Origin of the sequence: Luteolibacter sp. SL250 (assembly GCF_026625605.1) — a bacterium.
In the GTDB taxonomy this organism is placed as follows: domain Bacteria; phylum Verrucomicrobiota; class Verrucomicrobiia; order Verrucomicrobiales; family Akkermansiaceae; genus Luteolibacter.
In genome coordinates this window covers 338,066-394,871 of the sequence record NZ_CP113054.1, presented here as the reverse complement: position 1 = coordinate 394,871, position 56,806 = coordinate 338,066, and the positions used below count along the sequence as shown (strand labels likewise).

At 63.9% G+C, this 56,806-nt stretch carries 51 protein-coding genes (2 of these 51 cut by a window edge); 31 read left to right on the top strand and 20 right to left on the bottom strand.

Features of this window, described 5'->3' with window-relative positions; all coding sequences use genetic code 11:
- Nucleotides 1-12, bottom strand: the 5' portion of a protein-coding gene (locus tag OVA24_RS01810; RefSeq protein WP_267672905.1) for a vWA domain-containing protein. Its footprint begins 1,152 nt before the window's first position; the window shows 12 of its 1,164 coding nt (coding positions 1-12); the start codon lies at nucleotides 10-12; the stop codon falls past the left edge of the window.
- Nucleotides 13-121: 109 nt separating this feature from the next.
- On the opposite strand from OVA24_RS01810, the gene OVA24_RS01805 reads away from it, so the two are divergent.
- On the top strand, nucleotides 122-475 hold the full coding sequence (locus tag OVA24_RS01805; protein WP_267672903.1) for a hypothetical protein: 354 nt from the start codon (nucleotides 122-124) through the stop codon (nucleotides 473-475).
- Here the strand turns inward: OVA24_RS01805 and OVA24_RS01800 are convergent.
- Nucleotides 470-1,315, bottom strand: coding sequence for a hypothetical protein (locus OVA24_RS01800; protein ID WP_267672902.1), 846 nt, complete (start codon nucleotides 1,313-1,315; stop codon nucleotides 470-472). The genes OVA24_RS01805 and OVA24_RS01800 overlap by 6 nt on opposite strands.
- 110 nt (nucleotides 1,316-1,425) lie before the next feature.
- Here OVA24_RS01800 and ispG point away from each other — a divergent pair, with 110 nt between their 5' ends.
- The 3 genes from ispG to OVA24_RS01785 are packed head-to-tail and all read left to right on the top strand — an operon-like array spanning nucleotide 1,426 to nucleotide 3,974.
- Nucleotides 1,426-3,213: a (E)-4-hydroxy-3-methylbut-2-enyl-diphosphate synthase gene (gene ispG / locus OVA24_RS01795; protein ID WP_267672900.1), complete on the top strand. Its 1,788-nt coding sequence runs from the start codon at nucleotides 1,426-1,428 to the stop codon at nucleotides 3,211-3,213.
- 9 nt (nucleotides 3,214-3,222) lie between these two features.
- A complete protein-coding gene (gene clpS / locus OVA24_RS01790; protein WP_267672898.1) occupies nucleotides 3,223-3,504 on the top strand; it encodes an ATP-dependent Clp protease adapter ClpS in 282 nt (93 codons plus the stop codon).
- Nucleotides 3,501-3,974, top strand: coding sequence for a DUF2017 family protein (locus OVA24_RS01785; RefSeq protein ID WP_267672896.1), 474 nt, complete (start codon nucleotides 3,501-3,503; stop codon nucleotides 3,972-3,974). The genes clpS and OVA24_RS01785 overlap by 4 nt, the downstream gene beginning before the upstream one ends.
- Here OVA24_RS01785 and OVA24_RS01780 read toward each other — a convergent pair.
- The 6 genes from OVA24_RS01780 to OVA24_RS01755 all read right to left on the bottom strand — a co-directional run bounded on the left by OVA24_RS01780 (nucleotide 3,959) and on the right by OVA24_RS01755 (nucleotide 11,658).
- Complete coding sequence (locus OVA24_RS01780; protein WP_267672894.1) at nucleotides 3,959-5,803, bottom strand: DNA polymerase beta superfamily protein; 1,845 nt, start codon at nucleotides 5,801-5,803, stop codon at nucleotides 3,959-3,961. The two genes, OVA24_RS01785 and OVA24_RS01780, sit on opposite strands and share 16 nt — an antisense overlap.
- Complete coding sequence (gene rtcA / locus OVA24_RS01775; RefSeq protein WP_267672892.1) at nucleotides 5,796-6,812, bottom strand: RNA 3'-terminal phosphate cyclase; 1,017 nt, start codon at nucleotides 6,810-6,812, stop codon at nucleotides 5,796-5,798. The genes OVA24_RS01780 and rtcA overlap by 8 nt, the downstream gene beginning before the upstream one ends.
- A gap of 260 nt (nucleotides 6,813-7,072) precedes the next feature.
- Nucleotides 7,073-8,557 (bottom strand): RtcB family protein, encoded by a 1,485-nt coding sequence (locus OVA24_RS01770; RefSeq protein ID WP_267672891.1) that lies wholly within the window; start codon nucleotides 8,555-8,557, stop codon nucleotides 7,073-7,075.
- Nucleotides 8,554-9,324, bottom strand: a complete 771-nt coding sequence (locus tag OVA24_RS01765; RefSeq protein WP_267672890.1) for a DUF6714 family protein — start codon at nucleotides 9,322-9,324, stop codon at nucleotides 8,554-8,556. The genes OVA24_RS01770 and OVA24_RS01765 overlap by 4 nt, the downstream gene beginning before the upstream one ends.
- Nucleotides 9,325-9,913: 589 nt before the next feature.
- Nucleotides 9,914-10,087 carry a hypothetical protein gene (locus OVA24_RS01760; RefSeq protein WP_267672888.1) on the bottom strand — a complete coding sequence of 58 codons (174 nt, stop codon included), beginning with the start codon at nucleotides 10,085-10,087 and terminating at the stop codon, nucleotides 9,914-9,916.
- Nucleotides 10,084-11,658, bottom strand: coding sequence for a vWA domain-containing protein (locus OVA24_RS01755; protein WP_267672885.1), 1,575 nt, complete (start codon nucleotides 11,656-11,658; stop codon nucleotides 10,084-10,086). Before OVA24_RS01755 ends, OVA24_RS01760 begins: the two co-directional genes overlap by 4 nt.
- 188 nt (nucleotides 11,659-11,846) lie before the next feature.
- Here OVA24_RS01755 and rtcR point away from each other — a divergent pair, with 188 nt between their 5' ends.
- The 8 genes from rtcR to OVA24_RS01715 all read left to right on the top strand — a co-directional run bounded on the left by rtcR (nucleotide 11,847) and on the right by OVA24_RS01715 (nucleotide 19,753).
- Nucleotides 11,847-13,436, top strand: coding sequence for an RNA repair transcriptional activator RtcR (rtcR, locus tag OVA24_RS01750; RefSeq protein WP_267672883.1), 1,590 nt, complete (start codon nucleotides 11,847-11,849; stop codon nucleotides 13,434-13,436).
- An 80-nt stretch (nucleotides 13,437-13,516) separates the two neighbouring features.
- A complete protein-coding gene (locus OVA24_RS01745; RefSeq protein WP_267672881.1) occupies nucleotides 13,517-13,882 on the top strand; it encodes a peptidoglycan-binding domain-containing protein in 366 nt (121 codons plus the stop codon).
- Between the two features lie 107 nt (nucleotides 13,883-13,989).
- Nucleotides 13,990-16,692: a DEAD/DEAH box helicase gene (locus OVA24_RS01740; protein WP_267672879.1), complete on the top strand. Its 2,703-nt coding sequence runs from the start codon at nucleotides 13,990-13,992 to the stop codon at nucleotides 16,690-16,692.
- A 374-nt stretch (nucleotides 16,693-17,066) separates the two neighbouring features.
- Nucleotides 17,067-17,507 carry a hypothetical protein gene (locus OVA24_RS01735; protein WP_267672877.1) on the top strand — a complete coding sequence of 147 codons (441 nt, stop codon included), beginning with the start codon at nucleotides 17,067-17,069 and terminating at the stop codon, nucleotides 17,505-17,507.
- 68 nt (nucleotides 17,508-17,575) lie between these two features.
- Entirely contained in the window at nucleotides 17,576-17,785 is a 210-nt protein-coding gene (locus OVA24_RS01730) for a hypothetical protein (RefSeq protein ID WP_267672875.1), read from the top strand.
- A 117-nt stretch (nucleotides 17,786-17,902) separates the two neighbouring features.
- Nucleotides 17,903-18,451 carry a plasmid pRiA4b ORF-3 family protein gene (locus OVA24_RS01725; RefSeq protein ID WP_267672873.1) on the top strand — a complete coding sequence of 183 codons (549 nt, stop codon included), beginning with the start codon at nucleotides 17,903-17,905 and terminating at the stop codon, nucleotides 18,449-18,451.
- Between the two features lie 40 nt (nucleotides 18,452-18,491).
- Nucleotides 18,492-19,079 carry a hypothetical protein gene (locus OVA24_RS01720; protein ID WP_267672872.1) on the top strand — a complete coding sequence of 196 codons (588 nt, stop codon included), beginning with the start codon at nucleotides 18,492-18,494 and terminating at the stop codon, nucleotides 19,077-19,079.
- Entirely contained in the window at nucleotides 19,076-19,753 is a 678-nt protein-coding gene (locus OVA24_RS01715) for an MBL fold metallo-hydrolase (protein ID WP_267672870.1), read from the top strand. Before OVA24_RS01720 ends, OVA24_RS01715 begins: the two co-directional genes overlap by 4 nt.
- 54 nt (nucleotides 19,754-19,807) lie before the next feature.
- Here the strand turns inward: OVA24_RS01715 and OVA24_RS01710 are convergent, their stop codons facing one another.
- Entirely contained in the window at nucleotides 19,808-20,644 is an 837-nt protein-coding gene (locus OVA24_RS01710) for a CvfB family protein (protein WP_267672868.1), read from the bottom strand.
- An 80-nt stretch (nucleotides 20,645-20,724) separates the two neighbouring features.
- Between OVA24_RS01710 and OVA24_RS01705 the strand changes: the two genes are divergently transcribed.
- A complete protein-coding gene (locus OVA24_RS01705; RefSeq protein ID WP_267672865.1) occupies nucleotides 20,725-21,585 on the top strand; it encodes an SMP-30/gluconolactonase/LRE family protein in 861 nt (286 codons plus the stop codon).
- Nucleotides 21,586-21,662: 77 nt separating this feature from the next.
- Entirely contained in the window at nucleotides 21,663-22,937 is a 1,275-nt protein-coding gene (locus OVA24_RS01700) for a hypothetical protein (RefSeq protein ID WP_267672863.1), read from the top strand.
- 33 nt (nucleotides 22,938-22,970) lie between these two features.
- Here OVA24_RS01700 and OVA24_RS01695 read toward each other — a convergent pair whose 3' ends face one another.
- Nucleotides 22,971-24,407, bottom strand: a complete 1,437-nt coding sequence (locus tag OVA24_RS01695) for a hypothetical protein (protein ID WP_267672861.1) — start codon at nucleotides 24,405-24,407, stop codon at nucleotides 22,971-22,973.
- Entirely contained in the window at nucleotides 24,397-25,509 is a 1,113-nt protein-coding gene (locus OVA24_RS01690; protein WP_267672858.1) for a patatin-like phospholipase family protein, read from the bottom strand. The genes OVA24_RS01695 and OVA24_RS01690 overlap by 11 nt, the downstream gene beginning before the upstream one ends.
- A gap of 346 nt (nucleotides 25,510-25,855) precedes the next feature.
- Here OVA24_RS01690 and OVA24_RS01685 point away from each other — a divergent pair, with 346 nt between their 5' ends.
- From OVA24_RS01685 to OVA24_RS01670, 4 genes are all read left to right on the top strand, one after another.
- The gene (locus tag OVA24_RS01685) at nucleotides 25,856-26,269 is read left to right on the top strand and encodes a GreA/GreB family elongation factor (RefSeq protein WP_267672855.1); all 414 of its coding nucleotides are present in this window, start codon (nucleotides 25,856-25,858) and stop codon (nucleotides 26,267-26,269) included.
- A 34-nt stretch (nucleotides 26,270-26,303) separates the two neighbouring features.
- A complete protein-coding gene (locus OVA24_RS01680) occupies nucleotides 26,304-26,780 on the top strand; it encodes a hypothetical protein (RefSeq protein ID WP_267672853.1) in 477 nt (158 codons plus the stop codon).
- Between the two features lie 82 nt (nucleotides 26,781-26,862).
- Nucleotides 26,863-27,324 carry a tRNA (cytidine(34)-2'-O)-methyltransferase gene (locus OVA24_RS01675; RefSeq protein ID WP_267672850.1) on the top strand — a complete coding sequence of 154 codons (462 nt, stop codon included), beginning with the start codon at nucleotides 26,863-26,865 and terminating at the stop codon, nucleotides 27,322-27,324.
- Nucleotides 27,325-27,594: 270 nt separating this feature from the next.
- Nucleotides 27,595-29,352, top strand: coding sequence for a glycosyl hydrolase family 28-related protein (locus OVA24_RS01670; protein WP_267672848.1), 1,758 nt, complete (start codon nucleotides 27,595-27,597; stop codon nucleotides 29,350-29,352).
- A 224-nt stretch (nucleotides 29,353-29,576) separates the two neighbouring features.
- Here OVA24_RS01670 and rph read toward each other — a convergent pair whose 3' ends face one another.
- Nucleotides 29,577-30,359, bottom strand: coding sequence for a ribonuclease PH (gene rph / locus OVA24_RS01665; protein ID WP_267672846.1), 783 nt, complete (start codon nucleotides 30,357-30,359; stop codon nucleotides 29,577-29,579).
- A gap of 158 nt (nucleotides 30,360-30,517) precedes the next feature.
- Here rph and argF point away from each other — a divergent pair, with 158 nt between their 5' ends.
- Both argF and OVA24_RS01655 read left to right on the top strand, forming a co-directional pair.
- Nucleotides 30,518-31,420: an ornithine carbamoyltransferase gene (gene argF / locus OVA24_RS01660; RefSeq protein ID WP_267672845.1), complete on the top strand. Its 903-nt coding sequence runs from the start codon at nucleotides 30,518-30,520 to the stop codon at nucleotides 31,418-31,420.
- A gap of 46 nt (nucleotides 31,421-31,466) precedes the next feature.
- Nucleotides 31,467-32,285: a hypothetical protein gene (locus tag OVA24_RS01655; protein ID WP_267672843.1), complete on the top strand. Its 819-nt coding sequence runs from the start codon at nucleotides 31,467-31,469 to the stop codon at nucleotides 32,283-32,285.
- Between the two features lie 182 nt (nucleotides 32,286-32,467).
- Here OVA24_RS01655 and OVA24_RS01650 read toward each other — a convergent pair whose 3' ends face one another.
- Entirely contained in the window at nucleotides 32,468-33,658 is a 1,191-nt protein-coding gene (locus OVA24_RS01650; protein WP_267672841.1) for a metallophosphoesterase family protein, read from the bottom strand.
- A 120-nt stretch (nucleotides 33,659-33,778) separates the two neighbouring features.
- Here OVA24_RS01650 and OVA24_RS01645 point away from each other — a divergent pair, with 120 nt between their 5' ends.
- The 4 genes from OVA24_RS01645 (at nucleotide 33,779) to OVA24_RS01630 (ending at nucleotide 40,123) form a co-directional block, all read left to right on the top strand.
- A complete protein-coding gene (locus OVA24_RS01645; RefSeq protein ID WP_267672840.1) occupies nucleotides 33,779-34,795 on the top strand; it encodes a hypothetical protein in 1,017 nt (338 codons plus the stop codon).
- A 94-nt stretch (nucleotides 34,796-34,889) separates the two neighbouring features.
- Entirely contained in the window at nucleotides 34,890-37,691 is a 2,802-nt protein-coding gene (gene polA, locus OVA24_RS01640; protein WP_267672838.1) for a DNA polymerase I, read from the top strand.
- Between the two features lie 34 nt (nucleotides 37,692-37,725).
- Nucleotides 37,726-38,295: a DUF4256 domain-containing protein gene (locus OVA24_RS01635; RefSeq protein WP_267672837.1), complete on the top strand. Its 570-nt coding sequence runs from the start codon at nucleotides 37,726-37,728 to the stop codon at nucleotides 38,293-38,295.
- A gap of 70 nt (nucleotides 38,296-38,365) precedes the next feature.
- A complete protein-coding gene (locus OVA24_RS01630; RefSeq protein ID WP_267672835.1) occupies nucleotides 38,366-40,123 on the top strand; it encodes an SGNH/GDSL hydrolase family protein in 1,758 nt (585 codons plus the stop codon).
- Nucleotides 40,124-40,201: 78 nt separating this feature from the next.
- Here OVA24_RS01630 and OVA24_RS01625 read toward each other — a convergent pair whose 3' ends face one another.
- The 4 genes from OVA24_RS01625 to OVA24_RS01610 form a co-directional block, all read right to left on the bottom strand.
- Nucleotides 40,202-41,911: a GMC oxidoreductase gene (locus OVA24_RS01625; RefSeq protein WP_267672833.1), complete on the bottom strand. Its 1,710-nt coding sequence runs from the start codon at nucleotides 41,909-41,911 to the stop codon at nucleotides 40,202-40,204.
- Between the two features lie 22 nt (nucleotides 41,912-41,933).
- Complete coding sequence (locus tag OVA24_RS01620) at nucleotides 41,934-42,482, bottom strand: gluconate 2-dehydrogenase subunit 3 family protein (RefSeq protein WP_267672832.1); 549 nt, start codon at nucleotides 42,480-42,482, stop codon at nucleotides 41,934-41,936.
- Between the two features lie 150 nt (nucleotides 42,483-42,632).
- Entirely contained in the window at nucleotides 42,633-44,279 is a 1,647-nt protein-coding gene (locus tag OVA24_RS01615) for an FAD-dependent oxidoreductase (protein WP_267672830.1), read from the bottom strand.
- A gap of 13 nt (nucleotides 44,280-44,292) precedes the next feature.
- Nucleotides 44,293-45,645, bottom strand: a complete 1,353-nt coding sequence (locus tag OVA24_RS01610; protein ID WP_267672827.1) for a Gfo/Idh/MocA family protein — start codon at nucleotides 45,643-45,645, stop codon at nucleotides 44,293-44,295.
- Nucleotides 45,646-45,812: 167 nt separating this feature from the next.
- Here OVA24_RS01610 and OVA24_RS01605 point away from each other — a divergent pair, with 167 nt between their 5' ends.
- From OVA24_RS01605 to OVA24_RS01575, 7 genes are all read left to right on the top strand, one after another.
- Nucleotides 45,813-46,469: a hypothetical protein gene (locus tag OVA24_RS01605; RefSeq protein WP_267672826.1), complete on the top strand. Its 657-nt coding sequence runs from the start codon at nucleotides 45,813-45,815 to the stop codon at nucleotides 46,467-46,469.
- 137 nt (nucleotides 46,470-46,606) lie between these two features.
- Nucleotides 46,607-47,149 carry a glutathione peroxidase gene (locus tag OVA24_RS01600; protein ID WP_345783391.1) on the top strand — a complete coding sequence of 181 codons (543 nt, stop codon included), beginning with the start codon at nucleotides 46,607-46,609 and terminating at the stop codon, nucleotides 47,147-47,149.
- Between the two features lie 46 nt (nucleotides 47,150-47,195).
- On the top strand, nucleotides 47,196-48,269 hold the full coding sequence (locus OVA24_RS01595) for a hypothetical protein (protein WP_267672823.1): 1,074 nt from the start codon (nucleotides 47,196-47,198) through the stop codon (nucleotides 48,267-48,269).
- 46 nt (nucleotides 48,270-48,315) lie between these two features.
- On the top strand, nucleotides 48,316-49,584 hold the full coding sequence (locus OVA24_RS01590; protein WP_267672822.1) for a cellulase family glycosylhydrolase: 1,269 nt from the start codon (nucleotides 48,316-48,318) through the stop codon (nucleotides 49,582-49,584).
- A gap of 61 nt (nucleotides 49,585-49,645) precedes the next feature.
- Nucleotides 49,646-50,731 carry an acyltransferase family protein gene (locus OVA24_RS01585; RefSeq protein WP_267672820.1) on the top strand — a complete coding sequence of 362 codons (1,086 nt, stop codon included), beginning with the start codon at nucleotides 49,646-49,648 and terminating at the stop codon, nucleotides 50,729-50,731.
- Between the two features lie 108 nt (nucleotides 50,732-50,839).
- The gene (gene glgP, locus OVA24_RS01580; protein ID WP_267672818.1) at nucleotides 50,840-52,501 is read left to right on the top strand and encodes an alpha-glucan family phosphorylase; all 1,662 of its coding nucleotides are present in this window, start codon (nucleotides 50,840-50,842) and stop codon (nucleotides 52,499-52,501) included.
- Between the two features lie 21 nt (nucleotides 52,502-52,522).
- A complete protein-coding gene (locus tag OVA24_RS01575) occupies nucleotides 52,523-53,905 on the top strand; it encodes an FAD-binding oxidoreductase (RefSeq protein WP_267672816.1) in 1,383 nt (460 codons plus the stop codon).
- A gap of 195 nt (nucleotides 53,906-54,100) precedes the next feature.
- Here OVA24_RS01575 and OVA24_RS01570 read toward each other — a convergent pair whose 3' ends face one another.
- The 3 genes in view from OVA24_RS01570 to OVA24_RS01560 are tightly spaced (each overlapping or abutting the next) and all read right to left on the bottom strand, a layout consistent with a single transcriptional unit that may run on beyond the window.
- Nucleotides 54,101-55,114, bottom strand: coding sequence for an ABC transporter ATP-binding protein (locus tag OVA24_RS01570; RefSeq protein ID WP_267672814.1), 1,014 nt, complete (start codon nucleotides 55,112-55,114; stop codon nucleotides 54,101-54,103).
- Nucleotides 55,111-56,097, bottom strand: a complete 987-nt coding sequence (locus OVA24_RS01565) for an ABC transporter ATP-binding protein (RefSeq protein ID WP_267672812.1) — start codon at nucleotides 56,095-56,097, stop codon at nucleotides 55,111-55,113. The genes OVA24_RS01570 and OVA24_RS01565 overlap by 4 nt, the downstream gene beginning before the upstream one ends.
- Nucleotides 56,094-56,806, bottom strand: the final stretch of a protein-coding gene (locus OVA24_RS01560; RefSeq protein ID WP_267672809.1) for an ABC transporter substrate-binding protein. 1,390 nt of this gene lie beyond the right edge of the window; 713 of the gene's 2,103 nt are visible here — the last part of the coding sequence; the start codon falls outside the window, past its right edge; its stop codon occupies nucleotides 56,094-56,096. The genes OVA24_RS01565 and OVA24_RS01560 overlap by 4 nt, the downstream gene beginning before the upstream one ends.

Genomic DNA, 56,806 nt, shown 5'->3' with positions numbered 1-56,806 from the left:
GGTCGTTTTCATGACGACCGCATGATGGGGCCGCCCGCCGGTGCCGTCCGTAAAGGGAGTGTAAATTCAGACGGCCATTCCAGTTGTGCAGCGAACGGGAAAAGTGTCAGGATCAGGGATCATGTGGGATCTTATCCAGCACTTCCAGATTGATAAAGCACGCAACGAGGCCCGGGAAGCCATCCGTCAGGCGGACGGACAGCGGACACGGGTTGCCTCAACCGACGAAAAGGTCGAGCGGCTCACCTTGGCATGCCAGGCAATGTGGGAACTCTTGCGCGATCGCCACGGACTGACCGAAGACCAGCTCTACGCGAAGGTTCTGGAAATCGATGCCCGTGACGGGAAACTGGACGGGAAGGTGGGGGAGGAAATCATCCAATGTCCGCATTGCGGCCAACGGACCAGCACGGGCAAGCTCCGCTGCGTGTACTGTGGCAAAGGCGTGAAAGCCAGCCACAGCTTCAAATCATGATCCCGCCGGGGCCGCCGGTTTCCTGACCGGCTTCAGCACGTTCCAGGCGGTCACCCACTCGTGGCCGGTGCGGGTGAAGCCCTGCTCCAGCAGGCGCTGCTGCATGTCCGGGTAGTGGGCGGCACCGTAGAAGATGCCGACCTTTTTCCGGCCCGCGCCGAGTTCCCGCGCCAGCACCTCCAGGCAGCGGATGTTGCGGTCGCCGATGATCACGTTGTCCCCCGCGAGCTTGGAGATCTGGTCCTCCGCATCCCCCAGCGTGTGGATGAGGGAGAGCTTCAGCAGATCCGCCCGGCCGAAGACGGCTCCGAGGATGAATTTGACCGGGTTCGGCTGGGTGCCGGAGTGGTCGAGGTTGAGCATGAACTTGAGGAGGGATTCGTCCCGTTCCTCCAGCTTCTCGCTGAACTCGCTGGCGCTCAAGTCCGCGTGGAGGAAGTTCTCCGCGTGGTAGTCGATGTGATCCACCTGCCCCACCAGCTTCAGCGCGCGGGCGATCTTGTCATAGATGACGGCGAGGGGATCGGGCGCTTCCTGGTCAGCCACCTTTGGGGCGGCTTCGTCACCCGGTTTGATGCCCTCCCCGCCGATCATTTCGAAAAGCAGCACCTCGTAGCCCGCGAACCGCTTGTTGAGGTCCTCGTAGTAGGCCTTGTCGCCGATGTGGACGGCACCGATGAGATCCACCACCGCGCCGTCTTTCTCGTAGCGGGTGACCCCGGTCTGAAGCCGGGCCGCCTTCGCATCCTCCTCCACGCGGATGAACCCCCCTTCCTCCGCCCGGGAGTGGACCGGCAGGAGGAAAAGCAGCGCGGCGGCGAGAACGGCGGGACGTTTCATGGCAGTGGGCCGGATTCTGGCACCGGAACCCCCGTGCGGCGAGGGATTTGTAAAGGTTGGCGCGGGCGACCGTTGCCGATGCGGGGATTTTCGCTTACAGGTCTTTGTCAATGAATCACGCGTCGCTGCGATACTGTCCGGACCTGCTCCAATACGCCCGCCGGGAGACCCGGGAGGTGATGGTGGGGAATGTTGGGATCGGCGCGCACCACCCCATCCGCATCCAGTCGATGATCACCTCCGACACCCGGGACACACCGGCGTCGGTGAAGCAGGTGTTGGACCTGGCGGAGGCGGGCTGTGAGATCGTCCGCATCACCGCGCAGACACGGATCTACGCGGCGAACCTGGAGAACATCGCCCGTGAGGTCCGTGCCGCCGGTTGCAACGTGCCGCTGGTGGCGGACATCCACTTCAAGCCGGACGCCGCCATGGAGGCCGCGAAGTGGGTGGAGAAAGTCCGCGTGAACCCCGGCAACTACGCGGATAAGAAAAAGTTCGAGGTCCGCGAATACACCGACGCGGAATATGAAGAGGAGCTGGAGCGCATCCGCGAGGAGTTCACCCCCCTGGTCCATCTCTGCAAGGATCTGGGCCGTGCCATGCGCATCGGCACCAACCATGGCTCGCTTTCCGACCGGATTATGAACCGGTATGGCGACACGCCGCTGGGCATGGTGGAGAGCGCGTTCGAATTCGCCCGCATCGCCCGCGATCACGACTACCACAACTTCGTCTTCTCGATGAAGGCCTCCAACCCGAAGGTCATGATCGAGGCCTACCGCCTGCTCGTCGCCCGCCTGAAGGCGGAAGGGGCGGACTGGAACTATCCCATCCACCTCGGCGTCACCGAAGCGGGCGACGGCGAGGATGGCCGCATCAAGAGCGCCATCGGCATCGGCTCCCTGCTCGCGGACGGCATCGGCGATACCATCCGGGTCTCGCTGACGGAGGATGCGGTGCATGAGATCCCCGTCGCCAGGGCGATGGCGCGGCCGTTCAATGAAAAGAAAGATGCCCCAGCCACTGTGGCAGAATTCACCCCATCCTATGACCCCTTCTCCTACGAGCGTCGCCGCAGCTCCGTGATGACGCTCATGGGGCATGAGTTCGGCGGGGACAAGACGGTGCGCGTCTTCACCACCCAGGAGCGCTGGAACGCGCTGGCGCACAAGATCGCCTCGATGGGTGACTTCAAGCCGGAGATCATTTTAGAGAAGTCCGGAGTGATCGAGATCGACCCGCGCGACGAAGCGGCGGTTTCCCATCTCAACGACCTGACGGAGCCCCATCTGGTCACGGTGAAGGACGGCATCGGCCTGGAGGTCATCCATGCGTTCCGCCAGCTCGCGTTCGAGGTGGATCCGCGCCACCCCATCCTGCTGAAGGACACGCTGGAACCACCGTCCGGGGACACGGATTTCCTGGAGGCCCTGCTACCCGCCGCGCGGAACATCGGATCGCTGCTCTGCGACGGCATCGGCGATGCCATCCTCGTCCGTGGCGAGACCGCCCCCGGGCAGTCCCTCCGCCTCGCCTACAACATCCTGCAGGCGTCCGGGAACCGCATCTTCAAGACGGACTACGTTGCCTGCCCGAGCTGCGGGCGCACCCTGTTCAACCTCCAGTCCACCACCCAGAAGATCCGCGCCGCAACCGGCCACCTGAAGGGCGTGCGCATCGCGGTGATGGGCTGCATCGTCAACGGCCCCGGCGAGATGGCGGATGCCGACTTCGGCTACGTCGGCGGCGCTCCGAACAAGATCAACCTCTACGTCGGAAAGACGCCGGTGAAGTTCAACATCCCGGAGGATGAGGCCGTCCAGCGCCTCATCGACCTGATCAAGGAGCACGACAAATGGGTGGACGCCCCGGAACCCGCGGCGGCCGAAGCTTGAGACAATCCCATGGCGGATACCGACACACTGACGCTGACCCGGGAGGAGGTCGCCACGGCCTCCCCCTGGAACGTGCTCGTCCATGATGACCCGGTGAACCTCATGGGCTACGTGACCTTCGTGCTGATGAAAATCTTCGGCTATGACGAAAAGAAGGCCGGCATCCTGATGATGCAGGTCCACAAGGCGGGCCGCTCCGTCGTCTGGTCCGGGGAAAAGGAAAAGGCGGAGTTCTACGTCCAGCAGCTCCAGGCCCACCAATTGAAATCCTCGCTGGAGAAGGCGGAATGAAAGTCGGTCCGACACTGGAAGGCGGTCTGCGGATCGATGCGGAGGACCTCAGTGACTGGGAGATCCTCCACGCCATCCTGCACGATGCGAAGCGTGGTGAGACCGATCTTGCCCAAAGCCTCGGCGCGCTCATTTCGGAGGAAGCGGGCGCGGAGGACTGGCGGGACTTCGTGGTGCCGGACCTGCGTGACGAGTTCGGCGACCAGATTTCAAAAGTGGCCAAGGCCATCGAAGGCGCGATGGAGCGGTCCGGCGGAGAGGCGGGGTCCATCTGGATCAGCAAACCGGACGGTTTCATCTGGTATGGCGCGCTCAACCAGGCGCGGCTGGCGCTGGAGGAGCTGCACCATTTCGGGCCGAGCGAGGATGTGTCCATGGAGGACCTCCACCCCGCGCGGCGCTCCGCTTTCTTCCGCTCGCAGTTCTATTTGGCGATCCAGAGCCTGCTGCTGGATCATGTGATGCGGTGAAATTTCCTGCGGATCTCCACCAGCGCACGGTTCACCTGATCACGGTCCGGAGCATCGGGCAGGCCGGAGTTTGCGAACGCCTCCGTCGCTTCCTGGAGCTTCCGTTCCGCCAGTGAGACGAGTTCGTCGTAGTCGAACTCCCCCGCCCGCACCCGCAGCAGGAACTCCCGGTCCGGACGACGGACGGCCAGCTCTCCCGTAGTGGCAATCTCCCTGGCCATATCCAGCAGGCGCAGCGTGTGCATCAGGTTCTTCGAGTCATAGCCGCGGCCATGCTGGGAGTTGGTCTGGTAGCGTTCCTCGTTCCGGTTCGCGACCCATTCCCAATACTCGCGGTGGGCCTTGCAGTGGGCTTGGAAAGCATCGTGGTTGCAGTGCATCCAGCCGACCGGCTCCGCGCCGATGGGCACGCTGCTGAAGACCAGGGCATCCGGATCCTTCAGGGAAACGAGGCCACGGTAGTTCGTCACGCCGTCATGGTAGATGGCATACATCCCCGCGGCGTGCTGCACGGCGGTCAGGCCGCATTGCTCCGGCGTGATGCCACGCTCCGCCAGCCATGACAGCACCGGCACGCTGCCCTGTCCCTGCGGCACGTGGCAGAAATCCAGCAAGGCCAGCCTCTGCTCCGGCTGGGGATTGACGATCTTCTTGTTCAGTCCACGCGCCTTGCGGATCTGGCCCATCGCGTACTCGCCGAAGGTTTTCGCGCACAGCTTGGAAAGGAAAAGCCCCGGCGGCAGCAGGTCGAACAACGGATGCCGGTGGCGGATGCAGTCTTCCGGCATGCCGAGCAGCTCCAGCGCGTTCGGGTTGTTCTTCAGCAGCAGCTCCACGAAGCGGCCCACCTCGTAGTAAACGATGTCCCCGCGTTCGTCGGCAACCTGGTCGAGGTGATCCAGCCCGAGGATGAAATCCGTGGGTGCGACGAACACGCCGCGCAGGTCCTCGTCGGAGCGGGGGAGGTCCGTGCCGTAGGCCTTGCTGCCTGCCACGCAGTCGAACAGGAGCAAGTCGGACTGGCGCACGCGGTCGATGGAAAAGGCCTCCGCCGGCATTGCGAGGCGCGGCGCATCCGACTCCAGTTCCTCCCGCAGCATGCGGTCGAGGATATCGAAATGATCGGCGAGCCGCGCGAGACCGGCGGCCTTTTCATCCAGATCGAGGATGATCGATTCCAGAAAAGCGTCGATCACCGGCAGCTTGTCCATCCGGTCGCCTTCCGCGCTGCGCGCCTTGTACTCCAGCAGGCCGGGGATTTCCGCCATGACATCGGCGGGTGCCAGGGACAGCAGCCGGTCGAACTCGACGGGCGGCGGGCCTTTTCCGGCTGTGACCCAGGCGGCGGAAAGCAGCGCGCGCATGGCATAGAGGTAGTCCTTCGCCCGGACCTTCTCCGCATCCAGCTTGCCCTTCATCATCTGGCGGGCCAGGCCCCGGTAGTGGTCGGACGAGGCACGTGGAGCGAACACTTCCCGCGCCGCCGCCTGCCACCGTTCCCGGAAGCCGGGGGTTTCACGGTAGATGATCGGGGAGTGCAGCCACTCCACCAGCGCGCCGTTGGACTTCGCCAGCAGCTTCAGCGCCTTCCGCACATCCCATCCACCCGCGTCCAGCAGGCCCTCCAGCGGACGCTCGATGGTGTCCGCATGTTCCTTCACGGAAAGATAGGTCTCCGCCGGGCGCAGGTAGATGAAGCGGATGTCGAAGTCGCTGTCCGGCGAGGCGAATCCCCAGGCACGGCTGCCCGACTCGCAGGCGTAGAGGATCCTCACACCATACAGTGCTTCCAGCCGCTCCAACAGGTTGCCGATCTCCACGTCACTCATGAACGCGGATCAGGTTACGCCCCCGCTCGATGGAATCGATCTGGAACTTCACCGGCAGAAATTTCCCGATGACGGAGATGTTCGTCGCCACGTGGGAGTCGAGCGATCCGGTCGTGAAGCTGCCACCACCGGCGAGGGCCATAGGCAGCAGCAACTGGTCCGCCAGCCAGCGGCCGACCGGGAGGCCGGACTGGATGTGGTTGCGCATCGACTTCGCGGCACGGTGGCCCACCGCTTCGGCGGTCACCCCCATCTCGCCCAGCGCGCTGGTGAGTTCGTTCACGTGGTCGAAGGTGGCGGAAACAAGGCACGTCACGCCACGTCCCGGCCCGGGTTCGCGGCGCTCGATGGAGGCATCCTCGCACGGCAGCGTGGCGAGCGCGGAATCAAGGATCCGGCCCGCGATGTCGAGGCTGAGGTGGCGCACCGGGACACGGATGTTCGTGGAGCGGAGTTCGCCGCGGTCATGGAACTCCACCGGGGAAAGCTTCCGTGACGGTTGGATGACCGCCTCCATGATGCCGCCGCCCGCCGGTGCGAAACCGGTCTCCAGCAGGGAAATTGTGGCGTCCGCCCCCATCCGGCGGATGGCCGGCAGGAAGACGTGATCCAGGAACTCGAACGGCGGGGCCAGAGGATTGTGCGTGCCGCCCTCCAGCCGCAGCGTGCTCGCGCCGTCCGCATGGAGCAGCGCGGGCAGCAGCGTCTGGAACAACAGGCCCGTGCTGCCGGCGGTGCCGATGGCGAAACGATGGTCCCCTCCCCTCACCTTTCCGGCACGGAAAACCAGCTCCGTGGAGCCGATCTCCGCGCCGTCCGCGGTGCCGTCGGAGATTTCCACCGCCGCGCGCACGCAGGTCAGGTGCTGGCGCATGAGTCCCGGCTTTGGCCGCTTGCCGCGGATGTTGGTCATCCGGAACGGCTGTCCCGTGATCATGGCGAGCGACAGCGCCGTGCGGAGCATCTGCCCGCCGCCTTCCTGGCCGTCGATTTGGATGAGTTTGCTCATGGATTGGTTCTTGTGATGCGGGATGGTCGTGATGGGCCGGCAATTCCGATGCGCGGACATTCAACAACGGATCGAACGGATTTTACAGATGTACTCATTGCCCGAAGTCATTTGGAACGGAGCGCGGACTTCAGTCCGCTTGGCTTCGCATGGACGGATTCTCCGGGGCGGACTGAAGTCCGCGCTCCAATCAGACAACGACAACGGCTCTCTCCTTGATTCGCATTACCCATCTCCGTCGTCAGGAGATGGGTGGTTGTTCAGTCATCCGCGCCGCTCTCGTCCTTGATGACAAAGCGGGCCTGCAGCTTGGCGACGGATTGTGCCAACCCGGCGGTTTCCACGCTGCGGAGGACCTCCGGGAAGTTCTTGTAGGCATCCGGCGCCTCGTCGATCGGATACTTGCGGCAGTTGGTGAGGATGTCGGAAACGTCGAAGTCCGCATCCACGGACTTCTGGTCCAGCGTCCGCGCCGCGTGCTTCCGGCCCATGGCCCGGCCCGCGCCGTGGTTCACGGACCATGCGGTCCGCTCCGCGCCGCCCTGGGCGACCATCACGACGGATCCGTCGCGCGGGTTGCCCGGCAGCAGGATCGGGTGGCCGGTCTCCGCGAACGGGGTTCCGGCGAGCGAGAAGTGGCCGCCCGGGATCGCGCGGGTCGCCCCCTTGCGGTGGACCCATGCTTTCTTGCCATCGACGATTTCCTCCCGCGCGATGTTGTGGGAGATGAAATAGACCAGCTTTCCGGTGGCACCGGGCAGGACTTCCTGGAAGGCCTCCAGCACCAGCGCGTTGATCAGCATGTGGTTCACCGTCGCGAAGTTCGCGCCGATGGACATGTCATCGATGTAGGCGTTGGCCTCCGGGGTTCCCAGCGGCGCGTAGACGAGCTGCTTGTCACCGGCCGGAAACGGGGTCGCCCAGTCGCGGAACTTCTTCTCCAAGTCCTTGAACTGGCCCTGCGCGAGCAGGTTGCCCAGTCCGCGGGATCCGCAGTGGCTGAGGAAGGAAACGTGGCCGTCCTTCAGGCCGAAGACGTCCGCGGCCGCACGCATCGACGGACGGTCCACCACGCGGGTGATCTCGCACTCGCCGAAGTGGTTGCCACCTCCGTAGGAACCGAGCTGGCCGATCTTGTCGCCGAAATTCCGGATGCGGCCCTGCGCCAGAATATAATCCAGGCGGTTGTTGAGCGCGTCATACGTCCCATCGTGGCCGCGGTGGGACGAATCCTCGCAGCGGTCCGCCCATTCCGGAGGGATGCCGAGAGCCTCGCAGACGCGGGTGGTCGCGCCCTCGGTCACCGCCAGCACGCCTGTCTCCCGGTCCACGTGGCGGGACTTCTTCGCCGTCCGCTGGCCGCGTCCGGCACCGGTCGGGGTGCGCTCGACGATGGCGTTGATCAACGCGCGCCGGGTCTGTTTGTCGATGATGACATCTTCCGGGATGTCGAGCTGGAGCAGCGACATGGAGCACTTGATGTCCACGCCCACCGGACCCGGATAGATGTGCGTCGGGGAAACCATCACACAGCCGACCGGCGCGCCGTAGCCGGCGTGCGCGTCGGGGTTCAGGATCACATCCGTCACGCCCGGAGCCATGCGGGAGTTCACCGCCTGCTGGAGGCAGGTGTCATCGAAGTTGTCGCGGATCGCGTCGGTACCGACCACGGTGATCGGCTTGCCCGCGCTGTCAGGAAGAGGGATGAAACCAAAGGCTTCGTCGGTTTTATGGATGGTGTTCATGGGAATCTGGATGTTGGGGGTGTTGAGGTGCTAAGCCACTTGTCCCAGCCATTGGTGAGGCCTTCTCCGGCCTCGGGACCGTAGATTGAATCGACTGAAGCAATGAATTGGAGAAAGGTGGCTGTGGCCTGCTTCTGTTCTGGGTTGAGGAGGGTGAAAGAGTCGGCGTGATAGCCGTCGGAGCATGGTCCGTCGGACAGAGAATAGAGCACCATTTCGTCGTCGAAATCGCTCGTTTCGAGCCAAGAACGGATGACATGCCGCATGAAAGCGGGGAGATGATAGCGGATGGATTCGGGATCGAGGAAGATAAGAGTGGTGCCAAGCTGGCCGATCTTCGGACCGGCAATGTCCTGCCAACGTCTCTCGGTATCCAGTCGGCGGGCCGCGTCGAAGTCATGTTGGGTGCCATAGTCGCTGATGACCTCCCGTTGATGGATGGTCATTCCGTTGCCGAGGGCAACACTTCCAAAGGCGTGCTCGATCAGTTCAATGGTGGCATGGGCATCGTCCCGGAATGAGCGCCATGTGGAATCTGGTTCCTCATCCGAGTTGGGTGCGCGCACGACGTTGATGAATTCCGGGTCACAGGCACCTTCCTTGCGATAGTTCTCCTGAGCATCCAGAAGGCTCACCCCGTTCGAACGATCATCGGGATGTTCGCCGGGCACATCTTCCCAAAAGCAGATCGGACAGATTTGCATGGACCCGCCCATGATTGGCTCGGAATGGACGCGGTGGCCGCAGCATGGACAGGTATGTTTCATGGTTCGGGAGTTGGGTGGGGAACCTGCGGCAAGTTCGGGTCGAAGACGGGGCATCGCTCTACCAACTGAGCTACTCCGTTTTCACGGAGGCCGGATTCGAACCGGCGACATATGTAGTCTTCAAGGCATCCGCAGGGATGGGACGGTGGTTGGTTGGAAAAGGATCGCGACAAGGGTGCGATGACATCGTTGGTTCAATGCGTCTGGTTCCGCCACGGACCTTGGTCCGGCGGGATTGGATACCCGCAACCCCTGCTACGGGGCGTTGGTCATGTAGTCATCGCGGCATTCGCGAAGTGAGAGAGACGAAGTGTTGATGGAGGTGTTGGACGGGAATCCGCGACAAAGTGTGGGAAGACATTCCAGTGCTCTGCCAGGCTGAGCTATCCGGAGAGTTTCTCCGGAGCCGGATTCGAACCGGCGACCGCTGGAGCCCTTGTAGTCTTCTGTGCATTCGCGGAGAGGAGGGAGGGATGGAGCGCCGGCTTCAGCCGGCTTTGGTATCGGGAAGATGCCGGCTGAAGCCGGCGCTCCGTGAGAGGAACCGCGACAAGGAGACGGATGAGCCGATAACTGCTCTGCCACTGAGCTACCCCGCTTTCGCGGGAGCCGGGATCGAACCGGCGACCAATGTATTCATCCAGGCATTCGCGGAGGGAGGGTGGACCGGCATGGCGTCGAGTTGTTGGTGGGACATCGGCGTTAGCCAACATGGTTGTTTGATGTAGTCCCGCCAGGCATACGCCATGCCGGAGAGTGTCATGCGGTTTTCATGCGATGGTTGAGGGGTTGTTGGTTGATCCGCTGGATCCAGTGGTCCGCTCCGTTTTCACCGGAGGCGAATCCGGCGATGATGTCGAAGACGGTGTCACTGAAGCCGCCGATGTTGAGGATGTCCGCCCGGCTTGCGGCCTGGGTGGTCGTGTAGGGGGCGATGTCGATGCAGACGAGCTTCGCCTTGGGATTGCGGAGCCGGAGCTTTTCCCACTCCGCCATCATGGCGGTGCCACGGTTCGCCCTCGCATCCGCCCACGACTCGTTGTCGGAGACGAAGATCACCAGATCCACCTTGGCCTTGTCGCGGTTGAGCTGCGCCAGGGGCGCGGAGCAGTTGGTTCCGCCACCGCCGATCTTGGCGAGCTTCACCGCGTTGGTCATGACGGAGTCGCGGGGGTTGAGCCGCAGGTTCACCACATCGCACTCGAAAGGCAGCACATCGGCGTCCTTGTTCATGCGGAGGAAAGCGGCGGCGACCAGCGCGGCCACGTCGATGCAGCGCACCTTCGAGGTCGCGCTCTTCCGGTGACCGGTCACGGCGGACTGCATGGAGCCGGACACGTCGGGGCAGACGACCACTTTCCCAGCGATGGCGGGCACGTTGGCGAGCGAGGCTTCCATCGCGTCCTGGAGGGACTCGCGGATGGCCCCGGGCACTTCGTTGCCCGCGTTGAGGTAGGCGACGAGGAGCTGGTAGGGGAACACCCGCGCCTTCCGGACCAGGTCCGCGTCGGCGAGCCGTGCGGCGATGCGTTTCACCCGATCCGTGTCGTTGAAGACGCCGTGCCGCGCGAAGGTGTTGAGGTTCATCCGCGTGGTCTGCCAGGAGGCGCTGTCCGCGATGGTGGCCCATTCCGCTTCCCCCAGGTTCTGGGCGGTGAGCATCTGGAAGGGAACGTCGGGGACGGCGCCCTGGCGGTCTTTCTTCCATGCCTCGAACTCCCGCAGCGCCTGGGGCAGCGCGTCGCTGGTCCAGGGCTTGCCGACCAGCCAAGCGTAGAACGCCTCACGGGTCGCGGTGAGGGGCTGGGGATGGACCATCTTCACGATGTCCGCGAGCGAAGGCACATTGCCGACGGAGGCCTGGATGAGCTGGCGGTCCGTCGCGTAGTCCAGCCATTGGCGGACCAGCCGCTTCGGGGCGGAGCCGAGGGATTTCCTGCCGGTGACACCGGAGCGGATGATCTGGACGAAGTTCCGGAGCATCTTTCCGTTGTCGATCACCTGGGGGAAGATCTCCGTCAGGCGGTCCAGGTCACGGGTTGCCAGCACCGCGCACAACAGGGCGGGCATGTCCTTCATGAAGCCTTTCCGCCGGGCGTAGAGGGCGGTCCGGGCGAGGAAATCCACATCCACCTGCCGGGCCAGCTCCAGCGTCTTGTCGAGCTGGGACTCCGCGGAGGCGTAGTAGGTTCCGGACAGGCAGCCGGTGACCGCCAGTTGGGCGAGCGCGGCTTCGGCGGACAGTTCGTAGGCACGGCCTCCCGCTTCGTTGACCGTGTTGGTCGCAGGGACGAGAGCGCCGCGGATGGTTTGGAAGAGGTTTGGGTTTGCCATGGGGTTGTATCCGTTGGTCAGGATGCGGAACCTATTGGCATGCGCTGTGCCAACGTGAAAAATCGCCATTTCAGATCTGTGCAACCCTTTGACATCGAACAAGATGAAATTTGTTAGAAAATCGGACCAGGTTCCGGGGAATATCCCGGGATTGAAATAAGTTCGCCAAACGGATAGTGGAAATATCCATGAAGCGAGTTCTGATAGGGCTGCTGGGAACAAAGATGGATGGAGGCACGGAAGCGTGGCGGTGGGACCGCTGGCGGCCCACCGTTTCGCTGTTCCAGCATGAGGATCTGGCGTGGGACCGCATGGAGTTGCTGGCGGAGCCCAGCTTCAACATCCTGGCGAAGCAGGTGGCGGATGACATCCGGATGGTGTCACCGGAGACCTCCGTCGAGCTCCACCGGACGGACTTCGGGAAGGACCCCTGGGACCTGGAGAAGGTGTACAGCGTGCTCCACGACTGGTCGCGCGGCTACCGCTTCGACCCGGAGAACGAGGAATACTTCATCCACATCACGACCGGCACGCACATCGCGCAGATCTCCCTGTTCCTCCTCAACGAGGCGGGGACGCTGCCGGGCAAGCTCATCCAGAGTTCGCCACCTCCTTCGGGCAAGTTCCGGAATCCGCCACCGCCGAGGTATGCGGTCATCGACCTCGACCTTTCCAAGTACGACCAGCTTAGTACTCGCTTCGAACGGGAGCAGACGGAGGTGCTGGACTTCCTGAAAAGCGGGATCGCCACGCGGAACCCGACGTTCAACCGCCTGATCGAACGGATCGAGCAGGTGGCCATGCGGTCGAAGGCGCCCATGCTGCTGACCGGCCCGACCGGCGCGGGGAAATCCCACCTCGCCAAGCGCATCTATGACTTGCGGAAACAGCGGGCGGGTCTGCGCGGAGGCTTCGTGGAGGTGAACTGCGCCACGCTCACCGGGGACACCGCCGCGTCCGCGCTGTTCGGCCATGTGAGGGGTTCCTTCACCGGAGCGCAGAAGGACCGCCCCGGCCTGCTGCGGGAGGCGGACGGAGGGCTGCTGTTCCTCGATGAGATCGGCGAGCTGGGCCTGGACGAACAGGCCATGCTGCTGCGCGCGCTGGAGGACAAGACCTTCCTGCCGGTGGGCGCGGACCGTGCGGTGACGAGCGATTTCCAGCTCATCGCGGGCACGAACAAGGACCTGCGAGCGGAGGTGGCGGCGGGTACGTTCCGGGAGGATCTGCTGGCGCGGATCCACCTGTGGACCTTCGCTCTGCCGGGTCTCGCGGAGCGGCGGGAGGACATCGGCCCGAACCTGGAGTTCGAGCTGGAGAAATACCACCGCAACCATGGCCGGGCGGTGAGCCTGAACAAGGAGGCGCGGACGCATTTCCTGAAGTTCGCGGAAGCGGTGGACACGCCGTGGCGGGGGAACTTCCGCGACCTGAACGCGGCGGTCACCCGCATGGCCACGCTGGCTCCCAGAGGGCGCATCCGGCCGGAGGATGTGGCGGAGGAGATCACGCGGCTGAAGGAAAGCTGGCAGCGGCCGGAGCGTGGCTGCGAGGTCGCGCGGCACCGCCTTCCCGATGATCTGTTAGAGACGATCGATCCCTTCGACCGCGTGCAGCTCTGCTATGTGGCGGAGGTCTGCATGAGATCGAAGAATCTCTCCGATGCGGGCCGCGAGATTTTCAGCGTGTCGCGTGGGAAGCGTGCGGTCACCAATGATGCGGACCGGCTGAAGAAATACCTGGCGAGGTTCGGCCTGTGCTTCGATGACCTGCGGTGAAATCCATGGTTGCGTGCTGATAGATCGGGGCGAAATTATTTTTGAATAGAAGCGGGCCAACAACCGTTTCACCCAATGTTATGAAAACCATATCGACCATCGCATTGAGCGCTCTTCTCATCGGTTCGGCAGGCATCGCCGAAGCAGGCCCGCTGGACTTCCTTTTCAAGAAGCACGACGACCGGCATGACCATCGCCACGACCACCGGCATGACAACCGTCACGATCATCGGGATGACCGCTTTGACCGTGACCGCGGCCGCCCACGGATGAGCACGGAGGCCCGTGCTCAGCTCCGCCTCCGCGAGCTCGGCTACTACAGGGGCCCCATCGACGGTTCCTTCGGCCGTGGTTCGCAGGCCGCGCTCGCCCGCTTCCAGCGTGACAGCCGCCTGCGGCCGACCGGCTGGCTCGACGAACGCACCCGCCGCGCGCTCCGTCTCTGAGGCCGGAGAAAGCATCCTGACCACCACCCGCGGTCCGCTCATGCGGCCGCGGGTTTTTCTTTCCGTTAGACGTTCACGCGAACATGTGAAAGTCTGCGCCCCGACCCTTGGCAGACACCGAATCCATCCAATCCTTTCTCGCTGCCGGGCGGTGGAAGGACCGCTTCGACGACGAGATCCTCGCCGTGGCGCCTTCTTTTGTCGGAAAGACGCGCGACCTCCGGGTGGTCGGGCCGGATCCCGCCTCCGTTGCCATTTCCGGCGTGATCGCCGGGGAGGAGGTGCGGGTCGATCTGTGGGACACCGACGGGATCTGGGATCTGGAGACGTCCTGTGGCTGTGATGTGGGGTCTTTCTGCCACCATGCCGCCGCCCTGTTGCTGCGGGCGGCGAAGGAAAAGGACGCGACCCGCCTGGTGGGCCGCGTGCCCGCGAAGGAGGCCGCCGCCGCCCTGCCCTCCGCCCGTGAGCTGATGAAGAGCCCTCCGGATGACCTGCCGCTGCTGGAGTTCGAGCCGCGGTTCGAGCTGCACGTCACCCGCCAGCCGGCGGACCGTGCGACGCGGCTCCTGCTGCAGTCGCTCGGCCAGGCGGAACCGGACATGTGGATCTCCGCGGAGGCGTTCGCCATCTACGAAAAGCATCGTAGTCCGCTGCGTTCCGCCGCGCCGGAGTGGACCAGCCTGGTGAGCCACGGTGGCCAGCCCGCCCTCATCCAGCATGACGCGGGTGCGGAGGGATGCGCCGCGCAGCAGCTCCGGGACACCGGGCTTTCATCCCTCCACTCGAACCCGTCGTGGAGGTTCCTCCTCAACCTCAAGGCGAAGGAAAATGCCGGGGTGAAGACACCGGACCGCTGGTTCCCGGACCCCGGGCGCGTGCCGACGGACGCCTTCTGGCACCAGTTCCGCGGGGAGATGGTCGGCCGCCTGCAGGAGCTGGGATGGACGGTGGTGGTCGATGACAACGTGGGCCACCGCGTGCATGATGCGGATCCGGACCACTGGGAGACCGCGCTGTCGCCGGGCGATGGCGGCTGGTTCAGCCTTTCCGTCGGGTTCGATGTGTCCGGCCAGCGTTACGACCTGCTGCCCATCCTCGCCGGTCTGCTGGAGAACGCCTTCCTGGAGGAAACCCTGGACCGGCCGAACAACGGCCACGTCTATGCCCCGCTGCCGGACGGGGACGCGCTGCGCCTGCCCATCGGCCGGGTGCGGAAGATCCTCCACCATCTTTCCGCGCTCATCGACCCGAAGTTTCCGGGAAAGACGAGGCTGCACGCGCTGGATGCCGTGGCGCTGGCCGGGGTGGCGGAGCTTGGGCTGGACTCGCCGCCGGATCTCGCGGCGCTGGCGGGCAAGCTGCGTGACTTTTCCGGCATCGAGCGGGTGCCGGTGCCCGATGGGCTGCGCGCCACGCTGCGGGACTACCAGCTCGCGGGCTTCCACTGGATGCAGTTCCTCGCCCGCCATGGCCTGCACGGCATCCTGGCGGATGACATGGGCCTGGGGAAAACGCTGCAGACCATCACCCACATCCTGACGGAGAAGAAGTCGGGCCACTCGAAGGGCAGGCCCGTGCTGGTGGTGGCGCCGACCTCCGTGGTGCCGAACTGGCGGGCGGAGGCACTCAAGTTCGCCCCGGAACTGCGCGTGCTCGTCCTGAACGGTCCGGAGCGGAGGAAATACCACCGCTCCATCCCGCATGCGGATGTGGTGCTCACCTCCTTCGCCCTGCTCCAGCGGGACATCGACCGGCTGCGGGAGCATCATTTCCACCTCGTCGTGCTGGATGAGGCGCAGTACATCAAGAACCCGCGCTCGAAGGTGGCGCAGGCGGCCTGCCGGCTGGACGCTTCCCACCGGCTCTGCCTTTCCGGCACCCCGGTCGAGAACCACCTCGGGGAGCTGTGGAGCCTCATGCGTTTCCTGATGCCCGGCTTCCTCGGCAGTGAGGACACCTTCAACACGCGCTACCGGAAACCCATCGAGAAAGAGGGCGACGCGGACCGCAACGAGTCGCTGAAAGAGCGCGTGGCCCCACTGATCCTGCGCCGGACAAAGGACCAAGTGGCGAAGGAACTGCCGCCGAAGACGGAGCTGGTCCATCTCATCGAGCTGCACAGCGCCCAGAAGGATCTTTACGAAACCGTCCGTGCCACCATGGACAAGCGCGTGCGGGAGGCCATCGCCGCACGGGGTGTGGAGCAGTCGCAGATCGTGTTCCTCGACGCGCTGCTGAAGCTCCGCCAGATCTGCTGCGACCCGCGGATGCTGCCGGCGGAGTTTTCCAACGACGTGCGTGAGTCCGCGAAGCTGGATTTCCTGACGGAACTGCTGGAGCTGCTCATCGAGGAAGGCCGCCGCATCCTGCTGTTCTCGCAGTTCACCTCCATGCTCTCCCTCATCGAGGAGCATCTGGTCCGGGAAAAGATCCCTTACCTGAAGCTGACCGGCGCCTCGAAGGACCGCGGGAAACTGGTGGAGGATTTCCAGACCGGAAAGGCGCCGCTGTTCCTCATCTCGCTGAAGGCGGGTGGTACCGGCCTCAATCTGACAGCGGCGGACACCGTCATCCACTACGACCCGTGGTGGAACCCGGCGGCGGAGGCGCAGGCGACCGACCGCGCCTACCGCATCGGCCAGGACAAGCCGGTTTTCGTCCACAAGCTCCTCTGCCAAGACACTGTGGAAGAGCGCATCCACCGGCTGCAGCAGGACAAGGCGAAGCTCGCCGCGGGCCTGTTGTCGGACGCGGACATCTCAGGCCGCCTCGATGCGACCATGATCCGTGGCCTGCTGGACAAGTGAGGGACTTTCCCCCGGCAGGAAGAAGCCGCATTATTCAAAGTCCGTGATCCATATCACGATGGCAAATCGTAGCAGCCATGCGGAAAATCGGACGATGGATGCGCTTCTCCGTTTCCGTCCTTTCCTTTCCTTCTTTTTTACCTATTGAATGGTGTTTTGCGATTGCGCAAACTGGCTCCTGTTCCCGCATGAAGCCCACCAGAAAAGGCATCCCCCTGATTCTGATCATCCTTGAGATCCTCGCGCTGGTCGCGTTTGTGATCGTCACGGTGAGGATCATCGCCGGGTATTGAGCATTCTGGGATGCGGGGATGCAGGTGGGCCGACCTCCATACTGCTCGACGGAGCCGGGCTGGGGTGGTAGTGTCCGGGATATGCGCGTCCTTTTGATGGCGATGGGTTTCCTGTTGGTGGCAGGCACGCTTTCCGCCGCCGAACCGAATGTCTTCCCTTACGATGAGTTCGCGCAGTTCGCGCACCAGATGCCGGGTGAGGATGTGGGTGGGGTGAAAATGGTCGCGGCATTCCTCAAGGCGGCGAAGCCTGGGGAAACCCTGGACCTTGCGAAGGCCAACTTCCGCATCCGGATGGCGGACGGGTCGATTGCTCCCATGCGCTGCGACGTGCTGCCCGCAAAGGCGGAGGACACCGCGAATCTGGCGGACCGGAAGCGGATCCAGATGGGCTTCACCCACAAGCTGTGGATCCCCAAGGATCCGGAGAAATACAAGGGCGCGGCCCTCCTCAACGACCTGCCCCAGGGCTACCTGGAGATCCAGTTCCCCCTGCCCCCGCGGGAGGCTCCGGCGCCCTGAGTGGCTTTTTCCACGGGACCCCCACAAGCGGTTTGCAAGTTCCGCGCCGATCCGTTAGATTCCGCTCCATGACAAAATCCGCCCTGCTGTTCTGCTGCGCCGCCGTGTCCCTGTTCCTCGCTTCCTGCGCCACGGAACGCCGGCCTGAATTGCCGGGCGACCAGGCGACCAAGATCCGCCAGCACCGCATCGCGCCTTCGGAGGATCTCGAATCGACCGGCCAGACCAAGGAGGGCTCCCCGCTGCCGCCGACCTCCCAGGGAAGCTGGAAGTTCTGAGCGGTGGAAATTCCCGCGCTCCGGTTTGGCGGAGCGCGCATCGGTTGACACTGCGTCCCGCCCGGACGCGGAGAATTCCCATTTGATCCTTCCGCGCGGATTTTCCATGCTGGCGGCATGTCGAAAGAAAATGGCGGCCGCGTGGTGGTGAAGGTGTTCCTCTATGGCATCAAGCCGGAGATCTGGAGACGCTTCTCCATTTCCACGCAGGCGACCTTCCTCGACCTCCACAACGCGATCCAGGCGTCGATGGGGTGGGAGAACAAGAGTCCCCATGAATTCCGCCATGGCAAGGGCAAGCGCCTGGTCGATGTGATCGGCCCGGTCGGCATCCAGGGCGTCATCGGCGAGTTCCAGGATGAGACGCAGGTCACGGTGGCGGACTACATCGGCAAGAAGAAGCTGCCGATGCGGCTGCTCTACCGCTATGACTTCGCGGACGAGTGGATCCATGAGGTCGTCTTCGAGAAAAAGGAAGAGGGTGAAGGCGGGCCCAAGATCATCGACGGCGGGCGTGCGTGTCCGCCGGAGGACTTCGGCGGGCATTTCCAGTACATGCAGGCGTTGCACGGCGAGATCGGCTGGATGAACCCGGGATACGAGCCGGAGAAGTTCGAGCCGGAAAAGGTGGACTTCACCCCCAGGAAGGAGCGGAAGCGCCGCTGAGCGTCCACGGCGACGAAAGGACACCCCTCCCCCGGATTCCATGAGCCTGCCTCCTCCCCTCACCGCCGTGCATGCCTGCCGGATTTCCGTGCTTGAGGCCGAGAAGCGGTGGACCCTGCAGGGGGACGTGTTGTGGGTCGCGGCGGGAGAGTATCCGGCGATGCCCATTCCGCTGGCCTCCTTGAAGGAGGTGAGGTTGTTGTTTTCCCCCACGCGGATGCAGCGCAACCGCTACCAATGCCACCTCCACAACGCCGGCGGACGCTGCGGAGCGTTCCAGAACGAGCACTACCGGGGTGTAATGGACTTCGAGGACCGCAGCGCCAGCTACAACGAACTGGTGCGGCTCCTCGTGCCCCGCGCCGCCGCCATCAATCCGTCCTGCCGCTTCACCACGGGAACCTCTTGGTGGAGCTGGCTTCTGCAGACCGGCTTCCTCACGGGCATGCTGCTCCTGCTGGTGGTCGTCTTTTTCACCATGGGTTCCGCGGTGACGGGACTGGTGGTGGTGAAACTCCTGATCGTGCTGTTCTACATCCCCACCGCCGGTTCCTGGATCATGAAGAACAAGCCGAGGAGCTTCGCTCCGGGGGATGTGCCCGCCAAGATGCTGCCCGCGTCCCCATGAGCAGGGATGACCTGCTCTCCGTCCGGAGTTTTCCGGTGAATTTTCATGTGCTGCGTGACAGCCGCGGCCTTCACCTGATCGATGCCGGATTCATCGGTGGGGATAGGATGCTGCGGAAACATCTCGCGGCAAAGGGTTGGGAAAATGAGCCGATCCTCGGCGTGATTGTGACGCATGGCCATCTCGACCACATCCTCAACGTGGCGGAGATCGCGGGAAGGCACGGGGCATGGATCGCCGCGCCCCGGCTGGATGCGGCGCACTACAGTGGCCGCCCGAAGTATGCGGGATGGTCAAAGGTGGCGGGCATCCTTGAGTGCATCGGCAGGCCCTTGCTTGGCTTCGAGCCGTTCACTCCTGACCACTGGATCGATCACGGGGATTTCCTCGATGTCTGGCAGGGTCTGCGGGCCGTCCATCTCCCGGGCCACACCGCCGGACACACGGGATACTTCTGCGGGAAGCTGGGCCTTCTGTTCTGCGGGGACCTCTTCGCCAGCTATCCGGGCTTCAGCCACTTCCCACCCCGGATCTTCAATCAGGAGAAAGCCAGCATGCTCCGCAGTGTGGAGAAGGCGCTCGACCTGCCGTTGCGCGGCGTGATCCCGAATCATGGGGACGATGCACCGCCGGAAGTCCATCTGGAGAGGCTGCGGAAGCTCGCGCGGCGGTGACCGGAACTGGGACCGCGGAAGTGGTGGCTGTTCCCGGGAAAGAAGCAGGCTCCGTCACGTGGCTGCCAGCCGGATCCCCTTCCCGTCCGCCGTGATCGTCCGGGCCTTGAGCAGCGCGCCGATGGTCTGCTTGAAGGTGCGTTTGCTCACGCCCAGCTCATCCTTGATCTCCTCCGCGGAGCTGTGGTCGCCGATGGGCCAGAAGCCGCCGCGCGCCTTCAGCTCGTTGAGGATCTGTTCGGACAGGTCGTCCATCCGCTGCCGTCCGGGGGCGTTCAGGGTCAGGTCGATCTTTCCGTCCGGGCGGCGGTCGGCGATGTAGGCGGTGAAGCGTTCGCCCGGCTGCACGTCCTGGAACACTTGGTTGGCGAACAGTAGGCCGGTGTGGGTGTTCTCGATGACCGCCTTGTAGCCGAGCGGCGTCTTGGCAAAGAGGATGATGTCCACCTTCTCCCCGCCGCGCCACGGGGGCGGGGTCTTGTCGAGGTGGCGGGTGAGCCGCGTGGTGCCGATCAGGCGGCCGGTTTCTTCATCCACGAAGACATGGACGAGATAGGATTTCCCCGGGACCATGCGTGTCTTCTGCTCCCGGAAGGGCACCATCAGGTCCTTCGGCAGGCCCCAGTCGAGGAACGCGCCGACACCGGTGACGGAGACGCATTTCAGCTTCGCGAAGTCACCTGCCACGGCCTTCGGCTGCTTCATGGTCGCCACCGGGCGGTCCTCGGAGTCGTGGTGCAGGAAGACGTCGACGAAGGCGCCGACGGACCAGTTCGCCGGCATCTCCCGGGTGGGCAGCAGAATGCGCCCCAGGTCCCCTCCATCGAGATAGAGGCCGAACTTGGATTCGCGGAGGACAGGAAGGGTGGCGCGCTGGCCGATCTGCGGCATGGAGGCAGGATGGGGCATCGCGTGGCACCCGTCCAACATCGAACATTGAAATCTTCCGCCGGCGGGCCGATGAAAGGGGCATGACGTTGATTGTTGAACCTGTAGGTACGGTGCGGAGCAAGTGGGGCGAAGGCGCGGTCTGGTGGGATGGTGCCCTGCTCTACGTGGACATCGAGGGGCACAAGGTCTGGAAGTTCGATCCGGTGACGGGTGAAGAAACCTCCTGGGACGTGGGCCAGCGGGTCGGCACGGTGGTGCCGCGCGAGAGCGGCGGACTGGTCATCGCCGGGGACAACGGCATTTCCTTCCTCGATCCGGAAAGCGGGAAGATCACCCCCATCGCGGATCCGGAACCGGACAAGAAGCCCGACAACCGCTTCAACGACGGCAAGTGCTCCCCGGACGGACGCTTCTTCGCCGGGACCATCAGCCTGGTGAAAAAGACCGGCGACGCGCGGCTCTACCGCCTGGACCCGGACCTCACGCTGCACGAAGCCTTTGGTCCGGTGACGAACTCCAACGGGATCGTCTGGTCCGGGGATGGAAAGACGGTTTTCTACATCGACACCCCGCGGAAGGAGATCCTCGCCTTCGACTATGAGGCGGACGGACACCTGCGGAACATGCGGACCGTGGCGGACACCTCCCACATCGAGGCGTCGCCGGACGGCATGACCATCGATGCGGAGGGGAACCTGTGGGTCGCGTTCTGCCACGGCGGCTGTGTCGCGTGCTTCGACGCGCGGTCCGGACAGGAACTGCGCCGGGTGGAAGTGCCCGCGCTGGAAACGACTTCCTGTGCCTTTGGCGGCGCGGATCTGGACGAGCTCTATATCACCACCGGCATCCATGGGAAAATCCAGGAGGAACACGGCGGGCGGTTGTTCGTCGTGCGCGGCCTCGGGGTGAAAGGCGTCCCCGCGAATGCGTTCGCCGGGTGAGATTTCCGGAATATCCGGGGGTTGATAAGTCTCTCCCCCGGAGGACGTTTTCTCCCAAACCCCATCCACCAGAACCCATGAAAGCCAGCCCCGTCGTCGTCATTTCAGGCCTTGTCGTCGTCGCGACAGGAGGATTCATCGTCGGCCGGATCTCCTCGGACGGGGATGCCACGGCGGCGAAAGCCGAAGTCTCCCGGCCCGAAAGGGTCCGCCCTGGTGGGGCGGTGCCAGCTTCGGGCGAGGGTGCGCAGGGAGCCAGCCGATCCGCCGATGCCCGCAGCGGAGGCCGGGGAGCCCCCTTGGCGGAGAAGCTCCAGAAAATGGAGACCATCATGCGCGGGGAGAACCAGCTCGACCGCAGCCGCGCGCTGCTGGCCTTGATCGACCAACTGGCTCCGGGGGAGTTCGAGGACGTCATCGCCCAGTTCCGCGCACTCGGCATCACCCAGAACCGTCTCGGCGAATACTCCATGCTGCTATCCGCCTGGGCGAAGGTCGATCCCTTCGCCGCGCTGGAATACGCGCGCAACAACACCCAGGGCGGATTTGCCTCCAGCACCATCCTTTCCTCATGGGCCAGCATCGACCCGGATGCGGCGCTCCGCTGGGCCGAAACGAATTTCGACGGCACCGGTGCGAACCCGTTCCTCGTCGGCGTGATCCGCGGAATCGCGGAGAGCAACCCGCAGCGCGCCACGGAGCTGCTCAAGGGCATGCCCTTCGGCGAGCAGCGCGCGGAGGCCCTGGCGGGAATGATGCAGCACATCCTGAAACAGGGTCCGGAGGCATCCCGCGGCTGGATCATGGCGCTGGATGACGAACGCCTCCGCGAAGGCGCGATGATGCGGATGGCGGAACCGCTGGCCGACGTTGATCCCAAGGGCACCGCCGAATGGCTGGTGAAAAATCCCGGACAGGCCTCCAACCGCCGGCTGGATGATGTCTATGAAACGTGGGCGGGCAAGGATCTCGACTCCGCGATCGCTTCGCTCAACACCCTCCCTGTCGGCGACCAGCGCAGCATCGCCCTCGGCGGCGTGATCAGCCGGGAGGCGTCCAACGACCCTAAGGCGGCGCTTGCATTGATGGACCGCTACCCGGGCGATGTGAATGACGGCGTGGTGCGCGACTTTGTCAGGAATGCGGCGGGCAAGGATCCGGAAATCGCCGCGAACACCATCTCCCGCATCACGGATGAAGGTCAGCGCAACGCCACCTACCAGCGCCTGCTCTGGCGCTGGCTGGAAACGGACATGGGGAAAGCCCAGGCGTTCGTCCAGGCGCACCAGCTCCCGGAGCAGGTCACCCGCATGGTCACCCGCCGCGTGCAGGAACTGCAGGGCCGCCAGTGATGGCATTGCCCGGGAAAACGCGACGAAGCGCTTTTACTCAGAGGATTTCGACAACTTCCTCCTCGGCCCCTGCCATTCCCAGAGTTCGTTGAGCAGCAGCCGTTCGATCTGCTGGATCGCCCGTTCCGCGGCGCTTGAGCATTTGGCCTCGGCCAGCGTGGGCCGGAGCCGCCGGAGGGTGGCCTCCATCTGGCCGTAGAGCTGCGCCTGGCGGCGGAACTCGAACACGGAGATCATCGCCAGCGTCCACGCGGCGATGCCCGGCAGCACGGATGGGATGAACTCCATCGCCCACCGGTCCCAGGATTCGGAGACCGGCGTTTTCAGCACCTTCATGAACACGGCCGCGCCGGTGAACAGCAGCGCCGCCCATGAGGCGGTCCAGAACAGGGTGCCGAAAAATTTCATCCGGCGCTTCGCCTTTTCCCCCTTCGCGCTGAAGAAGCGGAGCTGCCCGTCCACCCGATCCCGGAGATAGGTGTCCCGCGCCTTCTCCCATCCCCGGCGTTCCGCGACCAGATGCAGCGCCGCGCTGCGGAGGAAGGTCCGGTCTTTCTCGAAAAGCTCCGCCGCCGGTGGATGCAGCGGGCTGCCCGGTTCATGGGACGCCAGCAGCGACCGCAGCAGCTCCGCCCTCACCCGGTCACCCACCCAGTCCTGGAGCCGCAGCTTCGAGCCGACCCATGGCAGCGCCATGGCCACCAGCGCGAGCACGAACTTGATCGCCGCTCCGATCTCCTTGCCCGAGAGGATCAGCAGGACCAGCACCGCCTGGAGGAAGGTGGCCAGGTGGTTGACCGACATGGAGCCCGCCGCGAACCAGCGGGATTTCGGCGCGCTCGCCACCGCCCGCTGATCCAGCTTCGTGAAAAGTTCCATGACCGTCGCCGCCGCAGGCAGGTCCTGGAAAGCGGGATCCCCGCCTGCCGCCAGCGGCGTGCCCTGCCACCGTGCCTCCAACGTGTCCGCCGCGATGATGCGGGCCGGGATTTCCCATTGGGCGGCTTCCGCCACGGTCTCCCCCGTGCCTCCCAGTCCCCGTGCGGGCTGGCCGTCCCAGGCGAAAAGCATCCGGTCCGCCACCTCCAGCATCCTCCTGGCGACGACATGGTAGGCGGCTGGAGCCTCTTCATTTCCCGGCGCCACCTCGCTCCAGATGGCGGCGTCCACCAGCCGCGCGGATCGCTCCCATTCCGAGGAATCGTCGAAGTCCTGGCGGAATCTTTCCGCGCCGAACGGCAGGATCACCACCGTCTTCATCCCCAGCTCCGCACAGGCCTCCAGGAACAGCAGGTCCGCGCCCGCCGCCGCACTGGCGATGCCCATCACCTCGCCGTCCAGATCCGCTTCAAAGCCCTCCAGTTCCTTCCGGATGACCGCCTTCAGCGCGGCGGGATCAACCACCCTCCGGTGCCCGGCGAAGCCGACCAGCCAGATCCTCCGGAAAGCCTGGGGCGATTTAGAGCTCATCGAAGTGGGAAAGCTTCACGGTTTCCTCCGCATGGGCGGTCCCTCTCTCGATGAGGAAGTCCATCAGCTCCAGGTTATCCAGCGTGAAGCCCTTCCGCGTCACCTGCTCCGCGGCCAGCAGGTCGTCTCCGGAGAACACCTTGTCATAGCGGGCGTAGAGGAATTTCCCCTCCCCGTTCGGCCGCATCAGGTCGCCCACCTCGCCATCCACCGGTGGGCCGAAGCGGCACTCGCCGTTCACCCGGCAGAGGAGGTCCTGGTATTGCTGGAATGAACCGATGAGCGATGAAGGAAGGTTCTTCGCCTGCGCCAGCACATCCACGAACAAGCGGTCGCCCCGGCCCAGCTTGGTGCCGCCGGTGCCGATGGAGACGATGCTCATGTTCTCGCGGCCTGTCTTCCACTGGAGGTTGTACTCCGGCAGCGTTGCCATGATGCTGAGCAGATAAGCGGGGCAGTTGAACGGGGTCACACCGCCGTCCTCGAATGCGAAGACCAGCGGCTTCCCGCCCTCCCCTTTCACCTCCAGGATCTCCGGCGGGAAGAAGGTCGGCGCGGCGGTGCTGGCCCGCACCAACTGCCATAGCGGGATCTGCAGGTTGTTTCCCGGAGACTCCAGGTTGTTGTACTTCGCGTGCGGGTTGTTCGACAGCGGCCAGGCGGAACCGGTGGACGCGTTGCGCGTCACCACCAGCAGCAGCGTCTTCAGTTTCTTCGTCCCGAAGGTGGCCGGGCTGCCATCATCCTCCACGAAGAAGTCGCGCAGGAACCTCGACAGACCCTCCGCCACGAAACGGTGGCTGGTGAAGCGCTTCAGCAGCCCGGACTTCTGGAACATGGCCGCCGCGTTGATGCGGTACAGCCGCTCGATCTCCGCCACCGGCAGACCCCATGACACGAATGCGGCGATGATCGCCCCCGTGCTGGTACCACCCACGTAGTGGAAGTAGTCCGCCAGCACCATGTCCGGGTTGCCCGTCTTCTCCCGCAGCAGCGTCTCGATCCGCTTCGCATACTGGAGCGCGAACAAGCCGCGGATGCCTCCGCCGTCGAAGGATAGCAGCCTTGCGCGCGGTTCCGGTTGCAGCGTCCGTGGATCCATGGGCTTTCTTCTAACCGTTCCGCCCCCGTGGTGAAATCCGAAATAAAATCGCCGCTGGAATCCTCTGACGGTCACATACTCACGGCGCGCGGGCCGATTTCAATTTGACGCGGATCGCGTCCTGTGCTTTAACTGATACCGATGTCGAACCGCATCACCAACCGCTCCAGCTACCGCCGCCTCATGAAAGTCGGCGTCGCAGGCTGGTGCGCGCACCGGTTGTCCGCCTTCCGGGCGTGAGCGGGCAGTCTCCTTCATGGGATCCATTTCCTGAGACTGCCTGAGGCTTCAGCCAACCAACCGGTTCCCGGACCGTTTCCGGTGGAATCACGTACATCCCTTTCCCATGAACTCACCATTTTTGAGTGAGGCGGACCTTGCTCGCCTCGAAACCATCCACAACCTCACCGCTCCTCCTCCCAGGCCATCGCACGAACAACGTCTCTCGCTGGCCGGGTACCTCGCGTTCGCATCCGCCGCGGCTGATCCGGCCTCGCTGGAGCTCCGCGTGGGCTTCGGTGACGACGTCGTCCTGGTCTCCCCGTCGGATGCGACGGACGACTTCCGGCTGCGCATCGTCATGCCGCATGAGGCGGACCCCGCGGAGGGCCGCATCTCCGTCCTCGCCCCCGTCTCGCTGGCGATACTGGGACACGAAAAAGGCGGCATCATTTCTTGGCAGGCCAATGGTGCCACGAGGTGCATGCGCATCGCGGAAATCCGCAAGCAGCGCGAGGCGGACCTCGCCCCACTTTCCTGAAACACAGAACAGAAACGAAAAACAAACAGATAGTATGAGCAACCAACACAACGTCCACATCCAGCTCAACGACGGCAAGGCCGTCATCGACCGCTGGCCCCATGACTCCAACCAACTGCCGACCATCGGTGATGTCATCGCCATTCCATCCGTCGGTGGCCGCATTCCGGAAGGCTACCAGGAGAACGCCACGGTGTTCCGCATCGACCGTGACCTCAACAACGGGGAACTCACCGTCATCCTCGACCTCCAACCGGTCTCCGCGAAGGGCGGCCGCCTCGTGGTCTTCCTGAACACCGAGTATGTGGCGGAAAATCTCCGCCGCGAGGTGGAGGAACACCTGCGCGGAAAGCTGGAGGTCCCCGCCTTCGAGTGGATCCACAGCACGGAGCCAGCCCCCGTCATCCGCATCCACCAGGGACTTTCGGAGATCCCCCATGCGGAGGTCGCGAAACTCCAGAAGGGCGTCCGCGCGATCATCGAAGCCGCCTCACCGCTCGCCACCGTCTGAGCCGTGGAGGAAATTCAGGTGCAAGATCCCACGGAATGTTGAATGTGGCGGTGGAGAGATCCCCGCCACATTCCTATTCCGCATGTTCCACATCGTCCTCGTCCACCCGGAGATCCCGCACAACGCGGGGGCCGCCGGCCGTCTCGCCCTCGCCACGGATTCCGCCCTCCACCTCATCAAGCCGCTGGGCTTCTCGCTGGAGGACAAGTACGTCCGCCGCACCGGACTCGACTATTGGCAGGATGTGAAGCTCCACGTGTGGGAGAGTTATGAGGACTTCCTCACCGGGGCGGATCCCGCCGCGCGGAAATGGCATCTCAGCACGAAGGCCACCCGCTCTCCATGGACCGCGGAGTTCAAGGCGGGCGACTACCTCATCTTCGGCCGCGAAACGAAAGGCCTGCCGGAAGAGATCGTCCGCGACGCGGGCGACCACGGCCTGCGCATCCCCATGGCTCCAGGAGGAACCCGCAGCCTCAACCTGGCGACTTCGGTTGCAATCGTGCTGTATGAGGCGGTGCGGCAGCAGGGGGTGGAGTGGTGAGTAAGGAGGGTGGACATTGCGGCAGAGCCGCCATGTCCGCTTCGCTCCCATTCTTGTCCACCGGCGGCATAGGCGAATCATATGGAATTCACCGCAAAGACCCCAAGGACGCTAAGTGGAGAAAAGGAACTCTTCAAGATTTGTGGGATTCGGAAGATTCGCGGTCAGCCTCTTCTCTTCCTGAAAACTGAACACTGAAAACTTCTCCTCCTTTGTTCACCAATGCCGCCGGTGGACAGGAGTGTCCACCCTCCTTACTATCATCCTCCAATGGCATCGTCGCTCCATCTCATCGCATTCGCGGCATTGGTCTCCGGGCCGCTCCTTTCCGCACAAGAGGATGGCAAGACATGGTCGTCGCCGCTGTACGGTCCGGACTGGTCGGCCACGCCCGCGCTGTCCTTCGCGAAGGACAAAATCATCCAGGACTTTTCCTACGCGGGTTATGCGAACGGTGAGAAACCGATCCCCGATCTGGCCGGAGCGAAGCGCTTCGACGTGGTGGCCGGATACGGCGCTGACCCGACGGGCAAGACGGATTCCACCGCCGCAATCCAGAAGGCCATCGACGCCGCGGCTGCCGCCGGGGGTGGCGTGGTGGATCTGCCCGCAGGCACCTACCGCGTCCAGCCCGGCGAAGGAAACCGCTACGCGCTGTGCGTGCGGAAGAACGGCATCGTCATCCGTGGCGCGGGACCGGAGAAGACCTTCCTGCTGAACACCGCGACGGAGATGCGGGAGAAGATCATCGTCCTTTTCCAGGCACCGTCGAAGGCGGAGTGGAACCGCAGGGAGGGGCCCTCGACCGTCATCACGGCAGACCTGATGGGCCCGTCCGTCGAGATTCCGGTGGCGGATGTTTCCGCCTTCAAGGCAGGCGGCTGGGCGGTCATCCGCAACATCCCGACCAAGGAATGGGTGATGGACCACGGCGAGACGGACTGGCTGGGAGAGGAGAACAAGATCGGCTCGATCCGGTATTACCGCCGCATCGTGAAGGTGGATGCGGAGCGCAAGGTGCTGACCATCGACGTGCCCACCCGCTATGCGCTTAAAGTGCGGGACAAGCCACAGGTCTATCCGAAGTCCGGCATGCTGGAACAGGTGGGGCTGGAGGGCCTTTCCATCGGCAACGTGCAGCACCCGGGGAAGGATGGCTGGAAGAACCTCGACTTCGCCGCGCCGGAGGGGGACTACACCCGGCGTCTGGCGGAAAGCCGCGGCCTGCCCGGTGACTTCGCCGCCACGAAAAAAAGCGCGTATGACGTGCATGCCTCCTATGCGGTGACGATGACCAACGTGCTGGATGGCTGGATCCGCGAGGTGAACTCCTTTCAACCGCAGGGCAACACCACCGGCTGCCACCTGCTCTCCAACGGCATCCGCATGAAGGAATCCCGCAATGTGACGGTGGAACGCTGCCATTTCCAACACCCGCAGTACGGCGGTGGAGGCGGGAACGGCTACATGTTCCGGATGGACAGCAGCAACGAGTGCCTGGTCCGTGAATGCCGTGCGGAGGCCTCACGCCATGGCTTCTCCATCTCCGGCATGGGATGCTCCGGAAACGTGATCCACCGTTGTCTCGACAAGGACACCGCCCGCCAGACCGGATCGACCGGCTCCGAAGCGACGGAGGGCCGTTCCAGCGACCACCACCAATGGTTCAGCCACTCCAACCTCATCGACCACTGCACAGCGGACAACAGTTGGTTCGAGGCACGCGACCGGTTCTACGTGAAGCTCTCCCGCCCACGCCACAACCTCACCTCCGCCCACACCGTCTATTGGAACACGGAGGGGCTGCGGAATTCCTTCCATCCCTTCGTGGTTTGGAGCCAGCAGGCGGACTACGGCTATGTCATCGGCACCCGCGGCGAAGTCAGCGGCGTCCGCACCGATGGCAACTACCCGGAGCGCAAGGAAAGGACCGATCCGGTGGATGTCGTCGAGGGCATCGGGAAAGGCGACACGCTCAGTCCCGCCTCCCTGTTCGAGGACCAGCGGCGCAGGCGGCTGGGGCAGTGATGGGAGCCTTGTATTCGTTGGCAGGGACGGTTCTGCGGCATAGCCGCAACGCGGTCCCTGCCCTGCAGCCATCCCGCTTCGGGCAATGGCTAAAGAAGCCACGGATTAAACTGATTCAGATTCTTCGCTTGATTTCTGAATCCGTGAAATCCGTTTCAACCCGATAATCCGTGGTTTCAAAACGCGGTTCTGTTCTATCGCCGCATTCATCCCGGACGATGTTGTCACTTCCTGCCGAAAGTGGCGAAGAGCGAGCTGAGATCCGCCGGTGCGGCGCGGTCCGCGGTGAGGATGGCCGCCTTCTGGAGGGAGACGATGTCGGAGATGCCCTTGCGGGACAGTTCCAGCATGGCGCTCATTTCCTCGCCGGTGAAGGTGGCTTCCTCTCCGCTGCCCTGCACTTCGACGAACTCGGCGGTTTCCGTCATCACGACGTTGAAATCGACGGAAGCGTCCTTGTCCTCCACGTAGTCCAGGTCCAGCACCGGGGTGCCCTGATAGACGCCGGCGGACACCGCGGCGACGAGCTTCTTCATCGGAAAATCGCGGATCTTGCCCGCCGCGAGCAACTTGTTGAAGGCGATGGCCGCAGCCACGCAGCCACCGGTGATGGAGGCGGTGCGCGTGCCACCATCCGCCTGCAGCACGTCACAGTCGATCCACACCGTGCGCTGGCCGATCTTCTTCAGGTCGATCACCGAGCGGAGCGCGCGGCCGATGAGGCGCTGGATCTCCATGGAGCGGCCGTCGATCTTGCCACGGGTGGCGTCACGCTGTTTCCGCTCCAGGGTGGAGTACGGCAGCATGGAATACTCCGCCGTCAGCCACCCGCCCTCCACCCGCTGGGCGCGCATCCAGCGCGGCACGTCATCCTCGATGGTGGCGGAGCAAATGACACGGGTCTCCCCGAAGGACACGAGGACGGAACCCGTCGCGTTCGGAGCGACGTTCGGGAAAAAGGAAATCGGGCGGAGTTGGTCGGGCTGGCGGCCGTCTGGACGGGTCATGCGGGAGTGAAGGCTATACGCCGCCGGAGGTGCAACCCTGAACGCGGAAAACGGGTGGCGGCAACGGTGCGTATCGCACGGAATCTTTGAAATTCCCGGTTTGCCATTTCGGCGGATGCCGTTAGTCTCCGCCCTTCCCCGTCACCCGGGGCCTTGTCATGAAGAACCTGTTGTCCATCGAAGAACTCACCGCCGCTGACATCAACGCGCTGCTGGACAGCGCCGCCGTGCTCAAACGCGAGCGCGGCAGCCACGCCGCGCAGCCGCTCTCCGGACAGACCTGGGCGCTCATCTTCGCCAAGTCCTCCACCCGGACCCGCGTCTCCTTCGAGGTGGGCATCCGCGAGCTGGGGGGATTCCCCATGTTCCTTTCCAAGAATGACATCCAGCTCGGCCGCGGGGAGCCGATCAAGGACACCGCCCGCGTGCTGGGCCGGATGGTCCACGGCGCGGTCATCCGGACCTACGCCCAGCAGGATGTGGTGGATTTCGCCGACTACTCCGGCCTCCCAACCATCAACGCCCTCACGGATGACGAGCATCCCTGCCAGATCCTGGCGGACCTGCTGACCATCCGCGAGAAGCTCGGCGGCTGGGAGGGCAAGAAGGTCGCCTTCATCGGCGATGGCTTTTCCAACATGACCATCTCCTGGATGTGGGCTGCGAAACACCTCGGCTTCCAGCTCGCGGTGGGGTCCCCGTCCGCCTGCCTGCCTCCGGACTCTTTCCTCGCGAAACTCGCCGCGCCGAACGTCACAGTTACTACGGATCCCGTAGCCGCCGCGAAGGGCGCACACGTCATCAACACGGACGTCTGGCTTTCCATGGGCCAGGAGGACCAGAAGGAGAAGGAAGCGCAGTTCGCCGGATTCGAGGTGAACGCCTCCATGCTTTTCGAGGCCGCTCCCGGCCACATCGTGCTGCACTGCCTGCCCGCCTACCGCGGCAAGGAGATCAGCGCGGAGGTGTTGGAACTGCACGCGGACACCATCTTCCAGCAGGCGGAGAACCGCCTGCACGCCCAGAAGGCGGTGTTGGTGGAGCTGGCGCGCCCGGCCTGAAGGGAAATATCCTGACATTTCCGCGACAGCGGGGTAGTGCTGGAGGATGAATCTCCGGCACTACCTGTTGATCCTCATCGCCCTGGGTGTGGGGTTTCTCGCAGGGCGGAAGACCGCTCCCTCCGCGGAAACGTCTTCCGCCGGAGTTTCTGCGGACGGCGACCACCGCTCGGAAAGGTCGCGCGCAGCCACGCTTTCCTCCCATGAGGATGGCGGCGCGCCGACGCGGCCCAACCGCCCGCGTCCGAGGGAAGACAAGAAGCTCGCTGGCAATGGCCCTGAAGTCGCACTGCCGCTGGAACTCCTTACGAAAGATCTGCGCGAGCGGCAGCTTTCGCACATGAATTTCAGCTACCTCGACACGAACATCGATGGGCCGTTGAAATTGCTCGGCGCGAATGACGATGAGCGGCAGCAGGTAAAGGCGGTCCTCTCCGGCATGAAGGAGGAAATTTATGCGGCGGAGAAGCAGCACCTCAAGGTCCTGAAATCCGACACCACCGTCGTGTTGCTGGACGCCACCGGTATGAAAGCCGCACTCCCTGCCATCATGGAGGCGACACAGACCCGCATTCGCGACGCCACACCACAGCGGCTGGGGGAGGCCATCAACGCCAGCATCAACTGGGACGGCCTCTATGATATGACCGGAAAATTCGAGCCGGTGAAACTGCAGATCGTCAAAGGTCCCGGCGGAGCCATCATCGCCCAGTACCGCTTCAACGGCGGCGGGACGGGGTTCCATCTGAACGAGGAGGACATCCCGCCGGACGGCAGCCTGATCCAGGCGGACCGTCATTTCGAAAGCCGCTGGGCACCCTTCCTGAAGGGGGTGATGCTGGAGCCGGTGGATCCCACGGATTGAGGCCGGATGCGGGTCCGGCCACAGCGGAATCGCATCACTGGGACCGCGGAATTCATTCCGCTTGGCTTCGCTGGCTGGATTCTCCGGGGCGGAATAAATTGCCTCCGGCCATCCGGCCAGGCTTCGCCAGCAAGCGAAGCTCGTTATCACTCGCGCTGGATTCCGCGGTCCCAGTGTGGCCCTCACACCGGCTTGAACTCCGCCTCATGCGTCACGGTTCCCGCCAGGTCCCGCATGGTGAGCTTCAGCGCGGCGGCATCCGCCATGCCCTCGATCCACCGCGCGCGTTCCAACTGCGGACCACCGCTGACGAGCTGGGCGTAGGGAAATTTCTCCGTCGCGGGGAGATACTGGGCGTTGTGGGTATGGCCGGAGATGATGGCCTGCACCTTCCACTCCACCAGCAGGTCATGCCAGGCGTCGCGGCTGCGCTTGCTGTAGTGGTCGAATCCTCCGTTGGCGTAGTCCACCGCTTCCGGCTCGTCGATCCAGCGCAACGGGATGTGGCAGAAGACGACACGGTACTTCGCATCCCGGAAGCCATCCGAGCGGATGACCTTCTCCAGCCACGCGGTCTGCACTTTCCGCAGTTCATCGAAGGCGACCCTGCCATGGAAGCTGGGATGTCCGTCCGGCTTGTCCTCGCCGGTATGGAGGCAGATGACCGCCACCGGCCCACTACGGAACGCGCAGTAGGGACGGTCATCCGTCATCCCGATCATCTGCGGGACGCGGAAGCCGAATTTCCCCCGCACGTCATGGTTTCCCGGGACGAGGATCATCGGCCGCGCCTTCGTGATGTCCCGTCCTGCGGGGTGCAGCAGCGTGGGGATCAGGATCTCCTCCGTCTTCCAGTCGTTGCAGGTGTCCCCGTTCCAGATGAGGAAGTCCGCGGGCGGGGTCGCATCATCCAGTTTTGTGATCGTCTCGTTGCGCTCATGCGTGTCATTCCAGACGACGAAGCGCGTGGACGCGGCTCCGGCATCCAGCGTGCGGAATTTCTTCCAGTCCGTTGCCTCTTTCCGCGCATCTTCGGCGGACTCGACCACCGCCCTGACCTCATACTCCCGGCCCGGTTTCAGACCGGTGAGGTTGATCCGGAAAATCTCCGGCGACTGCGGCACGAATCCCGCCCCGGTCATGGCGGCCCTGCCATTCTCCCCGCCAGCTTCCCGCCACTCCAGCCATCCCCGGCAAAGCCCTGTGACCGCCCAGACGCCGAACACCCCGTCCTCCCGCGGGGCCATCAGATTGAGCGGCGTCCGGATCAGCGGCCCTGCTGCCGGAGACGCCGCTTCCTGCCCACGTGACAGCGCCACACCCGTCCCGGCCATCCCGCCCAGCGACTTCACGAGGAATCCCCTTCTCTTCATCCACACACTACACCCGCCACCGTCCGGCCATATCAAGGAAATCCCCGTCTCCTTTCCGGTGCTTGTGCCCTCCTTTGCCGTTCCCTTGTTTTCCAGAACCTGCTATTTTTCCGGCACCGCATGATCCAGCGCCGCAAGCCCCAGTACCCGGTCTCCCCACCGCTCCGGCAGTATCTCTACCATTTCGACCGCCAGCGTGAGATCCCCGCGGTGTATGACGAGCTGCGCCGCTTTTCCGGAGCTATGCCCTACGAAGACCCCAGCGGCCGGGAAACGCTCTGGCTCACCGTCATGTATCCGCCGGAAGTATTCGCCGAGCTGCGCCCGCGCCTCACCGCGATCTACACCGAACTGAAACTGGGCCGCGACCATGAACAGCACGAACACCTGCTGGTGGACCGCATCGACTACGGCAACTTCGGCAACTCGAAGCCGTTCCGCATCCGCATCACCAACCTGTTCAACGACAACTCCGACTACTTCTACGTGAAGCAGACGGACGCCTCCCGCATCTACGGCCTGGAGCTGGAGCACATCCTTTCGCCCAACCGCATCAACTACCTCATCAGCGGCAACACGCTCATCGAAGAACACATCGCCGGAGTCCCCGGGGATGCCTTCCTGCGCGAGCACCTCGACCGCCCCGGCCTGAACAAGGTCCGGATCGCGAAGGAATTCACCAAGTTCACCGAGCGTTCCTTCATCCGCCTGCTGGGGGACATGCGCAGCGTGAACTACGTCGTGGATATCACCCCGGACTTCGAGGAGGTGCAGTACCGTGTCCGTGCGATCGACTTCGACCAGCAGTCCTACGAGGGCAACGGGCACATCTACCTGGCCTACCGCTTCACCTCGAACCGGAAGATCACGCGCCTCGCCTTCGAGGTACTGAACCGCAAGTCCATCGACCAATACGCGGCGGAGGAACACGCCCAGATGGCCCGCCGGGCGAAGGTGGAAAGCAGCCGCCTGCGCGCCCTGCTGGGCATCATGCGGCGCGAGGACATCGCCCCCATCGAGCACGTCCACACGCTCGCCCGGGACCTGGACAAGATGCACGGCACCTCCGGCTTCGGCGACCTCCAGTCCATGGGAGAGCTGACGGCGATGCACGTTTCACTGATGCTGGGGATTTAGGAAGAGATGCTGGGTTCATGTCTCAGGATGCGGGATGGGAGAGTCCGCCATCCTGTATCTTGCATCCTGTGACCTGCATCCCCATCCTCCCCCCATGAACCGCCTTTTCCTGCTCGATGGCATGGCCCTGATCTACCGGGCCCACTTCGCGCTGATCCAGACCCCCATCCGCAATTCCAAAGGCGTCAACACCTCCGCGCTCTACGGATTCCTCAACACGCTGCTGGCCATCCTGGAAAAGGAAGCGCCCACCCACATCGGAGTCGCCTTCGACACCTCCGCCCCCACTCCGCGCCACACGCTGTTCCCCGCCTACAAGGCGCAGCGTGACGAGATGCCGGAGGAGCTGGCCGCCGCCATTCCCCATGTGAAGAATCTCTGCCGCGCCTTCCACATCCCCGTGCTGGAGCTGGACGGCTACGAGGCGGACGACATCATCGGCACTCTGGTCACCCGCGCTGAGGCGGAAGGCGGCATCGAGTCCTACATGGTCACGCCGGACAAGGACTTCGCCCAACTCCTCTCCCCTCACACCTGGATCTGGAAGCCGGGCCGCAAGGGCTCCGACCACGAGGTCATCGGCCTGCCGCAGCTCCCGGAGATCTGGGGCGTGGCGGAGGCCGCCCAGATCATCGACCTGCTGGGCCTGATGGGGGACGCGGTGGACAATATCCCGGGCATCCCCGGCATCGGCCCGAAGACGGCGGTGAAACTCATCTCCGAGTTCGGCTCCGTGGAAAACATCCTCGCCAACACCGCGAAGCTGAAGGGCAAGCAGAAGGAATCCATCGAGGCGAACGCCGACAAGGCCACACTGTCCAAGAACCTCGCCACCATTATCCGCGACGTGCCCATCGAGGTCACCTGGGACGACCTCATCCTCTCCCAACGGGATGACGAGGCGCTGAAGAACCTCTTCAACGAGTTCGAGTTCCGCACCTTCACCAAGCGCCTGTTCGGGGACGCGGGCGCAGCCGCCCCGGCACCGGCCAAAGGTGGCAAGGAAGCCGCGGCGGAGCCGACGCTTTTCGAAACTTTCCGCACCATCCGTGACACGGAACACACCTACCACCTGGCGGAGACACCGGAGCAGCAGGCGGAACTTTTCACCCTGCTGGGACAACAGCCGGAGTTCTGTTTCGACGTGGAAACCACTTCCCTCAACCGCTTCGAAGCACGGCTGCTCGGCATCGCGTTTTCATGGAAGGCGCACGAGGCATGGTACCTCCCCTACTCCGACCCGCTCTTCACGGATCTGAAGACGGTGCTTTCCTCACCCGCGAAAAAGATCGGCCACAACCTGAAGTACGACCTCTCCATCCTCACCCGCATGGGCCTCGCGGTGGGCGGAGAGATCTTCGACACCATGCTGGCGGACACGCTGGTCTCGCCGGAGCGCAGGCACTCCATGGACTATCTGTCGGAAACGCTGCTGGGCTACACCCCGGTGAAGCTGGCCGATCTGGCGGCACCGGCATCCCCCGCCCCGGAACCGGCGACGCTCGACCTCTTCTCCCATGCCGAGAAGAGCAAGGCGTCGAAGGAACTGGATGTCGCCGCCATCCCGGTGGAGATCCTCGCCGAATATGCGGCGGAGGACGCGGATGTGACGTGGCAACTCTACCAAAAGATCGCGCCGCTGCTTTCGGAGTCCGGCCAGGAAAAGGTGCTCACTGGCATCGAGGCTCCGCTGCTGCCGGTGCTGGTGCGGATGGAAATGGAAGGCATCGAGGTGAACCCCGCCTCGCTGTCGGTGATCGGGGATGAACTCCAGCAACAGATCGACCAACTGGCGAAGTCCATCCACGCCCATGCGGACAGGTCGTTCAACATCGCTTCGCCGAAGCAGCTCGGGGAGATCCTCTTCGACCAGCTCAACCTCATCGAGAAGGCGAAGAAGACGAAGACCGGCCAATACAAGACGGACGAGGCGACGCTGGCCTCGCTGGAAGGGAAGCACCCCATCATCTCCGACATCCTTTCCTGGCGGGAGGCGACCAAGCTGAAGTCCACCTACCTGGACGCGCTGCCGAACCACATCATGCCTTCCACCGGCCGCATCCACACCAGTTTCCACCAGCTCCTCGCCGCCACCGGACGGCTCGCTTCGTCCGATCCCAACCTGCAGAACATCCCCGTCCGTTCCGAGGCGGGACGCAAGATCCGCAAGGCCTTCGTCCCCCGTGCCTCGGGCGGCTTCACCCTCCTTTCCTGCGACTACTCGCAGATCGAGCTGCGAGTGATGGCGGCGCTTGCGAATGACGCGACGATGATCGAGGCGTTCCGCAACCACATCGACATCCACACCGTCACCGCCGCGAAGGTCTTCGTGGTGGATCAGGAAAACGTGACGTCCGACATGCGGCGCACGGCGAAGATGGTGAACTTCGGCATCATCTACGGCATCTCCGCCTTTGGTCTCAGCCAGCGGCTGGGCATCGCCCGCGGCGAGGCGTCCGCCATCATCGAGGCATATTTCCGCGAGTATCCGGCGATCAAGGAATTCATGGACCGCACCATCAATGAGGCCAGGGAGAACGGCTATGTCGAGACGCTCGGCGGTCGCAGGCGTTACTTCCCCGACCTGAACTCCGGCAACCAGAGCCTGCGCGGCAACGCGGAGCGCGCGGCGATCAACTCCCCCATCCAGGGAACCGCCGCGGACATGATCAAGCTCGCCATGATCCGCGTGGACGCCCTGCTGCGTGAGTCCTCCGCCCGCACGAAGATGCTGCTGCAGGTGCATGACGAACTCGTCTTCGACCTCGCGGAGGAAGAGAAGGAGGAGCTGGTTCCGAAGATCCTCGACGCGATGCGCACCGCCCTGCCACTGCCGCATGACGTGCCCGTCGAGGTGGAATACGGCACCGGCGCGAACTGGCTGGTTGCGCATTGATCCACCATCCATCCCGTCCGATGTTCCGGATGCCATGAGCGCGACACCCAAGAAGACCCTGACCGCCGCCGGACGCCGCGATCTCCTCGCCATCCTGGAAAACCGCTTCGCGGAGAACCACGGACGGCACGCAGGCATCCAGTGGCAGGACGTGGTGGAGAAGCTGGAAAAGTCCGGCGCGAAGCTGTGGTCGCTCCAGCGGATGGAAGAAACGGGCGGCGAGCCGGACGTCATCGGCCATGATCCGGAGACCGGCGAATTCCTTTTCGCGGACTGCTCCGCACAGAGTCCGAAGGAACGAATGAGCCTCTGCTACGACCGCGAGGCACTGGAGTCCCGGAAGGAACACAGGCCCGCGAACAGCGCCATGGACCTCGCGGCGGAGATGGGCGTATCCCTCCTGACGGAAGAGGAATACCGCCACCTGCAGCAGCTCAGTGAGTTCGACACGAAAACTTCGAGCTGGCTGAAGACCCCGGATGATGTCCGCAAGCTGGGTGGCGCGCTGTTCGGTGACCGCCGTTTCGGGCGGACATTCATCTACCACAACGGTGCGCAGTCCTACTACAACGGCCGCGGCTTCCGGGGCATCCTGCGGATCTGAATCTGTACCTACTACCCATCCGGGTAGTTTGCATCCGTGCCGATCCGGCCGATTTTCACGGCGTTTTCCCATGCCTGCAGCGTCTTCCCTGTTTTCCCGGATCTTCCTCGGCCTGCTGGCCGGTGCCTTCGCCCTTTCGCCGATGCTGTCCGGTGCGGTGGAACCGACGCGGATCGTCGCAACCGGCGGGCGTATCGCTTACACCTTCTACACGCCAGCCGCCGCCAACACGTCCTTCTGGCAGAGGACGCCCCACAAGCTCGGCGGGCCGGTCGCCGAAATGCAGGTCGGCTTCATGGACTGGATGTATCCGACCAGCGGAGCCGAAACACCGAACGTCGCCAATGATGTCACCATCAGCCAGGCCTGGCTGGAGCGGGCATCGACGGGACAGGTCGTCCCACTCCTTTTCAACGGGCTGCGCACGCTGGTGCTGCCGATGAACTCCACCACGCCTTACTGGCTGTCCGATCCCATCCCATCGGCCTCATGGACCGGACCGCCGCCTGCAAAGGACGAGGTGTTTTGGCTGCATGTGAAAGGCTCCATCCCATCCGGTGGCAAGACTCCCGTGGGAACCCCCGCCAACTTCACCGGAGCGAAATGCATCTTCTATCCCCCGGCGAACGACACCCACAACCCGGACATGGCGGGGGCCGTCCCCGCCATCACCGGCCAAGCCGCCCGCTCCCAAGGGCTGCCGCTCATTTTCCTGGGCCGTTTCACCGGACCCGGCCACCTGTCCGTCATCGGTGTGGGCGACAGCATCCTCGACGGGACCGGCGACCAGGCGAATCCCGCGCCGGTCATCTCCGGCTATGGCTTCTTCAACCGCGCCGCGCTGGACTCCTCCGGAGGCAACACGATCGCCGTGTTCAACCTGACCCGCCATGGCCAGACCGCCTACTCATGGATCACCCCATCGCGGCAGACCCGCCAGCGTCCGTTCCTGAAGTTCGCCAACGTGATGGTGGAGGAATACGGCACGAACGACCTGGGCCAAGGCGGGACGGGCAACCCCACGGAAATGCTCGCGAGGGTCGAAGGCATCTGGTCCGCCGCACGGGCGGAGGGTATCCAGAAAATTGTCAGAACCTTGCTGATGCCACGGACGGACTCGACGAACGAGTGGTCCGATCTCGCAGGGCAGACACCGAAGCCCGGCTGGGGAGCCGGAGGGAAACGGGATGACTTCAACGACGGCCTCGTTGCCGCCGGACAGGCCGGAAAGTTCGACCTCCTGCTCGATACGCTGGATGTGCTGGCGGACTCCGCCGACCGCAACCGCTGGCGGACGAACGGATCACCCAACTATACGGCTGCGGACGACGCCCACGTGAGCCGGAGCGGCAACGAGCTGCTGGCACCCCACCTCCGCAACGCCCTGCTTTCCCTCACCGTGGACCGCAGCGACTATGCCTCATGGGCCGGAGACGTCGATTGGCGGGAACAGGACCCCACCCCCGGCGGTGACGCGGATGGGGACGGGGTGGAAAACATCATCTCCTACGCGCTGGACGTTCCGCCGGTCGGATCCGCTGCCGTGGGGGCACTCCCGACCGGCACCCTGGACACCACCACCGCCGGTGGTCCGTGGCATGTCTTCACCTTCAGGGAGAATCTGGAAGCCAGAGACATCACCGTGGCTGCGGAAAGCAGCCCGGACCTCGCGACATGGACGCCCGTCACCCCGGATGGAACCACCGCCATCCTGGAAACCATCTCCGCGAATGTGGATGGCGACGGCACCGCCGCCCTCCGCCGCATCCGCCTGAAGCAGGATCCGGAGAACCCGCACCGCTTCATGCGGCTGAGGGTGGAGCATTGATTCCCGCGTCGGGCATCCACTCCGCCCTTGGATTCGAACCAAGCCGGAGTGGTTTGACGGCCCGTCCCGCAGCCGGGATCAGAGGTTCCCCTTCTTCATCTCGCTGACCGCATGGTCCACCGCGCGGGCGGTGAGGGCCATGTAGGTGAGGGATGGATTCTGGCAACTGGCGGAGGTCATGGCCGCGCCGTCCGTGCAGAAGACATTCGGCGCACCCCAGACCTGGTTGAACTTGTTGAGGACGGAGGTCTTCGGCGAACCACCCATGCGGGCGGTGCCCATCTCATGGATGCCCAGACCGATGGACGGCGCGTTGTTGTAGCTGTTGATGTGCTTCGCGCCCATCGCCTCCAGCATCTCCTCCGCGTCCTTCCGCATGTCGAGGCGCATGTTGATCTCGTTCTCCTTGAACTCCGCGTTGGCGACGACGAGGGGCAGGCCCCACTTGTCCTTCTTGTCCGGGTGCAGGGAGATGCGGTTGTCCTCGTACGGCAGGCATTCGCCGAAGCCGCCCATGTTGATGGACCACGGCCCCCATGACAGGAGCTGCTTCTTGAAATCCTCGCCGAAGCCGTCGATGCCGCGCGTCCAGCCGGAACGCATGCCGCCCCCCTGGTAGCCGAAGCCGCGGATGTAGTTCTGGTTCGCTTTTTCCGAATGGTTGCGGAAGCGCGGGATGTAGAAACCGTTCGGGCGGCGGCCGTACTGCACCTTGTCGAGGTGGCCCTCCACCACGCCGCTGGCCCCCACCCCGAGGTGGTGGTCCATGAGGTATCCGCCGAGCGAGCCGGAGTCATCCATCCCGTTCGGATAACGGGAGGACTTCGAGTTCATGAGGATGGCCGTGGAGGCCACCGCGGAGGCGTTCAGGAAGATGATCTTCGCGAAATACTCCGTGGTCTCCATGGTCAGTTCATCGATGAGGCGGACGCCGACGGCCTTGTTCGTCTTGTCGTCGAAGATGATGGAGTGAACGATGGAGTGCGGGCGGAAGGTCATGTTCCCCGTCGCGGCGGCGGCTGGCAGCGTGGCGGCCTGGCTGCTGAAATACGCGCCGAACGGACAGCCACGGCTGCACAGGTTACGGTACATGCACTGCGCACGGCCGAGCGCGGTCTGCTCCGGCGTGGGCGCGGTGAGGTGGGCGACACGGCCCGGCACCACCTTGCGGCCCGGCCACCTTTTCTCGACCGCCGCCTTCAGGTCCAGCTCGGCGGGCGTGAGGGCCATCGGCGGTTGGAACACGCCGTCGGGCAGGATGTCGAGGCCTTCCATCGAGCCGCTGATGCCCGCGAACCTCTCCACGTGGTCATACCACGGCGCGAGTTCCTCATAGGTGATGGGCCATGGGATCGCGATGCCGTCACGCTCGTTCGCCTCAAGGTCGATCTTGGAGAGCCGGTAGCTCTGCTTGCCCCACATGATGGACCGGCCGCCGGTGTGGTAGCCGCGCATCCAGTCGAAGCGCTTCTCCTCGATGTAGGGATGGTCGATGTCATCCACGAACATCTTGTTCGTCGCGGGCTTGATGGTGTAGCCGGTGCGGTTCTGCTTTTCCTGGCGGGCCAGCATGTCGCGCGGGGTCTTGTTCTGGTAGGACAGCTCCCACGGGGCGCTGTTGGTCGTGTCATAGCCGACGATGTGCTTGAGATCATAGCCGCGCTCCAGCACCAGCGTTTTCAGGCCTTTCTGGCAGAGTTCCTTCGCCGCCCAGCCACCTGAGATTCCGGAGCCGACGACGATGGCGTCATAGGTGTGCTCCGCCTTGCCTTTGGCATTCACATTCATGGGTTCGTTTCGGGGAAAGGGTTCAGACGTAGACCTTCTGGCCGGGTTTCAGTTCGGACGCGGGTTCCCATCTGCCGGGAACCAGGATCCACTCGAGCGCCTGGGTGCCGCCCACTTCGGAATTCACGTAGGTGAACTTCACCAGATCCTTGAACTGGCGGATGAAGACCTTGGTGGTCCCCGCTTTCTTCGACTCCTGCTCCATCGCGGTCAGCAGGCCGACGCGCTCCGCCACCGTGAGCTGGGAGCAGGGTTTCGAAAACTGGTCGGCGGAGCGTTTCTCCACATCGGCCAGGCCGTCGGTGATGATCTTCTGGTCACCCACCTCCAGGCAATCCTGGACGATGAGTTCCAGCCACTGCGGCACGCCGGCGTCGATCGCGCCGGGTGTGTCCGTCTTCGGGATGGTGGTTTCCGAAAGGACGGCCACCAGCGCGCGCTGCTCCGGGGTGAAGAGCTTCAGCTTCGACGCATCGAGCGGCTCGCCGAATTTCGCGAAGGCACTCTCCGGGAGAGTGACGGAGGCGCCGAAGGTCAGCGCCATCATTTTGAGGATTTCCCTGCGTTCCATGGGTTGATTGGGATCGTCCAAGCACTACCCCTCCCGCCATCCGCACGCAAGGACCACGATTGTAAAAGCGCGGCCAGGAGGAGGACACGAAAAAGGCCCGTGACCCTCCACGGATCACGGACCTGATTGAAACAGGGTTCCCTGCGGGGATCACTTCTTGGCGGGCGGGGTCCAGTGCAGGACCTGGCCGTCGGCCTCGAGGCGCGCCTTCAGCTTCTCATAGGAGACCTTCTGGACGGAGACTCCTTCCTTCTGGGAGTGCACGGCGGCGGTCGCCGCGCTCTGGCCCAGGATCATGAACACCGGCTCCATCCGGATGCTGCCGTAGGAGATGTGGCTGGAGCTGACGCAGACCGGCACCAGCAGGTTCTGCACGCTCTTCTCCGGCGGCACGATGGATCCGTAGTCGATCTCGTAGGCACGGCCCACGCCGACCTGGATGTCGCCCTCGTTGCGGGCGTGGCCGTTCTCATCCACGAAGCGGCGGATGTTGTGGGAGTCCATCTGGTAGGAACCCATGCCGATGGACTTCGGCGTAGGCAGCGTGCCCTTCAGGTGATTCTCCGTGATGACGAAGTCGGAGACCATCCGGCGGGCGACGCGGATGTAGAGCTGGTGCGGCCAGTTGTTGTTGTCCTTGAACTCGTCCTTCGCCAGGCCCCAGGTGTTCATCTTGTCCTGGATGTCCTTCGGCACGCGCGGGTCGTGGCAGAGGAACCAGTAGAAGCCTTTCTGGTATTCCTCATGCTCCTTGATGATCTCGCGGCGGCGCTCATAGGAAGCCTCCGGGTAGTCGTGGTTGTAGCCGATGTTGTCGGAGGAAAACGCACCGTGGTTGTTGGTGTCCGTCTTGTGGTTCTGGATGCCGTCGAACTTGCGGAACACTTCCTTCCAGCCTGCCTGGAGATAACGGGCCAGCAGCTCATACTGCATCGGGTCGTATTTCTCCGGCTTCGGGAACGGCACGCGGTTCGGCTCATGGTTCGTCATGCACATTCGGAAGCAGTAGGCCTGGACACCCTTGTCCGCCGCGCCTTCCACACCGGCACCCGCATCCTCGATCCGGGGAACGAGGCCGGACGACTTGTCGCCGGGCTTGATGTAGGGATCAACCGGGAAGTCGAACTGATGCTTGTCCGTCTTGACCGGCTGGTTGCCGTTGAGCGTCTCGTTGTACTGGGCTGACGATTCGCGGCCGACGATGTAGGGCACCTTCGCGGCGGCCATCAGGTCGCCTTCGTAGGTGGTGTCGATGAAGGTCTTCCCGCTGTAGGTTTTGCCGTCGAGGGTCTTGATCGTCGTGATCTTCCCGTTCTCGATGGTGACGCCGTTCTCACGGTCCAGCCAGGCGTCGCGCACCACCTTCAGGTTGTGCTCCTTCACCCAGCCTTCGAAGACGTTCTCCGCGGCATGCGGCTCGAAGATCCACGCGGTACGGTTGGCGCCGTCGATGGCCACGTGGCCCTGGCCCTTGTTGCCGTACTCCTCGCGCTTCTGCCATTTCCAGGCCTCCGGCTTGTCGTAGTGCTGGTAGATCTTCTGGTAGAACTCGCGGGAAACGCCGCCGATGGTTTCCTTCCGGCCGCTGTCCGTGAAGCCGAGGCCCCCGGAGGAAAGGCCGCCCAGATGCTTGTCCGGGGAAACGACGATGACGGAGGCTCCCATCTTCTTCGCCTGGACGGCGGCGGCGATGGAGGCGGACGTGCCGCCGTAGATGATGATGTCCGCGGACTCCTGCGCGTGCAGCGCGCCGGTGGCCAGGAACAAGGGGACAAGGTATCGGTTCAATGGTGTCATAGAGGGTTTTGGTTCAGATCTTCCAGTCGCCGCGGTAGTTCGTGTGCAGCCAGGCAACGTCACCGGTACCATCGGCGAAGGTGTTCTCCGCAGGGTTCCATTTGAAGTTCTTGCCGTGGTAGTATCCGAAATTGAGGAGGTGGCAAGCGATCACCGAACTCGCGCCGATGCCCTCGTGGGCGATGGGCTGCGTGCGGGTGCGCATGGCGGCGGTGAAGTCCGCATAGTGGTCCTTGCTGTTGGTGAGACGGACCTTCGCGTCCTTGAGATACTCGTTCTCCAGCAGGTCCAGCGACGGTGCGAGGCCGGGCTGGTCCGCCTTGTCCCAATGCTTCGCGATGGTCTTGCCATCCTTGATGACCTCGATCTTCCCACGATGCACATGGATCTCGCCGTCCGATCCGAAGAAAGATGCACCCTTGCCGGCGGCGACGTGGGTCAGCTCGCAGCCATCCTCGTAGCGGAGCTTCGCCCCTGCCTTCGCGGTGGCGAAATCCGGCGGCGCGATGACCTCCACCGGGCCGCTCTCGTCGCGGCCCAGCGCCCACTGCGCGATGTCCACGTGGTGCGCGCCCCAGTCAGTGACAAAGCCGCCGCCATACTCGCGGTAGAGGCGCCACATCGGGAAATGGTCGTGCAGCCCGCGCGGCGCGAGGATCGAGTTGTAGGGCCGCATCGGCGCAGGTCCGAGCCACAGGTCCCAGTCGAGGCCCGGCTCCGCCGCTTCCTCCGGCAGGTCGCACGGCACGCCGGGAACACCGAAGGCCGTCTCCACCCGCGTGACCTTGCCGATCACCCCGTTCCTCACCAGCTCGGAGGCGACGCGGAACTCGCGCATCGACCGCTGCATGGAGCCGGTCTGGAACACGCGCTTGTTGTCCCTTACCGCCTTCACCACCGCCACCGCCTCGCGGACGGTCTGCGTGAGCGGTTTCTCGCACATCACATCCTTGCCCGCCTGCACTGCTGCGACGGAGATGATGGCGTGCCAGTGATCCGGCGTGGCGATCACCACGGCGTCGATGTCCTTGCGGTCGAGCAGCTCGCGGAAATCCTTGTGCGCCGTGCAGCCCTTCCAGGCGGTGTTCTGGTTCTTGCCGTAAAAGTCCTCCACCTTCTTCTTCGCGGCCTCGCGCCGGTTGGTGTCCACATCGCACACGGCGACCACCACCACATCCGGCAGGCCCATGAACTTGCCCATCAGGCCCTTTGCCTGCTTGCCGGTGCCGATGAAACCCACGGCGATCTTGCCGTTCGGCGAGTTCTGCGCCCGCAGGCCGGACGGGAGGATGAACGGCGCGAGCGATGCGCCCATGGCGGTGCCGAGGAAGCGGCGGCGGCTGGTGGAAAATATCTCGGGTTTCATGGATGGAGGTGGGTTTGGTGGTTTCTCCGGCATTTCGGCCAAAGTCGCACCTATACGCGGTCGTTGCTCCGATCTTTACGAAAATAAGACAGCGGAATCTTCCCCATCCATCCATAACCCTTCGGGTAGTTGTTGGAAAATCTGACTGATCCTATCTTCCGGCACCTATGAAAAACCTGCCCCTCGGCGTTCTGCGGGTATTCGCGTTGGCCGCCTTCCTCCCTGCATCCGCCAGCGCCGCGATCGTCGCGCACTACACGTTCACCAACGGCAGCTTCGCCTCCACGGCGTTTGCGGGCTACTCCGCGACCACCATCACCGAGACCGGCTTCACCAGCGTGAACACGTCGACGAATGTGCCGGGCAACGGGGCCGCGCGCGCCATCACCCTGGACCAGATCGGCACCACCTTCGGTCCGGACTACTATGAGTTCACCGTGAACACCAATCCCACGGGCGGCACCCTCAGCTTGGGCCAGCTCAGGTTCGCTTACAACGCCAGCGGCGGAGGTACCGGCGTCCCGTCCAGCTACCAGGTCCACTACAACGACCTGTCCGGGACCGCCGGTTTCCAGAACATTTATACTTCCGCCGTCACCCAGGGCACCACCGACCTGACCGCGCTGGTCGACCTTTCCGGCGCCGCCTTCCAGAATCTCACCTCCGGCATCACCTTCCGGATCTATGTGGCCGACACCGGCAACGACAACAACGGCGTCAGCGTCCGCATCGACGACATCATCGTGGACACCGTCCCCGAGCCCGGTGCCGCCCTGCTCGGCCTCGCAAGTCTCGGCGGGTTCCTTGTGCGCCGCCGGCGCTGAGGGATCGGTCATGAGCCCGTCCAATGCAGCAGGGCCCGCCCCCCGGAGGGACCTGCGTTGGGCGGGCAAGCCGGGCGGCTCCCCCGGCCCCGGGATTTTCCCTAGGCAGAAAAGCTTTCCGTGCTAGCGTCACGACCATGCTGCATCGAATCGTCATTCCCGCATTTGTCATGGCCGCCACCGCCTACGCCGCCGACATCACCAAGATCCCGTTCAACGACGCGTCCGGCAAAGCCACTTCCCTCGACGCCTACAAGGGCAAGGTCGTGCTCATCGTCAACGTCGCCTCGAAGTGCGGCAACACCCCACAGTATGAAGGCCTGGAGGCGACCTACCAGAAATACAAGGACCAGGGCTTCGAGATCCTCGCCTTCCCCTGCAACGACTTCGGCGGCCAGGAGCCGGGCACCATCGAGGAGATCCAGAAGTTCTGCTCCACGAAATACTCCGTGACCTTCCCGCTGATGGAAAAGGTCAGCGTCAAGGGTGAGGACCGGCACAAGCTCTACGAGGAACTCACCGGTGAGAAGGGCGCCTTCCCCGGTGATGTGAAATGGAACTTCGGCAAATTCCTCATCGGCCGCAACGGCAAGCCCATCGCCCGCTTCGAGCCGAAGACGCTCGTCACCGGCCCGGAAGCGACCGAGGCGATCGAGAAGGCACTGAAGAAGAAGTCCTGATCGTTTCTTGTTTCCTCTGATCCGATTTCATAGATACCGGGAAACCATGAAGGTCTCCCGGTATCTTTTTTTATCAGCGCTGCTATTCCTCGCCACCGGGAGACTTGTTGCGGAAATTTCCGCGGTCCCGCATCCCGCCGCGCCCATCGATGCGAAGCGGACCGTCGTCTGGTCACCACTGTTCCAAGCGACGTGGGACCAGATCAAGACGGAGACAGGCCCCCTGCTCACCGTCTCTCCGGAGAATGAGATGATCTCGCGGCTGGAGGGGTTCAAATGGAACGCCGCCGCCACGATGCCCGACGGGTCATGGAAGACATGGAGTGGCCCGGCCACCTCAGAATTCCTTGCGACGGTCAACCGGGAGGCTGCCGCTCTGGCAGGTGATCCGGAAGGGCCGTTCAAGATCGATGACAATCCTCCTCCCGGCAGGTTGATGGCGTTCGGCCTCCTCGATCATGAGGTGGAGTTCTTCCGTGAACTGGCCCGCGCCAAATCCATCCCGCTGAAATTCCAAGCGGGAGGACAGGAAACCGAGGTCTGCTTCTTCGGTGCCAGGGACGGACACTCCGCCATCCGCGTCCTGTCGTGGCAACCGGCGGAACGATCCCATGCGGTCCAGATCCGGTGCAAGGATGCTGACGATTCCGTCATCCTCTATCTACCTCCCGCCGCCTCCGACTTTGACACGGCGAGCATGAGGATCAGGTCATTGCTGGAGCGCAAAGGAGCCGACATACCGGAATCCGAAGTGATCCAGTATCTCTACAAAGGGGACCAGATCCGCATCCCCTACCTGACCCTGGAGTCCAAGGCGGAGTTCAGCGGCCAGCTCGGAGGCCTCATCGACTTCGAGCGGATGAAAGCGATGACCGTCGTCCAGGCGAGCCAGCTCACCCGCTTCAAGCTCCATGAAAAAGGAGCGAGGGTCCGGTCCGAAACCACCATCGCAATGGACCCATTCGGAGGCCCTCCGGAACCCAAGCCACCAAGGGCCTTCATCTACGACCGGCCGTTTTTCGTGTTCATGTGGAAAAAGGATGCCGCATGGCCCTACTTCGGCGCATGGATCGGGGACAGCTCCGCGATGGAGAAATGGACCGGCCCGGCGAAGGATTGATTCCGGCCTTGATCCGGAGCGCCGCGCGGTGCTCTTAGGACGACTGATGCGGCTCAAGATCCTCGCCCTGCTTTTCTCCGCCCTTCCGCTGGCCTCCATCCAGTCGATGGCCGCCCCATGGACCGGGACCATCCCGGAAAATTTCGGCGTCCAGCTCAAGGGACCGGACATGAACGTCGGGACACTGGATCAGGTGCAGGCACTGGGTCTGAAGTGGGTCCGCCGCGGCTGCATCTGGGAGGGCGTGGAGAAGGAAAAGGGCGTTTATGATTTCTCCCGCTACGAGGCTTTCGTGAAGCTCTGCCAGGAACGGGGGCTGAAGGTCATCACCCCCATCACCTTCAACAACAAGCTCTACGGCCACGTGAAGGATGAGCCGGGCCGCACCGCCTATGCGAAGTATGCGGCGGCGCTGGCATCCCACTTCAGGGGGCAGGGCATCCACTTCGAGATCTGGAATGAGCCGAACACGAAAACCTTCTGGGGCGGCCATGGCAAGAAGGGCAACTCCGAGGCCTACGCCATCGAATACACCAATCTGGTGAAGGCGACGATCCCCGCCATGCGGGCGGCGGATCCGGACTGCGTGATCCTCGCGGGTTCCGTTTCCAACATGTGGACGGAATCCTACAAGTGGATGGAGTTCTGCTTTGCCCACGGGATGCTGGATGCCGGCTTCGACGTCTGGTCCGTCCATCCCTACGGCCTGAAATCCCCGGAGGACTACATCGAGGCTTACGCCCACATGCGCGGGCAGATGGTCGCGGCGGGCGGCAAGCCTGACATCCGCCTGATGAACTCCGAGCGCGGCTTTCCCATCGGCAAGGCGGAGGGCCATGCAGGCGGCGACGCCGCGATGGCCTACGATTACCAGGCCTGGCATCTCGTCCGCCAGTACCTCATCGACATGCTGGAGGGAGCGGAGGCCACCATCTGGTACGAATGGTCCGGCAAGGAAGGCTTCGCCCTCCACCGTGACGGCGAACCGACGCCCGCCCTCAACGCGTGCAAGGAACTCATCCGCCAGCTCCGCGGCTATCGGCTGGAGAAGCGGATCCCCACGGAGCAACCGCGTGATTTCATCCTGAGCTTCACGGATGGCAAGGGAGGGGTGAAGCTGGTGGCCTGGACCGCACCACCCGCCATGCAGTCCCCGGACAAGATCACCCCGCATGAAGTCCTGATCCCCGTCGGAAAGAAGGGAGCCGTCACCGTCCACGATCTCTTCGGAAAGGAAAGCAAGGTGGAGGCCGGGGACACCGGTCTTCCGCTGCGCCTCACCGGTGCCCCGCAGTATATCACCACCGGCGGGTAGGGAAACCGATTCGCAACGGAAAACGCGTGCATCGCCCGTCCCTTCATGAAAGCTCCGGCGCGTGAACGGACGCGCGGTGCAACTGGATGGCCTGAGGGCGGTGGCGATGATCGTCATCGCCTGGGACCACTGGACGCACGACCTGCTGCCGCGGATCTTTCCCGCGGAGATCTTCCTGTTCCTCTTCCTCGTTCTTACCGGCTTCCTCATCACCGGCTCCCTGCTGCGGGAGCGGGAGCGCGGGGAGGCCTCCGGCGGGAGTTGGAAGTGGCGATCGATGAAGGTCTATCAGATCCGCCGCGGCCTGCGGATCCTCGCCCCGTACTACGCCGCGCTCTTTTTCGCGTGGATCGTCCGCGCGCCGGATGTCTGGCCCGGCCTGCCGTGGTACGTTTTCCATGTCTCGAACATCCGCATGGCGCTGGCCGGGATGTGGCCTTCCGGCAGCGCCCACTTCTGGTCACTGGCGATGCAGCAGCAGTTCTACCTGCTGTGGCCGTTCGTCATCTGGTTCCTGCCGAAGCGGCTGATCCTTCCCGCCGTGATCCTCATCACCGCCATCGCCCCCATCACGCGGTGGTTCGAGCCGCAGCTCAGCGCCTACATCGCCTGGCCGGACAAGTTGCTGTGGGCGGCCTTCGACTACTTCGGACTCGGCGCGCTGCTGGCCATCGCCGTTTCCAAGGGGATGACGATGGAAAGCCGTCCGCTCAGGATCGCAGGCGTGCTGTCGCTGTTCGCCTATCTCTACCTCTTCATCGGCCACGACATGGGCTGGCCCACCTTCAGCCTGCGCGTCGTCCAGCAGACCTTCCTCTCCGTCTTCCTCTGCTCCCTGGTCGCCACCGCCATCGTCGGCTTCGGCGGCTGGCCGAAGAGGCTCCTGGAACAGCCCACCCTGCTGAAGATCGGCGCGCTTTCCTACGGGATCTACCTCTACCACAACCTCGCCCCGCTCGCGGCGGGCAAGATCCTGCCCTTCCTCTGGTTGAGCGACCACTTCGACAACGCCATCGGCACCTCGCTGAAGATCCTATCCTACGCCGTCATCACCTGGTTGCTCACGCTCGCGTCGTGGAAATGGATCGAAAAACCGCTGCAGGAAGTACGCGCGAAAATCCGGCCGGATCAGCGCAAAGGTGTTTGAAATCATTGGCTTCCAACGAAATCCGGAAGCCGTAAATGTTTGAGTTTTGGTATGAATCGAGCAACATCCCGCCCGGCAGACGCCTGATTCCAGCCACCCACCCACGCCATGCCCCAGTCCTTTCTCCCCAAGCCCTTCGCGCACAACTACGAGATCGCCCCCGAGTATGCGAAGAGCGCCGTCTATTTTTCTTCCGAGTTCGCGATCGACCAAAGCTTCAAGATCTACTCCGGGGGCCTCGGCTTCCTCGCCGGTTCCCACATGCGCGCTGCCGCGGGCCTGAAGCAGAACCTCGCCGGCATCGGCATCCTCTGGACCTACGGTTACTACAACCAGGTCCGCGGTGAGGACAACGAACTGGCCGTCCAGTTCCGGAAGAACTCCTACGCCTTCCTCCAGGACACCGGCATCCGCTTCACCGTCCCGGTCCACGGCCATGCGGTGTGGGTGAAGGCCCTCTACCTGCCCGGTGACATCTTCAACACCGTGCCCATGTTCTTCCTCAGCACGGACATCGAGGAAAACGACTACCTTTCCCGTGCGATCACGCACCGCCTCTACGACAACGACCCTCTGCGCCGGATCGCCCAGTACATCATCCTCGGCGCGGGCGGCGCACGCCTGCTGGATGAACTCGGCGTGGATCCGGAAGTCTGGCACCTGAATGAGGCACACGGCCTCTCCGCCGCATTCCATGTCTATGACAAGTTCCGCAAGGTGGACGAGGTGAAGAAGCGCTTCATCTTCACCACCCACACCCCGGAGGAAGCGGGCAACGAGAAGCACGACTTCAACCTGCTGCGCGACTTCTCCTTCTTCGGCTCCATCACCGGCGACGAGGCGCGGAAGATCACCGGCATCGAGGGGGATGTCTTCAACCACTCGCTCGCCGCGCTGCGCCTGAGCCACAAGGCGAACGGCGTCTCGAAGCTGCACGGCGAGGTCTCCCGCCAGATGTGGAAGGACTACCCGGATATCTGCGGGATCGACCACGTGACCAACGCCCAGAACAAGAAATACTGGGCGGACCACGGACTGGAGGCCGCCCGCAACAACGGCGACACGGAATGCCTCAGCAACCGCAAACGCGAGCTGAAGGAGCGCCTTTTCCGCACTGTCGCGGACCAGACGGGCAAGATCTTCAAGCCGGACGTGCTGACCATCGTCTGGGCCCGCCGCTTCGCCGGCTACAAACGCCCGGACCTGATCACCCGCGACATCCGCCTTTTCCGCGAGATGCTCAACCACCCGCAGTATCCCGTGCAGGTGATCTGGGCCGGCAAGCCGTATCCCTTCGACTACAGCGCGATCAATACCTTCAACCACCTGATCAACCTGACGAAGGACTACCCGAACGCGACGGTCCTCACCGGCTACGAGCTGGATCTTTCCCGCCAGTTGAAGACGGGCTCCGACGTCTGGCTGAACAACCCCGTCGTCACCCGTGAGGCGTCCGGCACCTCCGGCATGACCGCCGCCATGAACGGCTCCGTCAACTTCTCCACCTACGACGGCTGGGTCTGCGAGTTCGCCAAGGACGGCGTGAACTCCTTCATCATCCCGCCCGCAGATCCGCACCTGTCCCCGGAGGACCGGGACCGCTATGACATGATGGGCTTCTACGAAGGCCTCACCCAGAAGATCCTGCCGCTCTACTACGGCAACCCTGAAGGGTGGAACCAGCTCGTGCTGAAGTCCATGAACGATGTGGTGCCGTTCTTCGACGCCGACCGCATGGGGGACGAGTATTACAAGAAGATGTACGCCTGACTCTTTTCTCCGAAACCCATCATGTCCCAAGCCTCCCTGCTGGAGCGGCTCTCCGCCATCGTCGGCCCTGACAAGGTGTCCGTTGCCTCCGCCGTGCTCGAATCCCACTCCACGGACAAATGGTACGCCAGCCATCCTCCGGATGTGGTGGTCTTCGCGGAATCGACCTCGGATGTGTCCGCCGTGATGAAATTCGCCTCGGAGCACCGGATCCCGGTCACCACCCGCGGCGCGGGCTACGGCTATGTCGGGGGATGTGTGCCGCTCCACGGCGGCATCGTCCTGTCCACCGCACGGATGAACCGGATCCTGGGCATCCACCCGGAGGATGGCGTCGCCATCGTCCAGCCCGGCGTCATCACCGGGGATCTCCAGAAGGCGGCGAACGACATGGGCTGGGAATACCCGCCGGACCCCGCCTCGCTGAAGGACTGCTCCATCGGCGGGAACATCGCCACCAACGCGGGCGGCCCGCGCTGCCTGAAGTACGGCGTGACCCGTAGCTACGTGCTGGGCCTGGAGGTGGTGCTGGCCAACGGCGATGTCCTCCGCACCGGCGGACGCCTGCACAAGAACAAGACCGGCTTCGACCTCATCGGCGCGTTCACCGGCTCGGAAGGCCTGCTGGGCGTCGTGACGGAGGCCACCCTGCGCATCATCCCGAAACCGGCCAGCCGTGCGATGCTGGCCGCCATCTTCCCGGACTTCCCCATGGCCGCCGCCGCCGTGCAGGCCATCCTCAACAGCGGGCACCTGCCCTCCGCGCTGGAGATCACCGACACCTTCACCCTGGCCGCCGCGCGCAGGAAGCTCGGCCCGGATGTGTTCCCGGAAGGCAACGCCCACCTCATCGTGGAGATCGACGGCAGGCCCGCCGCCGTGCTGTCAGAGCTGGAGGAACTCCACGCGCTCCTGCTTTCGCTCGGCGCGACCTTCATCGAGCGCGCGCCCGACGAGGCCTCCTGCGAACGCATCTGGAAGCTCCGCCGCGAGTTCTCCTTCTCCCTGCGCGACACCGGCCTGACCAAGCTCAACGAGGACATCGTCGTCCCGCGCTCGAAGCTGGTGGAGCTGGTGAACTTCGCCCGCGGGCTGGAGGCGGAAACCGGCATCGCCGTCGCCTGCTTCGGCCATGCCGGGGATGGCAACATCCACACCAACCTGATGGTCGCGGACTACCAGGACCCCGTCATCCGCACGAAGGCGGACGCCGCGCTCGACCTGCTTTTCAAATGGGTCCTCGAACAGGGCGGTGCCATCACCGGCGAGCACGGCGTGGGCATCGCGAAGAAGCCATGGATCCGCCAGGCCCTCGGCGAGACATCCATGGCTACCCACCTCGCGCTGAAAAAAGCCCTCGATCCCCAGGGCATCCTCAATCCGGGCAAGTTCCTGGATTTCTGAATGGCGAAGCCCATGGCTGCGGCGTCCCGCCGCAGGCCGTGATTGTGGCGTCTCGCCTCAATTCTTTCCCGGATCTGCTGCCATCAAATCGGGAGACCTTCCGCATCCGCCAAATTGGCATCCGGCTCCCTCAGAACGATGGCGGGACGCCATCGCCACGGCCTGCGGCGGGACGCCGCAGCCACAGTTCCCATCCTATTTCAAGCCCTGCAACGCCTTCCAGTCCGCGTCCGTCAGGCAGCAAGGGTCATTCGCCACCAGATGGCCCGGCGCGATCTCCTTCAGCGAAAGATCCATCCCGATGGTTTCCTCATAGCGGGGATGCTTGATCCGGTGGCCGAAGGCACTGCCCGCGGGCGGGTCGATCGGCGACGGCACATCCCCTTCCAGCAGGATCTTCTTCCGCTGCGCGGTAGGGTCCGGTGATGGGATCGCGGAGAGCAGTGCCTTGGTGTAGGCGTGGCGCGGATCACGGTAGATCACCTCCGCGGTCGCGAGTTCCACGATCTTGCCCAGATACATCACCGCCACACGGTCGCTGATGTGCTTCACCACGGAGAGGTTGTGGGCGATGAAAAGGTAGGAAAGTCCGAAGTCCTTCTGCAGCTCCACCAGCAGGTTGAGGATCTGCGACTGCACGGAGACATCCAGCGCGGACACCGGCTCGTCGCAGATGATCAGCTTCGGCTTCAGCGCGAGCGCCCGCGCGATGCCGATGCGCTGCCGCTGTCCGCCGGAAAACTCGAACGGGTAACGCTCCGCGGATGCCGCCGGCAGGCCCACCCGCTCCAGCAGCTCGTCCACCCACTTCTTCCGCTCCGCGCGGTTGCCCAGGCCATGGACTTGATACGGCTCCGTCAGCAACGCGCGCACGCTCATGCGCGGGTCCAGCGATTCCACCGGATCCTGGAAGATCATTTGGAAATCCCGCCGCAGCGGACGCACCCGTCCCTGCCGCAGGTGGGAAATCTCGCGCCCCTCGAACTGGATGGTCCCCGCCGTCGGTTTCAGCAGGCGCACGAACGCTTTGCCGAGCGTGGACTTTCCGCAACCGGACTCCCCCACCAGGCCCAGAGTCTCACCCGGCCTGATGGCCAGCGAAACGCCATCCACCGCCTTCACCGATCCCTTCTGCCGGTACAGCACCCCTCCGCGGACCGGAAAGTGGACCCGCAGATCGTTGACGGAAAGTATGGGATTCTCACTCACGGTTCGTAGCAGAAGGGACAGGTTTCCACCCAGTGGCCGGGCGATACTTCCTCGAATCTCGGGCGCTCGCGCGTCCCGCGGTCGGTGCGGCCCATGCGCTGGCAGAAGCGGCAGCCGTGGGCGTGGTCACCCAAGCCCGCCACCATGCCGGGGATGGTGGCCAGCACCGACTTCGGCGGTGTCTCCAGCGTCGGGATGGAGGCCAGCAAGCCCTTGGTGTAGGCGTGCAGCGGCCGCTCGAAAAGTTCCTTCGCCGGGGCCTTCTCACACACCCGCCCGGCATACATCACCACCACCTCGTCGCACGTCTCCGCGATGACGCCCAGATCGTGGGTGATCAGGATGGTGGACATGCCGCTTTCCTTCTGGAGCCGGTCGAGCAAGTCGAGGATCTGTGCCTGCACGGTGACATCCAGGGCGGTCGTCGGCTCATCCGCGATCAGCAGCGACGGCTTGCAGGCCAGCGCCATCGCGATCATCACGCGCTGGCGCATGCCTCCGGAAAGCTGGTGCGGGTAGTCCATCATCCGCCTTTCCGGTGCGGGGATGCGCACGTGGTCCAGCATCTCGATGGAGGCCTCCCACGCCTCGCGCTTCGACATCTTCGTATGCAGTCGGAGCACCTCGCTCACCTGCCGGCCGATCCGGTGCACCGGGTTGAGCGCCGTCATCGGCTCCTGGAAGATCACGCCGATCTCCCCTCCCCGCACCCTCCGCATCTCGCGCTCGGAGGCGTGGGTCAGGTCATGGCCGTTGAAGTGGATGTCACCGCCAAGGATCTTCCCGGCAGGTTGCGGCAGCAGGCCGACGATGGACATGGCGGTCACGCTCTTGCCACAGCCAGACTCCCCGACAATACCCACCGTCTTGCCCCTCGGCACGGTGAAGGACACCTGGTCCACCGCACGCAGCAGACCCCGCTCCGTTTCAAAGGAAACGATGAGCTTGTCCACTTCCAGGATGTTGTCGCTCGGTTCGCTCATGGTTGGTCGGTTTCCGGCGGATGAACCACGCGGTTCACTTCAGGGAAAGTTTTTCCGGAGCGCCGCGCTTCCTGGGTTTCCTTCTGCACGTCCTCATCGATCCAGTAGCAGTAGCCCTCGTGCGGTTCATAGGACAGCGCGGGCGCATAGTGCGTCTCCGCGGAGTCCGGCCACCTCACCCACCGCCAGGAACCCACGCGCTGGAACTCCGTGGTGAAAGAGGGCAGGAAAATGGCCTCGTCATGGATGATGTGCTGCAGCTTCTTCGACGCCTCCGCCAGCTCCTTCTCCGTCAGCGCATCGCGCACGGTGAGCGAGAGTGCATCCGTGTCCGGGCGGCTCCAGACGAAGAGGTTGTTGGTGTTCGGCTTCGGATTGCCCTTGTCGTCGAAGGCGAAGGTGGAGTGGAGGAACTGGAAGTAGGTCGGCGTCGGCGGGGTCGTGTTCCAGCCGGAGAAGTTCATCTCATGCTGCTTCTGCATGACCTTCCGGTAGACCACCGTGCTTTCCAGCCCGTCCAGACGCAGGTCGAACCCGCACGCCTTCGCGTCCTCCTTCAGGATGGCGAGGATGCGGTCGTAAAGGGGGATGGTCGGATAGGTGATGGAAACGGAGAGCTTCTCCCCGCCCGGTTTCTTCAGGATGCCGTCCGGCCCTTCCTCCGTGTAGCCCGCCGCCCGGAAGGCCTCCCGCGCCTGCTGCACGGAAT

Bases quoted from the DNA above. Each gene is read 5' to 3' on its own strand.
- OVA24_RS01805 (WP_267672903.1), top strand. From the start codon at position 122: ATGTGGGATCTTATCCAGCACTTCCAGATTGATAAAGCACGCAACGAG.
- OVA24_RS01800 (WP_267672902.1), bottom strand. From the start codon at position 1,315: ATGAAACGTCCCGCCGTTCTCGCCGCCGCGCTGCTTTTCCTCCTGCCG.
- ispG (WP_267672900.1), top strand. From the start codon at position 1,426: ATGAATCACGCGTCGCTGCGATACTGTCCGGACCTGCTCCAATACGCC.
- clpS (WP_267672898.1), top strand. From the start codon at position 3,223: ATGGCGGATACCGACACACTGACGCTGACCCGGGAGGAGGTCGCCACG.
- OVA24_RS01785 (WP_267672896.1), top strand. From the start codon at position 3,501: ATGAAAGTCGGTCCGACACTGGAAGGCGGTCTGCGGATCGATGCGGAG.
- OVA24_RS01780 (WP_267672894.1), bottom strand. From the start codon at position 5,803: ATGAGTGACGTGGAGATCGGCAACCTGTTGGAGCGGCTGGAAGCACTG.
- rtcA (WP_267672892.1), bottom strand. From the start codon at position 6,812: ATGAGCAAACTCATCCAAATCGACGGCCAGGAAGGCGGCGGGCAGATG.
- OVA24_RS01770 (WP_267672891.1), bottom strand. From the start codon at position 8,557: ATGAACACCATCCATAAAACCGACGAAGCCTTTGGTTTCATCCCTCTT.
- OVA24_RS01765 (WP_267672890.1), bottom strand. From the start codon at position 9,324: ATGAAACATACCTGTCCATGCTGCGGCCACCGCGTCCATTCCGAGCCA.
- OVA24_RS01760 (WP_267672888.1), bottom strand. From the start codon at position 10,087: ATGACACTCTCCGGCATGGCGTATGCCTGGCGGGACTACATCAAACAA.
- OVA24_RS01755 (WP_267672885.1), bottom strand. From the start codon at position 11,658: ATGGCAAACCCAAACCTCTTCCAAACCATCCGCGGCGCTCTCGTCCCT.
- rtcR (WP_267672883.1), top strand. From the start codon at position 11,847: ATGAAGCGAGTTCTGATAGGGCTGCTGGGAACAAAGATGGATGGAGGC.
- OVA24_RS01745 (WP_267672881.1), top strand. From the start codon at position 13,517: ATGAAAACCATATCGACCATCGCATTGAGCGCTCTTCTCATCGGTTCG.
- OVA24_RS01735 (WP_267672877.1), top strand. From the start codon at position 17,067: ATGCGCGTCCTTTTGATGGCGATGGGTTTCCTGTTGGTGGCAGGCACG.
- OVA24_RS01730 (WP_267672875.1), top strand. From the start codon at position 17,576: ATGACAAAATCCGCCCTGCTGTTCTGCTGCGCCGCCGTGTCCCTGTTC.
- OVA24_RS01725 (WP_267672873.1), top strand. From the start codon at position 17,903: ATGTCGAAAGAAAATGGCGGCCGCGTGGTGGTGAAGGTGTTCCTCTAT.
- OVA24_RS01720 (WP_267672872.1), top strand. From the start codon at position 18,492: ATGAGCCTGCCTCCTCCCCTCACCGCCGTGCATGCCTGCCGGATTTCC.
- OVA24_RS01715 (WP_267672870.1), top strand. From the start codon at position 19,076: ATGAGCAGGGATGACCTGCTCTCCGTCCGGAGTTTTCCGGTGAATTTT.
- OVA24_RS01710 (WP_267672868.1), bottom strand. From the start codon at position 20,644: ATGCCGCAGATCGGCCAGCGCGCCACCCTTCCTGTCCTCCGCGAATCC.
- OVA24_RS01705 (WP_267672865.1), top strand. From the start codon at position 20,725: ATGACGTTGATTGTTGAACCTGTAGGTACGGTGCGGAGCAAGTGGGGC.
- OVA24_RS01700 (WP_267672863.1), top strand. From the start codon at position 21,663: ATGAAAGCCAGCCCCGTCGTCGTCATTTCAGGCCTTGTCGTCGTCGCG.
- OVA24_RS01695 (WP_267672861.1), bottom strand. From the start codon at position 24,407: ATGAGCTCTAAATCGCCCCAGGCTTTCCGGAGGATCTGGCTGGTCGGC.
- OVA24_RS01690 (WP_267672858.1), bottom strand. From the start codon at position 25,509: ATGGATCCACGGACGCTGCAACCGGAACCGCGCGCAAGGCTGCTATCC.
- OVA24_RS01685 (WP_267672855.1), top strand. From the start codon at position 25,856: ATGAACTCACCATTTTTGAGTGAGGCGGACCTTGCTCGCCTCGAAACC.
- OVA24_RS01680 (WP_267672853.1), top strand. From the start codon at position 26,304: ATGAGCAACCAACACAACGTCCACATCCAGCTCAACGACGGCAAGGCC.
- OVA24_RS01675 (WP_267672850.1), top strand. From the start codon at position 26,863: ATGTTCCACATCGTCCTCGTCCACCCGGAGATCCCGCACAACGCGGGG.
- OVA24_RS01670 (WP_267672848.1), top strand. From the start codon at position 27,595: ATGGCATCGTCGCTCCATCTCATCGCATTCGCGGCATTGGTCTCCGGG.
- rph (WP_267672846.1), bottom strand. From the start codon at position 30,359: ATGACCCGTCCAGACGGCCGCCAGCCCGACCAACTCCGCCCGATTTCC.
- argF (WP_267672845.1), top strand. From the start codon at position 30,518: ATGAAGAACCTGTTGTCCATCGAAGAACTCACCGCCGCTGACATCAAC.
- OVA24_RS01655 (WP_267672843.1), top strand. From the start codon at position 31,467: ATGAATCTCCGGCACTACCTGTTGATCCTCATCGCCCTGGGTGTGGGG.
- OVA24_RS01650 (WP_267672841.1), bottom strand. From the start codon at position 33,658: ATGAAGAGAAGGGGATTCCTCGTGAAGTCGCTGGGCGGGATGGCCGGG.
- OVA24_RS01645 (WP_267672840.1), top strand. From the start codon at position 33,779: ATGATCCAGCGCCGCAAGCCCCAGTACCCGGTCTCCCCACCGCTCCGG.
- polA (WP_267672838.1), top strand. From the start codon at position 34,890: ATGAACCGCCTTTTCCTGCTCGATGGCATGGCCCTGATCTACCGGGCC.
- OVA24_RS01635 (WP_267672837.1), top strand. From the start codon at position 37,726: ATGAGCGCGACACCCAAGAAGACCCTGACCGCCGCCGGACGCCGCGAT.
- OVA24_RS01630 (WP_267672835.1), top strand. From the start codon at position 38,366: ATGCCTGCAGCGTCTTCCCTGTTTTCCCGGATCTTCCTCGGCCTGCTG.
- OVA24_RS01625 (WP_267672833.1), bottom strand. From the start codon at position 41,911: ATGAATGTGAATGCCAAAGGCAAGGCGGAGCACACCTATGACGCCATC.
- OVA24_RS01620 (WP_267672832.1), bottom strand. From the start codon at position 42,482: ATGGAACGCAGGGAAATCCTCAAAATGATGGCGCTGACCTTCGGCGCC.
- OVA24_RS01615 (WP_267672830.1), bottom strand. From the start codon at position 44,279: ATGACACCATTGAACCGATACCTTGTCCCCTTGTTCCTGGCCACCGGC.
- OVA24_RS01610 (WP_267672827.1), bottom strand. From the start codon at position 45,645: ATGAAACCCGAGATATTTTCCACCAGCCGCCGCCGCTTCCTCGGCACC.
- OVA24_RS01605 (WP_267672826.1), top strand. From the start codon at position 45,813: ATGAAAAACCTGCCCCTCGGCGTTCTGCGGGTATTCGCGTTGGCCGCC.
- OVA24_RS01600 (WP_345783391.1), top strand. From the start codon at position 46,607: ATGCTGCATCGAATCGTCATTCCCGCATTTGTCATGGCCGCCACCGCC.
- OVA24_RS01595 (WP_267672823.1), top strand. From the start codon at position 47,196: ATGAAGGTCTCCCGGTATCTTTTTTTATCAGCGCTGCTATTCCTCGCC.
- OVA24_RS01590 (WP_267672822.1), top strand. From the start codon at position 48,316: ATGCGGCTCAAGATCCTCGCCCTGCTTTTCTCCGCCCTTCCGCTGGCC.
- glgP (WP_267672818.1), top strand. From the start codon at position 50,840: ATGCCCCAGTCCTTTCTCCCCAAGCCCTTCGCGCACAACTACGAGATC.
- OVA24_RS01575 (WP_267672816.1), top strand. From the start codon at position 52,523: ATGTCCCAAGCCTCCCTGCTGGAGCGGCTCTCCGCCATCGTCGGCCCT.
- OVA24_RS01565 (WP_267672812.1), bottom strand. From the start codon at position 56,097: ATGAGCGAACCGAGCGACAACATCCTGGAAGTGGACAAGCTCATCGTT.